The organism is Saccharibacillus sp. CPCC 101409, from assembly GCF_030518235.1.
Lineage (GTDB): Bacteria > Bacillota > Bacilli > Paenibacillales > Paenibacillaceae > Saccharibacillus.
The window spans coordinates 57672-115342 of the sequence record NZ_JAULSA010000002.1 but is presented as its reverse complement, the minus strand read 5'-3'; the positions used below and the strand labels follow the sequence as shown (position 1 = coordinate 115342).

General features: G+C 58.7%; 50 protein-coding genes and 2 riboswitches (2 of these 52 cut by a window edge). Of the genes, 10 read left to right on the top strand and 40 right to left on the bottom strand.

The window, feature by feature from the left end; translation table 11 throughout:
• On the top strand, nt 1–258 hold the 3' portion of the coding sequence (locus QWJ34_RS04780) for a Gfo/Idh/MocA family protein (RefSeq protein ID WP_302725934.1). The gene continues 837 nt to the left of window position 1, outside the view; the window shows 258 of its 1095 coding nt (coding positions 838–1095); its start codon lies beyond the left edge, outside the window; the stop codon is at nt 256–258.
• 162 nt (nt 259–420) lie between these two features.
• Here the strand turns inward: QWJ34_RS04780 and pulA are convergent, their stop codons facing one another.
• The 5 genes from pulA to gcvH all read right to left on the bottom strand — a co-directional run bounded on the left by pulA (nt 421) and on the right by gcvH (nt 6913).
• Entirely contained in the window at nt 421–3618 is a 3198-nt protein-coding gene (gene pulA / locus QWJ34_RS04775) for a type I pullulanase (RefSeq protein WP_302725933.1), read from the bottom strand.
• A 255-nt stretch (nt 3619–3873) separates the two neighbouring features.
• Complete coding sequence (locus tag QWJ34_RS04770) at nt 3874–4143, bottom strand: hypothetical protein (protein ID WP_302725932.1); 270 nt, start codon at nt 4141–4143, stop codon at nt 3874–3876.
• Between the two features lie 466 nt (nt 4144–4609).
• A complete protein-coding gene (locus QWJ34_RS04765) occupies nt 4610–5140 on the bottom strand; it encodes a GNAT family N-acetyltransferase (RefSeq protein ID WP_302725931.1) in 531 nt (176 codons plus the stop codon).
• A gap of 154 nt (nt 5141–5294) precedes the next feature.
• A complete protein-coding gene (locus tag QWJ34_RS04760) occupies nt 5295–6143 on the bottom strand; it encodes an SDR family oxidoreductase (RefSeq protein WP_302725930.1) in 849 nt (282 codons plus the stop codon).
• A gap of 377 nt (nt 6144–6520) precedes the next feature.
• Nucleotides 6521–6913, bottom strand: a complete 393-nt coding sequence (gcvH, locus tag QWJ34_RS04755; protein ID WP_302725929.1) for a glycine cleavage system protein GcvH — start codon at nt 6911–6913, stop codon at nt 6521–6523.
• Between the two features lie 246 nt (nt 6914–7159).
• Nucleotides 7160–7290, top strand: a riboswitch (glycine riboswitch).
• Between the two features lie 3 nt (nt 7291–7293).
• A riboswitch (glycine riboswitch) is annotated at nt 7294–7400 on the top strand.
• Nucleotides 7401–7528: 128 nt separating this feature from the next.
• Between gcvH and gcvT the strand changes: the two genes are divergently transcribed.
• The 4 genes from gcvT to def all read left to right on the top strand — a co-directional run bounded on the left by gcvT (nt 7529) and on the right by def (nt 12392).
• Nucleotides 7529–8701: a glycine cleavage system aminomethyltransferase GcvT gene (gene gcvT / locus QWJ34_RS04750; RefSeq protein ID WP_302725928.1), complete on the top strand. Its 1173-nt coding sequence runs from the start codon at nt 7529–7531 to the stop codon at nt 8699–8701.
• A complete protein-coding gene (gcvPA, locus tag QWJ34_RS04745) occupies nt 8698–10053 on the top strand; it encodes an aminomethyl-transferring glycine dehydrogenase subunit GcvPA (RefSeq protein WP_302725927.1) in 1356 nt (451 codons plus the stop codon). Before gcvT ends, gcvPA begins: the two co-directional genes overlap by 4 nt.
• Complete coding sequence (gcvPB, locus tag QWJ34_RS04740) at nt 10050–11558, top strand: aminomethyl-transferring glycine dehydrogenase subunit GcvPB (RefSeq protein ID WP_302725926.1); 1509 nt, start codon at nt 10050–10052, stop codon at nt 11556–11558. Before gcvPA ends, gcvPB begins: the two co-directional genes overlap by 4 nt.
• Before the next feature lie 240 nt (nt 11559–11798).
• The gene (gene def / locus QWJ34_RS04735) at nt 11799–12392 is read left to right on the top strand and encodes a peptide deformylase (protein ID WP_302725925.1); all 594 of its coding nucleotides are present in this window, start codon (nt 11799–11801) and stop codon (nt 12390–12392) included.
• Between the two features lie 404 nt (nt 12393–12796).
• Here the strand turns inward: def and QWJ34_RS04730 are convergent, their stop codons facing one another.
• The 13 genes from QWJ34_RS04730 to QWJ34_RS04670 form a co-directional block, all read right to left on the bottom strand.
• Nucleotides 12797–13333 (bottom strand): hypothetical protein, encoded by a 537-nt coding sequence (locus tag QWJ34_RS04730; RefSeq protein ID WP_302725924.1) that lies wholly within the window; start codon nt 13331–13333, stop codon nt 12797–12799.
• 224 nt (nt 13334–13557) lie between these two features.
• Entirely contained in the window at nt 13558–15270 is a 1713-nt protein-coding gene (gene ptsP, locus QWJ34_RS04725; RefSeq protein WP_302725923.1) for a phosphoenolpyruvate--protein phosphotransferase, read from the bottom strand.
• Entirely contained in the window at nt 15263–15538 is a 276-nt protein-coding gene (locus QWJ34_RS04720) for an HPr family phosphocarrier protein (RefSeq protein ID WP_302725922.1), read from the bottom strand. Before QWJ34_RS04720 ends, ptsP begins: the two co-directional genes overlap by 8 nt.
• Nucleotides 15539–15657: 119 nt before the next feature.
• The gene (gene ptsG, locus QWJ34_RS04715; RefSeq protein ID WP_302725921.1) at nt 15658–17721 is read right to left on the bottom strand and encodes a glucose-specific PTS transporter subunit IIBC; all 2064 of its coding nucleotides are present in this window, start codon (nt 17719–17721) and stop codon (nt 15658–15660) included.
• Between the two features lie 333 nt (nt 17722–18054).
• Complete coding sequence (gene glcT / locus QWJ34_RS04710; protein ID WP_302725920.1) at nt 18055–18891, bottom strand: glucose PTS transporter transcription antiterminator GlcT; 837 nt, start codon at nt 18889–18891, stop codon at nt 18055–18057.
• Nucleotides 18892–19000: 109 nt separating this feature from the next.
• Entirely contained in the window at nt 19001–19837 is an 837-nt protein-coding gene (locus QWJ34_RS04705) for a YitT family protein (RefSeq protein ID WP_302726684.1), read from the bottom strand.
• A gap of 208 nt (nt 19838–20045) precedes the next feature.
• Entirely contained in the window at nt 20046–21617 is a 1572-nt protein-coding gene (locus QWJ34_RS04700; RefSeq protein WP_302725919.1) for a flotillin lipid rafts scaffold protein FloT, read from the bottom strand.
• 1 nt (nt 21618) lies between these two features.
• Nucleotides 21619–22158: an NfeD family membrane protein gene (locus tag QWJ34_RS04695; protein ID WP_302725918.1), complete on the bottom strand. Its 540-nt coding sequence runs from the start codon at nt 22156–22158 to the stop codon at nt 21619–21621.
• 171 nt (nt 22159–22329) lie between these two features.
• Nucleotides 22330–22905 carry a hypothetical protein gene (locus QWJ34_RS04690; protein ID WP_302725917.1) on the bottom strand — a complete coding sequence of 192 codons (576 nt, stop codon included), beginning with the start codon at nt 22903–22905 and terminating at the stop codon, nt 22330–22332.
• A 351-nt stretch (nt 22906–23256) separates the two neighbouring features.
• Entirely contained in the window at nt 23257–24420 is a 1164-nt protein-coding gene (locus QWJ34_RS04685; RefSeq protein WP_302725916.1) for an iron-containing alcohol dehydrogenase, read from the bottom strand.
• A gap of 830 nt (nt 24421–25250) precedes the next feature.
• Nucleotides 25251–26927, bottom strand: coding sequence for a UDP-glucose--hexose-1-phosphate uridylyltransferase (locus QWJ34_RS04680; protein WP_302725915.1), 1677 nt, complete (start codon nt 26925–26927; stop codon nt 25251–25253).
• Between the two features lie 30 nt (nt 26928–26957).
• Nucleotides 26958–27944 (bottom strand): UDP-glucose 4-epimerase GalE, encoded by a 987-nt coding sequence (gene galE, locus QWJ34_RS04675; protein ID WP_302725914.1) that lies wholly within the window; start codon nt 27942–27944, stop codon nt 26958–26960.
• A 55-nt stretch (nt 27945–27999) separates the two neighbouring features.
• Complete coding sequence (locus QWJ34_RS04670; protein ID WP_302725913.1) at nt 28000–29175, bottom strand: galactokinase; 1176 nt, start codon at nt 29173–29175, stop codon at nt 28000–28002.
• Between the two features lie 197 nt (nt 29176–29372).
• Between QWJ34_RS04670 and QWJ34_RS04665 the strand changes: the two genes are divergently transcribed.
• Entirely contained in the window at nt 29373–30233 is an 861-nt protein-coding gene (locus QWJ34_RS04665; RefSeq protein ID WP_302725912.1) for an AraC family transcriptional regulator, read from the top strand.
• 417 nt (nt 30234–30650) lie between these two features.
• On the opposite strand, the gene mgrA is transcribed toward QWJ34_RS04665, so the two are convergent.
• The 4 genes from mgrA to QWJ34_RS04645 form a co-directional block, all read right to left on the bottom strand.
• Nucleotides 30651–31655: an L-glyceraldehyde 3-phosphate reductase gene (gene mgrA, locus QWJ34_RS04660; RefSeq protein WP_302725911.1), complete on the bottom strand. Its 1005-nt coding sequence runs from the start codon at nt 31653–31655 to the stop codon at nt 30651–30653.
• Nucleotides 31656–31751: 96 nt separating this feature from the next.
• Nucleotides 31752–32504, bottom strand: coding sequence for an NAD-dependent protein deacylase (locus tag QWJ34_RS04655; protein WP_302725910.1), 753 nt, complete (start codon nt 32502–32504; stop codon nt 31752–31754).
• A gap of 100 nt (nt 32505–32604) precedes the next feature.
• On the bottom strand, nt 32605–33375 hold the full coding sequence (locus QWJ34_RS04650; protein WP_302725909.1) for an HAD family hydrolase: 771 nt from the start codon (nt 33373–33375) through the stop codon (nt 32605–32607).
• Between the two features lie 4 nt (nt 33376–33379).
• Entirely contained in the window at nt 33380–34240 is an 861-nt protein-coding gene (locus tag QWJ34_RS04645; RefSeq protein ID WP_302725908.1) for an alpha/beta fold hydrolase, read from the bottom strand.
• A gap of 493 nt (nt 34241–34733) precedes the next feature.
• Here QWJ34_RS04645 and QWJ34_RS04640 point away from each other — a divergent pair, with 493 nt between their 5' ends.
• A complete protein-coding gene (locus QWJ34_RS04640; RefSeq protein ID WP_255940446.1) occupies nt 34734–34985 on the top strand; it encodes a KGG domain-containing protein in 252 nt (83 codons plus the stop codon).
• Nucleotides 34986–35282: 297 nt separating this feature from the next.
• Nucleotides 35283–36968: a dihydroxy-acid dehydratase gene (ilvD, locus tag QWJ34_RS04635; protein ID WP_302725907.1), complete on the top strand. Its 1686-nt coding sequence runs from the start codon at nt 35283–35285 to the stop codon at nt 36966–36968.
• A 239-nt stretch (nt 36969–37207) separates the two neighbouring features.
• Here ilvD and QWJ34_RS04630 read toward each other — a convergent pair whose 3' ends face one another.
• Nucleotides 37208–38665 carry a polysaccharide deacetylase family protein gene (locus QWJ34_RS04630; protein ID WP_302725906.1) on the bottom strand — a complete coding sequence of 486 codons (1458 nt, stop codon included), beginning with the start codon at nt 38663–38665 and terminating at the stop codon, nt 37208–37210.
• A gap of 334 nt (nt 38666–38999) precedes the next feature.
• Between QWJ34_RS04630 and QWJ34_RS04625 the strand changes: the two genes are divergently transcribed.
• Entirely contained in the window at nt 39000–40463 is a 1464-nt protein-coding gene (locus QWJ34_RS04625) for a catalase (protein ID WP_368046348.1), read from the top strand.
• Between the two features lie 365 nt (nt 40464–40828).
• Here QWJ34_RS04625 and QWJ34_RS04620 read toward each other — a convergent pair whose 3' ends face one another.
• The 13 genes from QWJ34_RS04620 to QWJ34_RS04560 all read right to left on the bottom strand — a co-directional run bounded on the left by QWJ34_RS04620 (nt 40829) and on the right by QWJ34_RS04560 (nt 53985).
• Entirely contained in the window at nt 40829–43165 is a 2337-nt protein-coding gene (locus QWJ34_RS04620; protein ID WP_302725905.1) for a methyl-accepting chemotaxis protein, read from the bottom strand.
• A gap of 267 nt (nt 43166–43432) precedes the next feature.
• Nucleotides 43433–44758 (bottom strand): peptidase U32 family protein, encoded by a 1326-nt coding sequence (locus tag QWJ34_RS04615; protein ID WP_302725904.1) that lies wholly within the window; start codon nt 44756–44758, stop codon nt 43433–43435.
• 16 nt (nt 44759–44774) lie between these two features.
• Nucleotides 44775–45707 carry a peptidase U32 family protein gene (locus QWJ34_RS04610; RefSeq protein WP_302725903.1) on the bottom strand — a complete coding sequence of 311 codons (933 nt, stop codon included), beginning with the start codon at nt 45705–45707 and terminating at the stop codon, nt 44775–44777.
• A 53-nt stretch (nt 45708–45760) separates the two neighbouring features.
• On the bottom strand, nt 45761–46819 hold the full coding sequence (mltG, locus tag QWJ34_RS04605; protein WP_302725902.1) for an endolytic transglycosylase MltG: 1059 nt from the start codon (nt 46817–46819) through the stop codon (nt 45761–45763).
• Between the two features lie 142 nt (nt 46820–46961).
• Nucleotides 46962–47270 carry a DUF1292 domain-containing protein gene (locus QWJ34_RS04600; RefSeq protein WP_302725901.1) on the bottom strand — a complete coding sequence of 103 codons (309 nt, stop codon included), beginning with the start codon at nt 47268–47270 and terminating at the stop codon, nt 46962–46964.
• A 2-nt stretch (nt 47271–47272) separates the two neighbouring features.
• Entirely contained in the window at nt 47273–47572 is a 300-nt protein-coding gene (locus QWJ34_RS04595; RefSeq protein ID WP_302725900.1) for a DUF1292 domain-containing protein, read from the bottom strand.
• Nucleotides 47573–47585: 13 nt separating this feature from the next.
• On the bottom strand, nt 47586–48002 hold the full coding sequence (gene ruvX / locus QWJ34_RS04590) for a Holliday junction resolvase RuvX (protein ID WP_302725899.1): 417 nt from the start codon (nt 48000–48002) through the stop codon (nt 47586–47588).
• A gap of 12 nt (nt 48003–48014) precedes the next feature.
• Nucleotides 48015–48272, bottom strand: coding sequence for an IreB family regulatory phosphoprotein (locus QWJ34_RS04585; RefSeq protein WP_172193996.1), 258 nt, complete (start codon nt 48270–48272; stop codon nt 48015–48017).
• Between the two features lie 146 nt (nt 48273–48418).
• Nucleotides 48419–51058 carry an alanine--tRNA ligase gene (gene alaS / locus QWJ34_RS04580; RefSeq protein ID WP_302725898.1) on the bottom strand — a complete coding sequence of 880 codons (2640 nt, stop codon included), beginning with the start codon at nt 51056–51058 and terminating at the stop codon, nt 48419–48421.
• A gap of 674 nt (nt 51059–51732) precedes the next feature.
• Nucleotides 51733–51942: a hypothetical protein gene (locus QWJ34_RS04575; protein WP_302725897.1), complete on the bottom strand. Its 210-nt coding sequence runs from the start codon at nt 51940–51942 to the stop codon at nt 51733–51735.
• Between the two features lie 117 nt (nt 51943–52059).
• Nucleotides 52060–53205, bottom strand: coding sequence for a cysteine desulfurase family protein (locus tag QWJ34_RS04570; RefSeq protein ID WP_302725896.1), 1146 nt, complete (start codon nt 53203–53205; stop codon nt 52060–52062).
• A 99-nt stretch (nt 53206–53304) separates the two neighbouring features.
• Nucleotides 53305–53724, bottom strand: coding sequence for a cysteine metabolism transcriptional regulator CymR (gene cymR / locus QWJ34_RS04565; RefSeq protein WP_302725895.1), 420 nt, complete (start codon nt 53722–53724; stop codon nt 53305–53307).
• A gap of 45 nt (nt 53725–53769) precedes the next feature.
• Entirely contained in the window at nt 53770–53985 is a 216-nt protein-coding gene (locus tag QWJ34_RS04560; RefSeq protein WP_302725894.1) for a hypothetical protein, read from the bottom strand.
• Between QWJ34_RS04560 and mnmA the strand changes: the two genes are divergently transcribed.
• Nucleotides 53984–55117, top strand: a complete 1134-nt coding sequence (gene mnmA / locus QWJ34_RS04555; RefSeq protein ID WP_302725893.1) for a tRNA 2-thiouridine(34) synthase MnmA — start codon at nt 53984–53986, stop codon at nt 55115–55117. The genes QWJ34_RS04560 and mnmA overlap by 2 nt on opposite strands.
• Nucleotides 55118–55342: 225 nt before the next feature.
• On the opposite strand, the gene QWJ34_RS04550 is transcribed toward mnmA, so the two are convergent.
• The 4 genes from QWJ34_RS04550 to QWJ34_RS04535 all read right to left on the bottom strand — a co-directional run.
• Nucleotides 55343–56479 (bottom strand): LCP family protein, encoded by a 1137-nt coding sequence (locus QWJ34_RS04550; RefSeq protein WP_302725892.1) that lies wholly within the window; start codon nt 56477–56479, stop codon nt 55343–55345.
• A gap of 313 nt (nt 56480–56792) precedes the next feature.
• Nucleotides 56793–57158: a fluoride efflux transporter CrcB gene (gene crcB, locus QWJ34_RS04545; protein ID WP_302725891.1), complete on the bottom strand. Its 366-nt coding sequence runs from the start codon at nt 57156–57158 to the stop codon at nt 56793–56795.
• Entirely contained in the window at nt 57155–57553 is a 399-nt protein-coding gene (crcB, locus tag QWJ34_RS04540; protein ID WP_302725890.1) for a fluoride efflux transporter CrcB, read from the bottom strand. The genes crcB (QWJ34_RS04545) and crcB (QWJ34_RS04540) overlap by 4 nt, the downstream gene beginning before the upstream one ends.
• A gap of 37 nt (nt 57554–57590) precedes the next feature.
• A protein-coding gene (locus tag QWJ34_RS04535; protein WP_302725889.1) for a replication-associated recombination protein A crosses the window boundary here: on the bottom strand, nt 57591–57671 show its final stretch. Its footprint extends 1233 nt past the window's final position; the window shows 81 of its 1314 coding nt (coding positions 1234–1314); its start codon lies off the right edge, out of view; it ends in the stop codon at nt 57591–57593.

Genomic DNA, 57671 nt, shown 5'->3' with positions numbered 1-57671 from the left:
CTGCGGATCAACGGCGAAGAATTCAGCCGTTTGTATACGAAAGAAGCCGAGCTGTCTTCGGGCGGCGTCGCGTTCTACGCGGGCAATGTCGAGAGCGATTCCGACCTGGAAGCGTACCGCTGGATCGAAGCGATCGACCAGGATCTGGAACCGACCGTTACGCCGGAACAAGCCTGCGTGGTCTCGGAGATCCTCGAAGCGATCTACGAATCGGCGCGCACCGGCAAAGCGGTGTACATGAACGGAGCGGAAGCTTAAACCCGGCTGACGGGTTTGGGAAACGCGTTTAGAAACGCGGTTAATAGGTAGGATGAAAAAAGCCGAGTCCCGGGATGATTTCCGGGACTCGGCTTTTTGGGGTTTCGGGGTGGATTAAGATTCCTGCGCCAACGTTGTCCGGCGCCGCGCGGCGGCTCGGGCTTACTGCCGTTCGCCGTTTTCCGGCTCTTGCGGCGGCGATTCCGCTTCCTCTGCCGTTTCGGCAGAATGTCGGTGCCCGGCTTCGCCCGGCCCGCCTTCGCCGGAGCGGGACTCCGTCACGGCTCCGGGGTGGTCCGAAACCGGAGCCTGCTGCTCCGCTTCGCCTTCAAGCGTCTGCTGCTGATCGGCTTCCGCAGCCGAGACAGCTTCGGCGGCCGCGGCAGCTTCGACTTCCGCTTCGGCCGTCCGCTCGCCCGCTTCGCGCTCCAGGCGCTCGAAGCGCTCTTTCTCCGCTGGAATCTCGCTTTCTTCCAGCGCTTCGGCCGATACCCGGTATTCGCCGCTGCGAATCCGGATGCGCACCCAGCCGCCCCGGATTACGCTCAGATCGATATAGCGGTCGGCCGAAATGTCTTTTTTCTCCCATTCTTCGTGGCGGACGATAAAGCCCAGGCTCGCCACGTCCGGCGGCACATCCAGCAGCAGCGAAGCCGCTTCGCCTTCGGTATCGGCGAAGTCGACCCGGCGGCTGCCGAACGAAGCGCCCCACAGCCACAGGTTCCAGCCGGCGTAATCGCCGTCTTCCCGCTCGTATTCGAGAATCAGCTTGCGCGGCTTGTACTCGCGCACTTCCAGCGCAAGCTGCGCCTGGACGCCGTCGCCGAGCACGGAGATCACCGCGCGGCCCGGCTTGACGCCGGTCACCCGTCCCGCCTGGTTGACCGTGGCGATGCCCACATCGCTGGAGCGCCACTCCAGGCGCGAAGCCGACATCGGGTTGCCGAACGGGTCTTTCGGCTCCGCCCGCAGCTTCAGGCTGCGCGCGACATATAAACGGCGAACTTCGTCGTCCATCGCAATCCCGATCTGGTGCACCGTGCGCCGCTCGATCAGAATCGCGGTGCTGCTCTGCATATCGCCGCAGATCGCGGTAATCAGCGCGCGTCCCAGGCCGATCGCCCAGGCCGTGCCGTCGCGGCGGATCAGCATCTGTTCGGGGTCGGACGAATGATACGTCACTTCCGCTTCCGGCATTCTCCGGCCGCGCTGGTCGCGCACCGTCGCCTGAAGAAACAGCTTTTCGCCCGGCTGCACGACGCCCGGCATATTCTCCCATTCGAGCACGCCCGGCTCCGGCACATAATCGTCTTCCTCGTCGTACAGCACCATCGTCGACAGCGCGGGCACGTCGACGGTATCCGACGCTTCGCCGATCGCCTCCGTGCCGGCGCGCCGTCCGTCGACCACGATCTTCCACGAGCGGCTGCGCGGCGGCAGATCGACGGTCTGCCCGCTTTCCGAAGCGTTGTGCACGACCAGGATCGTTTGCCACAGATCGCCGCCAGCGTGATCGTTCAGCGTAAAGCCGACCACGCCGCCGTGCATGCGGAACACGTCCATATGCTTCTCGATATCCGCGCGCGTTTTCAACCGGAACGCCCGGTGCGAACGCCTGAGCTGGATCAGCCCGCGGATATAATCGGTCACGGCGTGGAAACGGTCTTTGTTTTCCCAGCGGATCGCATTGATTGCATCGGGGCTGCGGTAGCTGTTATGGTCGCCGAATTTGGTGCGCAGCAGCTCGTCGCCCGCGCTGATAAACGGCACGCCCTGCGAAGTCAGGATCAGGCCGTAGGCCAGCAGCTGCCGTTTGACCAGATCGTGCTCCAGCGGGTCGATCTCGTCCAGCATCCCGTAAGGACGGCTTGCTTCCACCGCCTGAGCCGCCGTTACGCCGGAAGACGGACTGCCGTCGTGAAACGCTACGAAAGCGGCCTCTTCCCATTGTCCGCGCGATTTGAGCAGTTTGTCCCACAGAATCAGGTTGTCGTGCGCCGTGACGTAGTTGACGCTTTCCGCCGGCTCGGCCGCGAAATCGTGCACCGAACCGCGCAGCCCCTGCGCGATCTCGCCTTCTTTGCCCGGCGCGCCGCTGACAAAGCCCGTGCCCCAGCCGTCGCCGTCGCCTTTGAGCGCGTTGCGGAAGTTGTCGTTGAATACCGCGAAGCCTCCGCCCTGCTGCGATCCTTTGAGCGTCAGTTCGCGCAGCGGCGAATCGAGCGCCGTCCACGGCTCGCCGTAGATCAGGATCGACGGATCGACTTTCTCGTGCAGCGTCGACGCGATCAGGCGCATGGTCGTCGTGTCGATCAGCCCCATCAGGTCGAAGCGGAAGCCGTCCACATGATACTCTTCCGCCCAGTACATCAGCGAATCGAGAATGTATTTGCGCACCATCGGCCGCTCCGTCGCCAGCTCGTTGCCCACGCCGGAGCCGTTGCTGAGCTGCCCGTATTTGTTGAAGCGGTAGTAGTAGCCAGGCACGACCGGATCGAACGGGCCGTCCTCCACCGAAAACGTATGGTTGAACACCACGTCCACCACCACCCGGATGCCGCGCGCGTGCAGCGCCTGCACCAGCTGCTTCAGCTCGCGGATGCGCGCTTCGGGATCGTGCGGGTCGGACGAGTACGAGCCTTCGGGCACATTATAATTCTGCGGATCGTAGCCCCAGTTGTACGCTTCGGGCGTCACGTCGCATTCGTTGACCGAACAGAAATCGTACACCGGCAGCAGATGGACGTGCGTCACGCCGAGCTCTTCCAGGTGATCGATGCCGACTTTGCGCCCTTCTTTCGTCCGGATGCCGGATTCCGTAAACGCCAGGTACTGGCCGGAGTGGTTCATTTTCGCGTCTTCCGACGCCGAGAAATCGCGCACGTGAAGCTCGTACAGCACCGAATCGACCGGGTGGCGCAGCGGCGGGCGAACGTCGTTCTCCCAGCCCTGCGGGTCCGTCCGCTTCAGATCCACGATCGCGCCGCGCTGGGCGTTGGCCGAAGCCGCCCGGACGTACGGATCGACCGCGTAGCGGCTCTGCTCGTGTTCGCCGATCTTGTACGTGATGTGATACATATAATAAGACCCTTCCAGGTCGCCCGGCACGACGATGCTCCATACGCCGTACTCGTCTTCTTCCATCGTCAGCTCCCGCCCGCCGGCATGGTCCGTCACCCGGCCCGCCGCATCGTAAACGCCTTCGTCCTCGTAGATGACGACGCTCACTTTCTCGGCTCCCGGCACCCATACCTTGAACGTGCAGTACTGGGAGGAAAACGTCAGCCCCAGATCTCCGTACGGGTACGCCTCGAAGTCCGGACAATCCAGCGTATCGTTAAAACTGTGCATATCGGACATTTCCGTCCCCCCTTTGATTGAAGTTGTTCATGTCTTTTCGCACAGACTCGTTTGATCGCGCAGCCCTTAATTATCGTCAAAAAAAGTCCGGCGGCGCTTCGCCAAACGCGCCGCCTCCTGATATCGGGAGTCCCCCGGCCGGCGCCTTCGCCGCGCTTCGTCCGGGGCTCGAGCCTGCCCCTCGAAGCTCGCGACGCGGCCGCCGCGCCACGCCGGTGCCGCCGCCGGCACGGCCGAAACGCCGTCCGGCCGCTCTTACCGCCCGGCCAGCGCGATCGCTTCCTCCAGCGGATCGGCATCGCTTCGGGCCAGCGCGGCCAGTTCTTCGTACAGGGACCGGGCTTCGCCGTATCGGCCCTGCTCGCATTTTATGTAGCCGAGACCGTGCAGGATGCTCCGGTAGGCCCGTCCTTCCCGGCCGCCGGGTTCATCGAGGCAAAGCCGGTACAGCGCTTCGACTTCGCGCGGCCTGCCCGCGTCGAACAGCTCGAAAGCGGTTTGGATCTTCAAGCTCAAATCGCCCATGCTCCTCCGGCCTCCTCCGCTTACTCTCTATATTTGGACGAAAATAGGGCAAGGGACGCACATTCTCCATATTTTGTCCGTTTGGATCTCGAAGCGCCGCTGACGGCAAAAACGGAGCGTCGGAAGACGCTCCGCCGCTCCGTTCCCGCTTCCACCGGCCGGAGATTCGCGATTTGCCATGCAAACAGCAGCCTAAGCTGGAATGACGGCTTTACGTTGCACATTTTGCAATGTAAACAGTTGTTTCGATCGATCTTGCATCCCTACGTTGCAGATTCTGCAATGTAAAACCGGATTTTGCGCTTTTAAAGCCATTTTTAGCCGATTACGTTGCATAATATACAACGTAGCAGCCCGAAATAACTAAATTACGGCTTTTTCATTGCAAAAAATACAACGTAAGCGGCTCGCCGATCGGCATACATCGCCGAACCGCAGCCGAATCGCAGCCTGCCTCCGCCCGCTTCTATCCCCCGATGCGCAGACCCAAAATCACCAGGTCGCGTTCGATGCCGTCCAGCACCGCGACGCGCGGCAGATGCCCCCACGATTCGAATCCGTATTTGCGCAGCAGCCGCAGGCTCGGTTCGTTATGCCCGAACACGAAGCCGAGCAGCGTGTTTACGCCGAGCGCCGGGCTTTCGGCGATCGCTTTCTCCAGCAGCCGGCTGCCCGCGCCCGTGCCGCGCAGCGACTCGTCGACGTAAATGCTGACCTCCGCGGTGGCGTCGTAAGCCGGCCGGCCGTAGAAGGACTGCAAACTGATCCAGGCCAGCACGCGGCCCTGCCGCCGCATCACCCACAGCGGCCGGCGGGCCGGCATATGCTCCTCGAACCATTGGAGCCGGCTCTCCACAGTAATCGGCTCAAGGTCCGCCGTAACCATGCGCCCGGCAATAGTCGAGTTGTAAATACTCACGATAGCCGGGAGATCTTCCCGGCCCGCCAGTTCGATTACAGGCAGTTCGCTCGATGTTGTTTCTTCGGATGTCGTCATATCGGTGTCCCCCGTCATTAAAATCTGCCGTTTCAAAATCCTGTTTGGATTCGATGCGTTCCGCTTGAATCCGCCGCCTGCAAAACCCGGCACAGCCGCTCCCGTTCTAGGGCGTGTCCTCAAATCTGCTTCCATCGAGGTTTGAAGACACGCCCTAGTCCAATCCGACTTCCCGCTCGCTCCACTCCCATAGGCGGGCGGCCGTCTCGTCGTTTTCCGCTTTGCGGTCCAGTTTATGGGGCTTGCTGCGGTAAAAGTATTCCCTCGAAATACCCGCCACATCGGGGCTGTCCGCCAGGTAAACGGCGGTCGAAGCGCCTTCTTCGGGCGTCTGGAACGACGGCAGCCTGCCGAGCGCTTTGTACACGCCCTGCCCGAAACCCGTTTTCCGGTTGATGCCGAGTTGGGTCAGCACCGCTCCCGGATGCAGCGCGTTGACCGTTGTGCTTGTGCCGTACGTCCGCAGCGCCAGCTCGCGCGCGAACAGGATATTCGCCAGCTTGGATTGCCCATACGATTTGATTACATTGTAGTTTTCCCGCAGATGCGGGTCCGGGAAATAAATTTGCCCCGCTTTGTACGCGCCGGACGCCACCACGATGATCCGCCCGGCTTCCGCTGCGTGGACCAGATCCAGCAGCAGATTCGTGGACAAAAAATGCCCCAGGTGATTGACGCCCAGCGCAAGCTCGAAGCCGTCTTTCGTTTCCCGGCGCTTCGGACTGACCACGCCCGCGTTGTTGATCAGCACGTCGAGAGCGGAGATCCGCCCGTGCACCTCGTCTGAGAAACGGCGGATCGAGGCCAGATCGCCCAGATCGCACAGCACCAGCTCCGCCGAACCCGGCCCGCCGGATTCTTCGACTTTGCGCAGCGCTTCTTCGCCGCGTTCCCGGCTGCGGCAGGCCATCAGCACCCGATACCCCCTGCTTACAAGTTCCGCCGATGTCGCCAATCCCATTCCCGAATTCGCGCCTGTGACGAGCGCTGTTTTTTCGGTCATTGCGTTGTCCTCCTCCGGATCGTTCAGGTTGTCTTGCAGCATGTTCCGCTACGATTATGATAAACCAAGCCGATACCCGATGACAACGCGATCCCGCTCAAAAAAAGCCCGCCGTTTCTTTCGTGCTCGCCCGGCCGTCCCGAACCCGGACCGGCGCCGCGGGACGGCGGCTTCGGGCGGACGATCCCGGAACGCGCAAACTAGCAACCGCATGTCGCGAAAACGCAAAAACGGGCGGACGACGACGGAGCCTGTCCGTCTGTCGATTCCGCCCGCTTCCCTACCCGACCGGCACGGCAAAACTGCCGTTTGCCGCCGGCCGCGCCGTTTTCCCGGCACTTCCCGCGGCAGCCGAAAGCCCGGAACCCGCGCTTTGCTCAGTCTTCCTGGTGCCGCTCGTATTTCTCCGGCGTCAGCAGCCCGGCCAGCAGGCCTTCGGCCGCGTCGTCCGGCTGAATTTCGATCATCCAGCCCCCGCCGTAAGGCGCGCTGTTCACCAGTTCCGGTTCGCCCTCGAGCGCTCCGTTGACCGCAACGATCTTGCCGCCTACCGGGCAGAACAGGTCGGAGACCGTTTTAACCGATTCGATCGATCCGATGCTGGCTTCCGCTTCGACCGCCGCGCCTTCCTCCGGCAGTTCCACGAATACGATGTCGCCAAGTTGGTGCTGCGCGAAATCCGTGATGCCCAGACGCAGGTTGCCGTTTTCCAGCTTCTCGATCCACTCGTGGTCCTCGGTATAGTACAGTCCCGCTTTCACTTCACTCATTGTACGCTTCGCTCCATTTCGGTATATTGCCGAACATTCGGCATGTTTTTTCTTTCACTTGTTCGGGATTTTTCCGCGACTTAAGCTTACGGCAGCCTTTTTCCCATGTCAATGTTCCTGTCAAACATTTTAATAAAATTCAAAGTTTTGTTGACAACCGGGGGCTCCATCCCTTAATAATTAGGATAAAGCATTTGATCCGCATTTGGCAAAAAAACGAACGTTCGACGACATGCGCATAGGCGAGTGAAAGCATAGGGAGAGAGTACCGGGAGCGCGTCAGCGCTTTGCGGGTGCCGCCGAAGGAGTAAGCCGTTCGAAAGCGCGTTGGCGCGCAAGACGGTGAATCTCTCAGGCAAAAGGACCTTTGCCGGACGCCACTCTGGAGAGCATCCGCGCGGCAGGAGCACAGCCCGAAGCCGCGGGCGGATCACCCAAGGGGAAACCCGCTTCGCGGCGGGGCAACTCTCAGGTATCAAGGACAGAGCCCTTACGATCAGGCCTTTCGTTTCCGATTCGAGGAAGCGTGGCCGGTCTTTGGGGACCTGTCCTTTTTTGCGCGCTTGCGAAGCAGGAACGACGCAACCAAATCGTATTCAAAGGAGACTTTTAACGATGACTTCACTCAAGCGAACCCCGCTTTACCCGCTGTACGCGGAGACCGGCGAACCGCGCTGCATCGATTTCGGCGGCTGGGAGCTGCCCGTGCAGTTCTCCGGCATCCAGAAAGAGCACGAAGCCGTGCGCGAACGCGCCGGACTGTTCGACGTGTCGCATATGGGGGAATTCCTGCTCAGCGGCGAAGGCGCCTGCGAAGCAATCAGCTTCCTGACGACGGGGGGTATCGCGGCGCTGGAAGACGGACAGGCCGTGTATACTTTTATGTGCTACGAGAACGGCGGCGTGGTGGACGACCTGATCGTTTACCGGATTCGCGAAGAAGATTACATGCTTGTCGTCAACGCCGGCAATATCGACAAGGACGCCGATTGGATCAAGTCCCGTCTGCCGGAGTCGGTCGATTTCCGCGACGTCTCGGACGGCACCGCGCTGATCGCGCTGCAGGGTCCCGCTTCGCTGCCGATCCTCAAGAAAGTCTGCGGAGACAAAGGGCTCGACGACCTGAAGCCGTTTCATTTTATCGAAACGGGCGAGTTCGAAGGCACGATGGCGTATATCTCCCGCACCGGATACACCGGCGAAGACGGCTTCGAAATCTACGCCGCCGCGGAGCACGCTCCGGCGATCTGGCGCGGCCTGATCGCCGCCGGCGAAGAATTCGGCCTGCTGCCGTGCGGCCTCGGCGCGCGCGACACGCTGCGCTTCGAAGCCAAGCTGCCGCTGTACGGCCAGGAGCTGTCGGCGGATATCACGCCGCTCGAAGCCGGCCTCGGCTACTTCGTCAAGCTCGGCAAAGGCGACTTTATCGGCCGCGAAGCGCTGGCCGCCCAGAAAGAAGCCGGCGCGCCGCGCAAGCTCGTCGGCCTGGAAATGATCGACCGCGGCATCGCGCGCTCGCACTACCCGGTATTTGCCGGCGGCCGGCAAATCGGCGAAGTGACGACCGGCACGCAGTCGCCGACCCTCAAGCGCAATCTGGCGCTGGCGCTGATCGAAGCCGAATTCGCGCCGCTCGGAACGAAGATCGAAGTCGAAATCCGCGGCAAACGATTGCAAGCGGAAATCGTCAAAGCTCCTTTTTATAAGAATACGCCGGCCCATAAAGCCTTGATTGCGGAGTCCGCCTCTGCGCCAACCCTATCCGACAAGGGAGTGAATACGCCTTGAAGAAGCACCGTTATATTCCGATGACGCAGCAGAACGAACGCGACATGCTCGCCGCCGTGGGCGCCGAAAGCATCGAGGACCTGTTCGCCGATATTCCGAAGAACGTCCGTTACGAAGGCGAACTGCCGATGTCCGGCGCGCTGGACGAAGCCGCCCTGCTGCGCCATATGTCGCAGCTCGCCGGCAGGAACGCCGACAGCGACCGCTACGCCAGCTTCCTCGGCGCAGGATTGTACGACCACCAGGTGCCGGTCGTCATCAACCACATGATCTCCCGTTCCGAATTCTACACGGCTTACACGCCGTACCAGCCGGAAGTCAGCCAGGGCGAGCTCCAGGCCATCTTCGAATTCCAGTCGTATATCTGCGAGCTGACCGGCATGGAAGTCGCCAACGCCAGCATGTACGACGGCGCGACCGCGATGGCCGAAGCGGCTTCGCTCGCCGGCGGCGCGACCAAACGCAAGAAGATCGTGATCTCTTCCACCGTGCATCCGGAAACGCGCGCCGTCGTGCGCACGTACGCGTACGGTCTCGGCATCGAAGTGATCGAAGCCGGCTTCGATAACGGCGTAACCGACCTGGCCGAGCTCGAAGCGCTGGTCGACGGCGACACCGCCGCCGTGCTGGTGCAGTCGCCGAATTTCTTCGGCGCCGTCGAGAACGTGCGCGCGATCGGCGACCTGATCCACGCGCAGAAAGGCCTGATGATCGTCAGCGCCAATCCGCTGTCGCTCGGTCTGCTGGAAGCGCCGGGCAAGCTGGGCGCGGATATCACCGTCGGCGACGCGCAGCCGCTCGGCATCTCCGGTTCCTTCGGCGGTCCGACCTGCGGATACTTCGCCGTTTCCAAAGCGCTGATGCGCAAGATTCCGGGCCGCATCGTCGGCCAGACGACTGACAAGAACGGCAAGCGCGGCTTCGTGCTCACGCTCCAGGCACGCGAACAGCATATCCGCCGCGACAAAGCGACGTCGAATATTTGTTCCAACCAGGCGCTGCTGGCGCTGTCCGCTTCCATCTATCTGTCGGTGATGGGCCGTCAGGGCATGATCGACGTTTGCGACCTGAACCTCAAGAAAGCGCACTACGCGGCGAAGCAGTTCGGCGCGATCAAAGATGCGCAGCTTGCTTTCGCCTCGCCGTTCTTTAACGAATTCGTGCTCAAGCTTCCGGAAGGCACGAATGTGCACGAGCTGAACGCCAAGCTGCTGGAAGAAGGGTTTATCGGCGGCTACGATCTCTCCGCCGAGTATCCGGAGCTCGGTCCCGCTATGCTGATCGCCGTTACGGAAAGACGTTCCAAAGAAGACATCGACCGCTTCGCGGAAATTCTGGAGGGAAGCCTATGAACACGAACCTCGATCTCAAACCGGACAGCCGATCCGCCGCCCAGGAAGACTGCGCGCTGATCTTCGAACTCAGCCAGCCGGGACGCGTCGCCTACTCGCTGCCGGAATGCGATGTGCCGGTAAACGAAGACGAAGCCGCGGACTGGCTCCCGGCCGAATTCAAGCGCTCCGAAGCGGCCGCGCTGCCGGAAGTATACGAAGTCGACGTAATCCGCCATTACACCGGTCTGTCGCGCCGCAACTTCGGCGTGGACAACGGCTTCTATCCGCTGGGCTCCTGTACGATGAAGTATAATCCGAAGATCAACGAAGACGTCGCCCGCTACGCCGGCTTTGCCAAGATCCATCCGTACCAGCCGGTGGCAAGCGTCCAGGGCGCGCTGGAACTGATGCACACGCTGCAAAACGACCTGGCCGCGCTGACCGGCATGGACGCCGTCACGCTACAGCCGGCCGCCGGCGCGCACGGCGAATGGACGGGCCTGATGATGATCCGCAGTTACCACGAAGAGCGCGGCGAACACCAGCGGACCAAAGTGATCGTGCCGGACTCCTCGCACGGCACCAACCCGGCCAGCGCGACCGTCGCCGGTTTCGAAACGGTCACGATTCCGTCGAACGCCAAAGGCATGGTCGACCTGGATACGCTGCGCGCCGCCGTCGGCCCCGACACGGCCGCGCTGATGCTGACCAACCCGAGCACGCTGGGCCTGTTTGAAGAGCAAATCGTGGAGATCGCCCAAATCGTGCACGAAGCGGGCGGCCTGCTGTATTACGACGGCGCCAACTCCAACGCGATCATGGGCATCACCCGCCCGGGCGACATGGGCTTCGACGTCGTCCACCTCAATCTGCACAAAACGATGAGCACGCCGCACGGCGGCGGAGGTCCGGGCGCGGGCCCGGTCGGCGTCAAGTCGATCCTGACCCCTTACCTGCCGGCTCCGATCGTCGAACGGCTCGAAGACGGCTCGTACGACTTTGCCGCTCCGGCTCCGGGTTCGATCGGCCGCGTCAAAGCTTACTACGGCAACTTCGGCATCCTCGTGCGCGCTTACGCCTATATCCGCACTTACGGTCCGGACGGCCTGCGCCGCGTATCGGAATGCGCCGTGCTGAACGCCAACTATATGATGGCGCGTTTGAAAGATTACTATGAAGTGCCGTTCGCCGGACCGTGCAAACACGAATTCGTGATGAGCGGCAGCGGCCTGAAAAAGCACGGCGTGCGCACGCTGGACGTCGCCAAACGGCTGCTGGATTTCGGGTACCACCCGCCGACCATCTACTTCCCCCTCAACGTCGAGGAGTGCATCATGATCGAACCGACCGAGACGGAAAGCAAAGAAACGCTGGACGGCTTTATCGATACGATGATCCGTATCGCGAAGGAAGCCGAAGAAAATCCGGAGCTGCTGCTGAATGCGCCGTATACGACGCCGGTTACGCGTCTCGACGAGACGAACGCCGCGCGCAAACCGGTGCTGAACTGCGCGTGCAGCTAACACGGGTGCGTTGGGCGGCTGCGCTTCCGCCCTCTCCGCGGGTGAAAACGGAGCCGTCGTTTTCCCGTTAGATCCGTTCGCTGTTTGCAAGCCGGCCGTTTCCCGTTTTTTGCGGGAAGCGGCTTTTCTTTTGCGCCGGCGCGCTTCATAATAGAAGAAGGGCCGCGGGCGCTTGAGTTGAAGGCATCCGCCGATCCTTTTTTCCATAAACCATTCAGGAAGACGAGGTATCCCGAAATTATGTCATTAACCGATAAAGGTCACCGGATCACGATGAACGATATTATCCGCGAAGGCGATCCGATCCTGCGCCGCAAAGTGCAGGAAGTGAAGTTCCCGCTTTCGGACGAAGATCGCAATTCCATCGACGCCATGATGCGCTATCTCAAAGAAAGCCAGGACGAAGAACTGTCCGAAAAATACGGGCTGCGTCCGGGCGTTGGCATCTCGGCCAACCAGGTCGGACTCGACCGCCGCATGTTCGCCGTATTCTTCACGGATGTGATGGAAGAAGAAAATCCGACGCTGTACGAATACAAGCTGATCAATCCGAAGATTGTCAGCCATTCCACGGCGATGACGTATCTGCCGGACGGCGAAGGCTGCTTGTCGGTCGACCGCGAGGTCGAAGGCATCGTGCCGCGCTACGAGAAGATCAAGCTCAAAGCCTACGACACGGAAGGCAAAGAGGTTCTGCTCAAGCTCAAAGGCTATCCGGCGATCGTGATGCAGCACGAGCTGGACCACTTGAACGGCGTGATGTTCTACGACCATATCAATGCGAAGGATCCGCAGCAGGAGCCGGCGGGCGTGAATATTCAGAGCCTATGGTAAAAGGGGAATAAAAAGAACCGGCTGAAACGCCGGTTCGGTCGATAAATTCCTATTCGTAAAAGCAGGTGAAGGGCTGCGGGAGAAATTCGTTAGCGTAGGCTTCCGAGGTGACTTTCTCCAAAAGTCTTTAGGTCGCGTGTTGAAATCGGGAAGAACTGATCAGATTATAGGTGGAATCTTCCCGATTTCAAAGGCGAACATTCCATTCCTCCACTGAATTTCTCCCTCCGCCTCTTCGCTTCGCTTTCACTCAATCTTTTATCGACCTATTGAACCGGCTAAATGCCGGTTCTTTTTATTTGGTGGGGAAGCGGGAAAGGAGCAAGTGCTGTCTATCGACGCCTATAACTTATGGCCTGCGGATTGAGGCTTCCCGCTTCCGGCTTGCGAATTGCAGATCGCGTTTATCCTTCGGATTCTACCATATCGAGCGTCACGATTCGGGTAGCGGCGCCGGTGAAAGGGGTTCGGTAATCGGATAAACGGAATTCCCGGCTGTAGGATTGGGACCGGCCGTCCATGGTGTAGGTGATTTCGACTTTTACTTTTGAACGATCGCTTATGCGCAGATTCTCGTGGATGACTCCGCCCGAGATCGCGTGGCTGTCGGACTGGAACGTTCGGCCGCCGCCAAGGCTGTGCAGGAAAGGATCGGACGAAGATGTATCGAGTACGTTTTGGCCGTCTATGCTCAGGCGCGCTGCGGCTTCGGAGAAACGATGTTCGCCGCTGCTGTCGGAGAACAAATACGAATTGGGCGAAACGTACAGGCTGCCGCCCATTTTCACCAGCGCCACGCCGCGCAGATCGAGATCCTCGGTATGAATATCGAATGTATACTCCACCGGTTTTTCGTTCATGCGAAAAGCTGCATATCCCGTCCAGATCGTCAGCAGGAGCAGCAGCGCGGCGGCTGCGCTCCATCCTATTTTTTTCTTCAATTCGAATCCCCTCCGGCTTCGGCTTATGTACGTTTCCTTGCGTAACCTCTGTACACACCCGTCCACTCTATCCTTTATTGCGGGGTAAATCCATAAGTTTCCTCACACTCCGCAGGTCGTAAACCGGCGGATATCCGCACGCAAAAAAACCGGTTCCCGAAGGAACCGGCCGATCGCAGCAGAGCGATCAAAAAACGGATATGCGTGAATATCGAAATCCAGGCTTACGCCTGAATGGCTTCGACCAGCGCGACGACTTCTTCGGCCGTCGAACATTCCAGCGCTTTTGCGGCCAACTCCTGCATGTCCGCGCGGGACAGTTTGGAGATCTGGCTGCGCGCCGGCAGGATGGAAGTGGCGCTCATGCTGAATTCGTCGAGTCCCAGACCCAGCAGCAGCGGAATCGCGACGGAATCGCCGGCCATTTCGCCGCACATGCCGGCCCACTTGCCTTCTTTGTGCGCCGCTTTGATGACCATGTCCACCAGGCGAAGAATCGAAGGGTTGTAAGGCTGGTACAGGTACGAGACGCGTTCGTTCATACGGTCCGCGGCCATCGTGTACTGGATCAGGTCGTTGGTGCCGATGCTGAAGAAATCGACTTCCTTCGCAAACTGATCGGCCAGAACGGCGGTCGAAGGAATTTCGACCATGATACCGAGCTGGATATGATCGGCGACGGCGATGCCTTCGTTCTTCAGGTTCTCGCGCTCTTCTTCAAGCAGCGCTTTGGCCTGACGGAACTCGACCAGGGTCGCGATCATCGGGAACATGATGCGCAGATCGCCGTGCACGCTCGCTCTGAGCAGCGCTCTGAGCTGCGTCCGGAAAATGTCCTGACGATCCAGGCACAGGCGCACGGCGCGGAAGCCCAGGAACGGGTTCATTTCTTTCGGCAGATCGAGGTAAGGCAGTTCTTTGTCGCCGCCGATATCGAGCGTGCGGACAACGACCGGTTTGCCTTCCATTTTTTCGAGCACGGTCTTATAAGCGTTATACTGCACTTCCTCGGACGGAAGTTTGTCGCGGCCCATGTACAGGAACTCGGTCCGGTACAGGCCCACGCCTTCGCCGCCGTTGTCGAGCACGCCGGCTACATCGTTCGGCGTGCCGATATTCGCGGCCAGTTCGACGTGAACGCCGTCCGTGGACACGGTCGGCTCTTCGCGCAGCTTGCGCCATTCGGCGCGCTGCTCGTCGTACTTGACCTGCTTGTCGCGATATTCCGCAACGACTTCGTCGCTTGGATTCACGATGACGTGTCCTTCGAGGCCGTCCACGATCACAAGGTCGCCCGGTTGGATCTGCTGCGTTACGGTCTTCGTGCCGACGATCGCCGGAATCTCGAGCGAACGGGCCATGATCGCGGAGTGCGATGTACGGCCGCCGATATTGGTGGTGAAACCTTTAACGTATTTGCGGTTGAGCTGGGCCGTATCGGAAGGCGTAAGGTCTTCGGCGATGACGATGACTTCTTCGCTGATCTCCGACGGGTTCTGCACGTTCAAACCGAGCAGGTGGTTCAGGATGCGCTTGGTCACGTCGCGCATGTCCGCCGCGCGCTCCTGAAGGTAAGTGCTCTTCATGTTCTCGAACATGGAGACGAACTGCTTGGAAGTTTCGTTCAGCGCATAGTCGGCATTGACCTGATCGTTGACGATCATGTCTTTGACCGGGCTGATCAGCTCGGGATCGTTCAGAATCAGCAGATGCGATTCGAAGATCTCGGCTTTCTGCGCGCCGAGTTCCTGCAGCGTATTTTCCTTGATGCGTTCGAGTTCGACCTGCGATTTCGCCAGAGCGTCGTCGAGTTTGGCCACTTCGGCCTGCGCATTTTTGACAGTCTGCTTCGTTACGGTATAATCCGGATGCTCCAGGCGAAAAGCTTTGGCAATGGCGATGCCGGCCGAAGCCGCGATTCCGGAAATATTAAGCATTGACTTCGCCCAGACCTTCTCCGACCATAACGTCTTCCAGAGCCTGGAGAGCCGCGCCTTCTTCTTCGCCCTGCGTGATCAGCGTCAGCGTCGATCCTTTTTCAAGACCGAGCGACAGAACGCCCAGGATCGATTTCAGCGTGACGCGTTTGCCGTTGGCTTCCGCGAACGATTCGGTCGATTTGAATTTGTTAGCCGTATTAACCAGCGCCGTTGCCGGGCGTGCGTGGATACCGTCTTCGTCTACGATGCGAAATGTTTTTTCCATGATTTAAGTTCCTCCAATGTGTTCTTTTTAAAGTAACCATACTTATTATAGCTCAATGCCTTGCAATTTGCACGCTTGCCTGCTTATTGAATGTTTGTCACCTTTTTGTACGCCAGGCTTTATTTGATCGAAACGATCTTCTCTTCGCCCGCTTTGACGGTTCCCGTCTTGAGCAGGGTGACTTTCGCGCCTTCCGGCAGGTTGGAGAAGATCACCGGCGTCATGATCGAAGGAGCATGCTCCCGCACATAAGCCAGATCGACTTCCAGAATCGGCTGCCCGGCCATAACGGCATCGCCTTCCGCTACCAATACATTAAACCCCTGCCCTTTGAGTTTAACGGTGTTTACGCCGATATGGACCAGAATTTCTTTGCCCGCTTCCGACATGATGCCGATCGCGTGCTTGCTCGGGAACACGTTGAACACGGTGCCGTTGACCGGCGAGACGATATTGCCGTCCGACGGCAGCACCGCGAAACCGTCGCCCGTCATCCGCTGCGCGAATACCGGGTCCGGCACGTTCGAGATGTCCTGCAGCTCGCCGTTGGCCGGAGACACGATGATTTCTTCATTGAGCACGTCCACGGCTTCCTCGTCGCCGCGAGCCGATTCATTGGCTTCCGGCAGTTCGACGGCCGCGGCCGGAGTCTCCACCGGCGTGCGTCCCGCGATAATATCCTGGATCTGCGACTTGATCGTATCGGAGCGAGTGCCGAAGATGGCCTGGATATTGTTGCCGACTTCGAGCACGCCCGCCGCGCCGAGATTCTTCAAACGGTCTTTGTCGACATTGCCGACATGGTTGACCTGAACGCGCAGGCGGGTGATGCAGGCGTCGAGATTGGAGATATTCTCGCGTCCGCCGAGCGCCAGCAGGATATTCTGCGGCAGTTCGCCGGCCGTTCCTTTGCCTGCGCTCGATACCGCCTCGTCGGTCGGATCTTCGCGTCCCGGCGTCTTGAGGTTGAACTTGCGGATTGCAAAACGGAAACCGAAGTAGTAGATGACCGCAAGCACCAGGCCGACGATAATGACATACCACCACGGCGTCCGGTTTTGCAGCACCCCGAACAGCAGGAAGTCGATCAGGCCGCCGGAGAAGGTCATGCCGATATGCACGTCCAACAGCTGCATCGTCATAAACGACAAACCGGCGAACACGACGTGAATCCCGAACAGTACGGGAGCGACGAACAGGAACGAGAATTCCAGCGGCTCGGTAATCCCGGTCAGGAACGAGGTCAGCGCCGCCGAACCCATAATGCCGGCTACGTACTTTTTGTGCTCCGGACGGGCTTCGTGATAGATCGCCAGCGCCGCGGCCGGAAGGCCGAACATCATGAACGGGAATTTGCCGACCATGAACATGCCCGACGTAAAGTCTGCGCCGTCTCTCATCTGCGCCATAAAGATCCGCTGGTCGCCGTGGAACACTTCGCCGGCTTTATTGACGTATTCCCCGAATTCGTACCAGAACGGCGAGTAGAAGATATGATGCAGGCCGAACGGAATCAGCGCGCGCTCGATGCAGCCGAAGATAAACGCCGACAGTGTCGGATTTCCGTTGGTCATCGTATTCGACAGCGCGTTCAATCCGTGCTGGATCGGCGGCCATACCACAACGAGCAGCAGACCGACCAGGATCGAAGTCGCGGCCGTCATGATGGGAACGAAGCGTTTGCCGGCGAAGAAGCCCAGGTAAGACGGCAGCTCGATCCGGAAAAACTTTTTGTACATGACCGCGGCCAGTATCCCGATAATGATGCCGCCGAATACCCCGGTGGAGAGCGTCGGAATCCCGAGCACGCTCGCGTAACCCAGACCGGATTCGCTCGTCAGCGCCGGCGTTACGCCGATTACCACGCCGAGCGTGACGTTCATAATCAGGAAACCGACGATTGCCGCGAGGCCCGCTACGCCTTCCCCGTCGGATAAACCGACGGCTACGCCGACCGCGAACAGCAGCGGCAGATTGGCGAAGACGATATCGCCCGCTTTCATCAGCACCGTCGCTACCGCTTGCACCCACTGCACATCGAGCGCCGGCGCCAGTTCCAGAAAGTCGGGACTGACCAGCAGCGTGCCGATCGCGAGCAGAAGACCCGCGGCCGGCAGGATGGCGACCGGAAGCATAACCGCTTTGCCGACACGCTGCAGGAGTCCGAATAGTTGTTTGAACATGATGCTTCTCCTCACTATGTTGTTATTCCGTTTGTCGTTAATACGGTTATTCGATTGTCCATAGAGCCCGATCCGGCGCGGAAAGCGTCAACGAAAGTCCTGAAACGAGAACGCAAAAAAGGCATGAACGTACGAAAAATAAAAGGAATACTCTCAATGACAGGACCACCCGGGTATACAGCCAGGTCCCGCTTGAGTATGCTTTTTATTCTCCGTATCGATTCATGCCTGATCGTATCAGTGACACATCGCTACTGGATCGTTTTAAGTTGGCTTACGTCGGTCATTATAGCACTGCCCAAGCAGCTTGGCAAGCCCTTTCACGAATAAAGTTTACAGCCCTTCCCGCTCCGCCAAACGCTGCAAATGAACGGTCAAATAGCTGACTTCGGCTTTGTACACCGGCAGTCCGAGCCTTCTTTCCATCACTTTGGTCAGCTTCCAGGCCAGCGAATACAGCTCGGGATATTCCCGCCCCAGCAGTTCCGCGAGCCGGTCGGTCGAACGCACTTCCTCGCCCCGGCGAATCCGCTCGATCGCGAAGCGCAGATGCGTCAGCAGCCGCGAATAATCGAGACTGGTCCGGTTCAGCCCGCCACCCAGCGACTGCTCGATCAGATCGACCAGGTCCGCGATCAGCTGCGAATGCTCCTTGACTTCGCCGATCGGACGGTTGGTCATGGCGCTGTGAATATGCAGGGCGACAAAGCCTACTTCGTCCGGTCCCAGCGAAGTCCCGAAGCGCTGCTCGATCAGGTCCACTACATACTCGGCCAGCTTGTATTCTTCGGGATAAATCTCTTTGGTTTCGTACAGAAAAGGGTTCTGGAACGTAATTCCTTTCTCGATCCGCTTCAAAGCAAACCCGATATGGTCGGTCAGCGCGACGTGGATATGCTCGTTGAGCGGCACGCCGCTGACGCTGCGTATATTCTGGATCGCCTCGTCCATGACTTCGATCAGACCTTCGTCCACCTGCGGCAGCAGCTGCTTGTACTGCTCCTGCTCGCGCCGGCTGCGCAAAATAAACATTTTCTCGGCCGCTTCGGACTCGATCGAATCGCTTTCCTTCCGCCCGAATCCGATCCCTTTGCCGATGACGACCACTTCGCCGTAATGCGGGTCGTCCGCGATAATGACGTTGTTGTTCAATACTTTGGACACCTGCATCCGCTTGCTTTCGCTCCTCTATGTTCACAGTGCATTCTGCCGAATAGATTATCAAAAAAACGCTTAATATTCAACTCCGGCGCCCTTGCGGACCGCCTGCGAACGCCGTTTATTTGGAGATGTCGACAAAGCCTTCGCCAAACACGTCGCGCACGTCGTGAATCGTGACGAAAGCGTCTTTATCCGCTTCTTTGACGATTTTTTTGAGCTGCGACACTTCCTGCTTGCTGATAACGATATACAGCACTTCTTTCGCTTCTTTCGTATAAAATCCGTGCCCCGACAGCACCGTAACGCCGCGATCCATCACCCGGTTGACCTGCTCGGCGATCGCGTGCTGGTGTTTGGAGATAATCATGACCGCCTTTTTCGGATTCAATCCTTCAATGATAAAGTCCATCACCTTGGTTCCGACATACAGCAGCACGATCGTGAACATCAAGTTCTCCGGCCCGATAATAAAAAGCGACGAGAAAGCGACGATCAAATCGAAAAACAGCAGCCCGTAGCTGATGCTCCAATCCAGGTATTTGTTCGCCAGCCGGGCCAGAATAACCGTTCCCGCCGTCGTTCCGCCGACCCGCACGATCATGCCGATCCCCACGCCCGCGAATACCCCGGCAAACAGCGCGTTCACCGTTTTCTCGTCGGAATGCAGACTCCAGCCCTGGGTAAGATGCAGGAACAGCGAGTTGAACGCCACGGCCAGTACTGTATAAATAATCGTCTTTTTATCCAAAAAGCGATACCCGACAATCAGCAAAAAAGAATTGATAATCAGGTTGACGATACTCGGCGACCAGTGAAACAGATAGTATAAAATGATCGTCACGCCCGTGACTCCGCCTTCGCCGAAGTCGTTCGGAATCACGAACAGATTGACCGCCAGCGCGAAAATAAAGGCTCCCGCCGCGATAAACAGAATATCCGTGATCATTTTGGTCATTTTTTTATTTGGCATCAATACATTCCCGTCCTTTTCGGCAGTTCGTCGGCGCGCGGAAGCCGCTGCAACGCGTTTCCGCCCGCGCAATCCCCTAATTCTATCCCATGCAAAAAAGGACCGTCAACCCGCATTTTTCCTTGAGGAATGCGGGTTGACGGTCTTCGCGTGCATAGTTATTCGAAAAAGCTGCAAGCGGGATTGTCGCGCTTTAGACTTCCGCTTCGGACGAAGGACGGTTCAAGCGGGCCAGCGCCTCCGCTTTGCCGGCTTTCTCGGCCGACAGCTTCGCTTCGACCTCGGCTTCGCTCGGCCGTTTGCCGCCTCCGGTCAGGTTCTGGATCATCTGCTCAAGGTCGAGCCCCGAGACGCTTTTGAGCATTTCCGGAGCCGTGGCCATCAGCTCGGTCACATAGCCGCTGACGCGGGATGCGCCGCCGCCTTCGCCCCGGCCCGTATCGACGACCGTAATCTTGTCGACGGACGCGATCGGTTCGGCGATCTTGCCGGCCAGCTCCGGCAGCATATTGACGATAATATCGAGGATCGCCGCTTCGCCGTAGCTTTTGAACGCTTCGGCCAGCTTTTCTTTCGCTTCCGCTTCGGCCAGGCCGCGCAGACGGATAACTTCCGCTTCGGCCGTACCTTTGGCGCGTTCGGCGTCGGCGACGGCCTGACCGTCGAGCCGCTTCTGTTCGGCGGACGCTTTGGCCTGCGTTTCGATCGAGTACTGCAAAGCATCGGCTTCGCGCATCCGGCGCGCTTTGTCGGCTTCCGCCGCCTGTTCGACCGAGTAGCGGTCCGCGTCGGCTTTCTTCTTCACTTCCGCGTCGTACTGTTTCTGGCGGACCTGGATTTCTTTCTCCTGCAGGTCGATTTCGCGCTCTTTGCGAACCAGTTCGACCCGCATTTGTTCTTCGACCGCGATCTGCTTGGCGCGCGCCTCCTGGATCAGGTACGCCTGGTCGGCGTCGGCTTTGGCCGTATCCTGATCGCGTTTGAACGCGGCGATTTTAAGTTCTTTCTCTTTCTGTCCTTCGGCGATATTCGTATCGCGGATCAGTTCGGCCTTCTGCCCTTCTTCTTCGGCGCGGGCTTTCTGGATCCGGGCGTCCCGGATCGCTTCGGCTTCCGCAATCTCCGCGTCCCGCTTGACGGCCGCGATTCTCGGCTTGCCGAGCGATTCCAGGTAGCCGTGCTTGTCGCGCACGTCTTTGATCGTGAACGAGACAATTTGCAGACCCATCTTCTTGAGATCGCGCGCCGCGACGCTTTGCACTTCCTGCGCGAACCGGTCGCGGTTGCGGTACATCTCTTCGACGGTCATCGATCCGAGGATGGACCGCAGATGGCCTTCGAGCACTTCCTGTGCTTCGGACTTGAGCGCTTCGATCGGTTTGCCCATGAACTGCTCGGCGGCCGTCGCCACGTCTTCGGTCGAGCTGCCGATCTTGATAATCGCGACCCCGTCGGCCAGTACCGGCACGCCCTGTTCGGTGTACACTTCGGGCGTCGTTACATCCAGCTTGTGCGAGAGCAGCGACAGGTATTCGGCTTTCTGGAATACCGGCAGAATAAATGCGCCGCCGCCCCTTACGATCTTGATCTTGCGTCCGGCGTCGTCGTCGGCGATATTCTTGCTGCCGAGAAACGAACCCGTCACCACCATCGCTTCGTCGGTGCTGACCGTCTTGTAGCGCGCCCAGAAAGCAAGCCCCAGTACGAGCAGCACAGCCACTACGATACCCGGAATAAGCAGGTAATCCGGAATCTGATCGAACATATTAACCCAACCCCTTTTCCAATTTTTCAAGCTCGCTTACGCCAAGCGTTCCTTCTTTCACTTCGACCACGACCACTCTGACGCCGGCGGGAATCCAGTCGCCGTCGAAGCTGAACGCCGTGTGCAGCGTATTGCCGGAACCGCCCATCTTCACCAGCACCTCGCCGTAGCCTTTCTCCGGCACCGGCACGGTCACTTCGCCGATCCGGCCGGTCAGCTCCTGCATCGAGTAGCCCACCGAGTTCTCGCTGCCCTTGATCGGCTTGACGTAACCGAAGTAGAGCAGCAGGCCCGATGCCGCGGCGCAGAGAACGGCTGCGGAAACGCCGAGCCCCGGCGTAAGACTCGTATACCTTTCGATCATGATGCCCGCCCCGCCGAATACGGTAACCATGCCCGCCAGCACGGTCGGCTGCAGGAACTCGAACGACAGGGCTTCGAACATTCCGCCGAACGCTTCGCCGATCCAGTCCCCGAACAGGACGCTGATGAGCGTAAACATCACACCTCCCGCCAAACAGCCCAAATATAGCGCTTCCATAGCCGCTTTCCTCCCCCCCTTGGATGATCCTCACTCCGATGTCGATCGGCGGCTTTTCTTTTTCGTTGCCGCAGCCGCAAATCCCATAACAAGATTGAGTATATTGTTACATACGGATGGTTGGCGATTCGGTTTCATTTTTTCTTGATTTTCCTGTTAATCCCTGAATTCTTATTGTTCATTTACGGCTTCGGCCAGCAGCTTGAGCAGCTGTTCGCGGCTGCGGGACTCGCTTGGCACACCCTGAAGCGTATAAGTCAGGTCTTTGGGACGGGCGACGGCGATAAGACCTTCTCCCGCTTCGTACACCTGCATGGCGACGCCGTCCACTTCTTCTTCCGATTCTTCGGCTCCGCCGGTTTCCACCGGCAGTTTGCCGATCGCAAGCGCCGCTACGGTGTCGCCTTTGTATACGCCGTACAGCAGCCTTGCTTCTTCGTGGAGATCCTCGTCGTCGATCTGCGCCGCTTTTTCTCCCCGCTGCTCGACGTAGCCGATAATGACCGTATCCGTATTGTTGGGATCTTTCGGGTCCGCTTCCTCGTCGGGATGCTGCCAGTGCTGAAGCACGACCATGCTGATCTCGGCGCCATCCAGCTCGGGCAGCTTCAACCCGGAAAATGTTTTGCCGACTTCGCTTTCCGCATATTCCAGCGTGCCTTCCTGCGGAGCCGGTTTGGAACAAGCGGTACCCGCAAGAATAAGTATGAGCAGGACGGTAAACGGAATAAACTTCTTGATCTTCATTTGATTCCCTCCCGGATTTCTTTTCATGCAATACGGCAGAGCTTATCCTATGGTTTCGGAAAATGAATTAAAAAAAGCCCGAGAAAGCTTTGTATCCTCTTGGGTTCCCAAGCAATACTCGCGTTCCACGGCTTTTTATGTTTATTTAGAGACCCTTCCAATATTCCCCTCTGTCACCTTCTCCCTTTTTCCACCACGGTTATGTTGCGATGTTTCTCCAAATGCAAATAAGCGATCTCGCTGTATCCAGCCACAATGGCGTACGCCAATTGTAGCAAGGAAACTATGAGATCGCTATTGCATTTTACAGGTTATTCCTTAAACTTTTTTGCATATGATAAAAGGCCTTTTTTACAGCGAAGCTTTATAAATCGCTACGACATCGTCGCGCTGGAGCTTGTTGAAGTTGCCGAACGGACCGAATTTCATCGCTTTGTCGGCCATTTCTTCGATGCGGCTGCCGTCGATCTCGTAATCGGCGAGCGTACTCGGCGCGCCGATCGAGTTCCAGAAATTCCGCAGCGCTTCGATGCCTTCCAGGCCCGCTTCCTCGGCCGATTTGCCCGCCGGATCGACGCCGAACACATTGACTGCGAGCTTCTTGAAGCGTTCCGGATCGGTGTTCAAGCTGTGCTTCATCCAGTTCGGGAACAGGATCGCCAGGCCGCCGCCGTGCGGAATATCGTACACGGCCGACACGGCGTGCTCGATATTGTGCGTCGCCCAGTCGCCGGCGAGCCCCATGCTGAGCACGTTGTTCAGCGCCATCGTGCCGCTGTACATGACCGTTTCGCGCAGCTCGTAGTTCTCCAGGTCTTCGATCAGCTCAGGACCGGCGTCGATCACCGCGCGCAGTACGGATTCGCAGAAGCCGTCCTGCACCGGCGTATTGCTGTCGAGATGGAAGTACGTTTCGAGCACGTGCGACATCATATCGACCATGCCGTAAACGGTCTGGTCTTTGGGCAGCGAATACGTATGCTCCGGATCGAGAATCGAAAAAGTCGGGAACGCATACGGACTGCCCCAGCCCAGCTTCTCCTGCGTTTCTTCGTTCGTGATGACCGAGCCGCCGTTCATCTCGGAACCGGTCGCGGCCATCGTCAGCACGACGCCGAGCGGCAGCGCGTCCTGCGCCGCGGCTTTGCGTTCCGCAAAGTCCCACATATCGCCGTCGTATTTCGCGCCGACCGCGATCGCTTTGGCGCAGTCGATCACGCTGCCGCCGCCCACGGCCAGGATCAGGTCGATCTTCTCCGATGTGCACAGATCCACGCCTTTGTGCACCGTAGACAGGCGCGGATTCGGCTCCACGCCGGACAGTTCGACGATTTGCGCGCCAATTTCGTTTAAAAGGGCTGTCGTTTTATCGTACAAACCCGAACGCTTGATACTGCCGCCTCCGTAGACGAGCAGCACGCTGCTGCCGTATTTCGGCACCAGGGTCTTGAGCTGCTCGAGCTGGCCTTTGCCGAAGATAAGGCGGGTCGGATTATGGAATGTAAAAGATCTCATGGATGAATTAAAGCCCCTTCCTTTTCATAAGTACGTCATTATTATATACCTGCGGTTGGGCAAAAACAAAAAAAGAGCGGCGCATGCTGCGCCGTCAGGGCGTCGAGAAAGCCGGATAGGGTACCAAACGGAAAATAGCGGCACAGGTACACTTATTTGGGGCGAAACTCTTCGATTTCTTCAAATAGCGACGCAGGTGCAGCTATTTGGGAGCCAAAAGCCGAATCGAAGCGGAAAAGCACGAAATAAGTGTATATACGCATCTATTTTAGATTCGCCTTGCCAATCGCTTTAGTTCTCCAGCCCTTTCCCGAATCTTTCATTCCAATCGAATCTACCTATTTAGGTTGACATCCAATCGTTTCTCGACACTCTGGCGGCGCATGCTGCACCGTTTCAGGTTGTCGAGAAAGTCACGCAGGCGGGGAAGCGAGCCGACTCCGAGAGAAATTCCTTCCAGTCGCGTGTTGAAAGCGAGAAATGGAATTGAATTTTAACGGAATTTTCTCAATTTCAAAGGCGACCGCTATCGCTCTTCCACTGAATTTCTCTCTACGCCGTCTCGCTTCTAGTTACGTTAGCTAGTGCCCTTTCAACTCTTAATCACAGGTTTACGTTTTCCTGAAACGCACACGCTTTAGGTGCGATTCCGTCGGAGACTTCGTACACGCTTCAGGTACGAATCTCAGGGGAGCGTATTCCTACCTTTAGTGTTGACAAGGTACTAGACTTTCTCGACACGTTGAAAAGCGGCGCCTATGCGATGCGCCGCTCTCCCCTCTTTATTTCTTTTCCCCCTATGAAGAGGTTATATCGCCGGCTTCCATGGTTTACTGAGCATCCGTCCGGTTCCAGCCGAGGCTGGAAACAAAGCGGAAGAACGCTTCGCGGCCTGCGGCGTCGGTCTTGTAGACGCCGGCGTGTTCCAGGATCTCGGTGAATTTGGCGCCGACTTCGCGGCGCACCAGATCGAGCGCGGCTTCGTCCGTCAGGTCGGAACCGCCGGTCCCGATCAGCTCCCGCACCCACGGCAGATGCTGGGCGAGCGGATGCGAGACGTCGCTTTCCGCTTCGGACAGCAGCCGCGAATCGCCGCTCAGCACGCGTCCGATCAGCTCCAGTTCGTCTTTGAGACGTCCCGGCAGGATCGCCAGGCCCATCACTTCGATCAGGCCGATATTTTCTTTTTTGAGATGGTGCATTTCCCGGTGCGGGTGGAAAATGCCTTCCGGATGTTCTTCGCTTGTCCGGTTGTTGCGCAGGACGAGATCCAATTCGTACGTGCCGCCTTCGCGGCGGCGGACGATCGGCGTGACCGTATTGTGCCGGACGCTTTCGCCGTCTTTGTCGCTGGACGCGCGTACGCCGGCGCTTTCGTCGCTGTACGTTTTCCACGTTTCGTATACGGTATTCGCCGCTTCGAGCAGCTCGCCCTGATCGGAGCCCGAAAGCCGGATCACCGACATCGGCCAGCGCACGACTTCGAGGCGCACCGACGGGTATTCGTTATGCGCGAATACGGCTTCGGTGACGGCGCGTTCGATCGCAAACGTATGCTTGCCGCCCTGAAAGTGATCGTGCGTCAGAATAGAGCCGCCCACGATCGGCAGATCCGCGTTCGAGCCGAGGAAATAATGCGGGAAACGGTCGGTAAACCGCAGCAGACGGCGCAGCGTATCTTTCGTCAGCTTCATCGGCACGTGGTCGCGGTGCAGAACGATGCAGTGTTCGTTGTAATACACATACGGCGAATACTGGAACAGCCACGGTTCGTCGTTCAGCTCTATCGGAATCACGCGCAGGTTCTGCCGCGCCGGATGGTTGATCCGTCCGGCATAGCCGACGTTTTCGCGGCAGAGCTGGCATTTCGGATAAACCGGAGGCGGCAGCAGGCGCGCCTGGGCGATCTCCTCCGGCGTTTTTTCCGGCTTCGACAGATTGATCGTGATCTCGATCGGGCCGTACTCCGAGTCGTGCGTCCAGTACAGATTTTTCGACACCCGGTCCATGCGGATATAGTTCGAATCGATACACCATTTGTAGAACCGGTCGGTCGCCGCTTCGATGCCGCCGAGCTCCGCCGTCGTATTGAAATCCCTGACGATCTCCGACGGGCGCGCAATCAGCAGCCCCATCAATTTGGCGTCGAGCAGATCGCGCTGCGTATCGGTATTTTCCGGAATCATGCCGGTTTGCGCCGCGTAATCGATCAGCGCGTCCAGCATGGGCTGCGGACCTTCCGGCAGACTCTCCGCCAGCGCGTCTTCGCCCCCGTAAGGCTCGTCGAAGCCGAACTGCTCCAGCAGCCGGTTGCGGCCGTAATCGGCGTCGAACGCTTCCAGCAGTCCCGCTTCAAGCGCGAAAGCCGTCAGGCGTTCGGTCGCAATCAGCGCCTGTTCACGCGATACCTCGCCGTTTTCCGGCCGACCGGTTTCCGTGCGCTGCACGTCGCCCGGCTTTTCCCCCGCCGTTCCTTGCTGTACTCCGTTTTTCAACTGTTCGCTCATGGAAGCCGCCCCCGTTATCGTTCTCGTTTTTTAATCGTTATAGCCGTCCGGACGGGACTGATGCCAGTTCCAGGCGCTGGAGATGATCGTGTCGATATTTTCGCGCGACGGGTTCCAGCCCAGCACGGTGCGCGCTTTTTGCGAGGAAGCGATCAGCACGGCCGGGTCGCCGGCGCGGCGCGGCTGCGTGACGACCGGGATTTCTTTGCCCGTTACCCGGCGCGCCGTCTCGATGATCTCGCGTACCGAGAAGCCGCTGCCGCTGCCCAGGTTGAACACGTCGCTTTCGCCGCCGTTCTTCAGGTAGTCGATCGATCGTAGATGCGCGTCGGCCAGATCGCTGACATGCAGGTAATCGCGGATGCAGGTGCCGTCTTCCGTCGGATAATCGTCGCCGAAGACGGAGATATGCGGACGCTGTCCGAGCGCCGTTTGCAGCACGATCGGGATCAGGTGCGTTTCCGGACGGTGGTCTTCGCCGATCTTTCCGCTGTCGTGCGCGCCGGCCGCGTTGAAGTAGCGCAGCGCGACGTAGCGGACGTTCAGCACGCGGTCGTACCAGCGGATCATGCGTTCCATCATCAGCTTCGTTTCGCCGTATACGTTGGTCGGCTCGGTGCGGTCGGTTTCTTCGATCGGCGTCTTCTCGGGTTCGCCGTAAGTGGCCGCCGTCGAGGAGAACACGATTCTGCGCACGCCCGCTTCGTTCATCGCTTCGAGCAGGCACAGCGTGCCGTAGGTGTTGTTGTCGTAATATTTGCCCGGGTTCTGCATGCTTTCTCCCACCAGGGAATTGGCCGCAAAGTGGATCACGCCTTCGATTTCATTTTCCGCAAACAGCTTCTTCAGCAGTTCCTTGTCGCGCAGATCGCCTTCGTACAGTTTGCCGCCCAGCAGAGCTTCGCGGTGTCCGGTTTGCAGATTGTCGAGCACCACCACTTCGTCGCCGCGTTCAAGCAAAGCCGCCACAGTGTGTGAACCGATATAGCCGGCGCCGCCGGTAACCAAAATCGCCATTGTTAGGTCCTCCTCGGAATTGGGTTTGGAATCGGATAGGTTTTTTCGTCAAAAATCAGCTGCCGCCGAGCTCTTCCACGCCTTCGCCGACACCGCAGACGTAGAATTCGCCCTGCAGTCCGGTGCGGGATTTGTAGCGGTCGCCCACTTCGCGCACAAAGCGCTCCACGTCGTCTTCGTGCACCAGCGATACCGTGCAGCCGCCGAAGCCCGCCCCGGTCATGCGCGCGCCCAGCGTGCCCGGAATCTTGCGCGCTTCTTCGACCATGACGTCAAGTTCTTCGCAGCTCACTTCGTACAGGTCGCGCAGCGAGTCGTGGGACAGGTTCATCAGGCGCCCGAACTCCCGCAGGTCGTTCGCCGACAGCGCTTCGACCGAAGAGAGCACGCGGGCGTTTTCTTCGACGACGTGGCGGGCGCGGTTGGCTACCGTTTCGTCGGTCAGCGCGTCTTTGTACTGCTCGAACTGCTCGGGCGTCAGCTCGGCCAGGTATTTAAGGTCGGACTTGCGTCCTTGAAGCTGCTCCAGCGCGGTATTGCACTGCTCGCGGCGCTCGTTGTACTTGGAATCCACCAGCCCGCGGCGCTTGTTCGTATTGCCGATCACCAGTTTGCAGCTGCCCGTTTGAAAAGGCACGTGTTTGTACTCCAGCGTGTCGCACATCAGCAGGATCGCATGATCCTTTTTGCCGTTGGCGACGGCGAACTGGTCCATGATGCCGCAGTTGACGCCGACGAAGTTGTTCTCCGCGGCCTGCGACAGCAGCGCGATCTCGACGGTGTCGCGGTCGAAGCCGCCCATCGTCAGCAGCGCGTAGCCCGTGACGACTTCGATCGAAGCCGACGAGGACAATCCCGCCCCGTTCGGAATTTCGCCGTGGTACAGCAGTTCGTATCCGCGGGACACCGGATAACCGCGCTTTGCCAGCTCGACCATGACGCCGACCGGATAATCCGTCCACTCCCCCGTTTTGTGCAGCCCGATCTCGTCGACTTTGATCTCCGCTTCCTCCGGCAGATTGGTCGAAGCGAAGCGGATCACGCCGTCTTCGCGTTCGCGTACGATCAGCGTCGTGCCGAATTCCAGCGCCGCCGGCAGCACGTACCCTCCGTTATAATCGATATGCTCGCCGATGAGATTGACGCGGCCGGGCGCATGAAACACGCGCGGTTCGCTGCCGGATTCGCCGAACTTCTGTATAAACTTTTGTTTGATTTGCTGTGCATCCATCTGGGGATCACCTCATGGGTTTAATTGTTTTGCATCCGAGTTCATTATAAAAGATAGCGCTAACTCTGATAATACACCGATGTGCGGATTGCATGGACTTATGTGACTTCCGGTACGCGGCGTATTATACTGGAAAAAGAAAGCCGGGCGGTTCACCTCGAAGCAAAGGCCCGGTTATACGAAAGCGAGGAACCCATATGCCGGAAGAAACCGAGGGCTTTTCCTATTCCGTTGCACCAAACCCCGTTTACGACGACAAAGGCATGCTGTACGTGCTGTTTGCGGGCGAAAGCCAAACGCTGCCGGAGCACCGGATCGGGCCGAAGATCTACGATTATTTCCTGCTGCACGTCGTCGAGCGAGGCCGCGGCGCGTTCGTGCACGAAGGGCAGACGTACGAACTGGAAGCGGGCGACGCTTTTCTGATCCGGCCGGGCCGGCTGGTCAGCTATGTATCGGATCGCGGCGCGCCGTGGAGCTACCGCTGGATCGCTTTTGCCGGCCCGCTGGCCGAAGACGCGGTGCGCACCGCCGGCTTGACCGCGCAGCATCCGGTATTCCGTCCGTCCGGCGAATCGGATATTCCGAGCCTGCTGAACGATACTCTCGAAGTATTCCGTTCCCGCCGCGCCGGCGCGCATCTGGCGTCCCTGGGCTATCTGCACCTGATTCTGGCGGCCGCCGAAGACGTGGTACGCGGCGAATCGGCGGTTCCGGCGGCCGATACGGCCGGAAGTCTGGCGGTCAAGCAGATGATCCGCTATATGACCGACCAGTACGCCCATCCCGTCTCGATCGAGGATATGTGCCACAGTCTGGGTTACAACCGGGCTTATCTGTCGCGCATGTTCAAAAAGGAAACCGGCGTCGCGCCCGTGACCTACCTGCTGCGGCTGCGGATCGACAAAGCGCGCGGGCTGCTGCGCGAACGGCCCGATCTGTCGGTCCAGCAGATCGCCGCTTCGGTCGGCCTGACCGACCCGCTGTACTTCTCGCGCCAGTTCCAGCGGCTGCACGGACAGGCCCCGACCGCCTATCGGGAATCGGTGCTGCGCTGAACGTTGACGTTGACGGACTGCCGTCCGGCATGAAACGGCGTACCGGGAGCCGGGAGCCGAATGCCTCCTCTTTATCTAAAACCTCCGCCCGCCATGCGAACCTTTTTGACGAACGCGGCATTTGCAAAACATAGCTCGACAAGCAAGCCTGATCCGTTTCTATTCTAAAACCTCATTCGTACTTTGTCACATTTGTCACAGATGAATGTACCGTTACGCTTGGCTGAGATTCGCACCGTTTGAAGGGTGACAAAGTACTGGGCCGGCCGCAAAAAGCGGACAAACCAAAAAGTCCCGGAATTCGAAAAACGCCTCGAATTCCGGGACTTTTTTGCTGTCTATTACCGAGGCGCCGGCTGCATGCGCCGCCTCGGAACTGCCGGATCGCTTGCGCTCAAGCCGCGGTTTGAACCGGGCTTACTGCTCGCTTTCGGTCTTCAGGATCTTCTCGATCCGGTCGAGTTCTTCCTGCGAGAATTCAAGCTGCTTCAGCGTTTCCACGTTCTCTTCGATCTGCGAGACCCGGCTTGCGCCGATCAGCACGGAAGTCAGCCGTTCGCCGCGCAGCACCCAGGCCAGCGCGAACTGCGCCAGACTCTGGCCGCGGGCGCCCGCCATCTGGTTGAGCGCGCGCACTTTGCGCATCGCTTCCGGCGTAATCTGCTCCTGGTTCAGGAACGGGGAAGCACTCGCCGCGCGGGAGTCGCCCGGAACGCCGTTCAGATATTTGTTCGTGAGCAGCCCCTGCGCCAGCGGACTGAACGCGATACTGCCCACGCCGTGCTCGTCCAGCACATCCTGCAGTCCGTGCTCGATCCAGCGGTTCATCATCGAATAGCTCGGCTGGTGAATCGTAAGCGGCGTGCCGAGATCTTTGAGGATCGACACCGCTTCGCGGGTCTGATCCGCCGAGTAATTCGAGATGCCTATGTAGAGCGCTTTGCCGGAACGCACGATATGATCGAGCGCGCGCATCGTCTCTTCCATCGGCGTGTCCGGGTCCGGACGGTGATGATAGAAAATATCGACGTAATCGAGTCCCATCCGTTTGAGGCTCTGGTCGAGGCTCGAAACGAGATATTTGCGCGAGCCCCATTCGCCGTACGGTCCGGGCCACATATAGTAACCGGCTTTCGTCGAAACGATCAGCTCGTCGCGGTACGTTTTCAGGTCGTCCGCCAGCAGGCGTCCGAACATCTCCTCGGCCGTGCCGGGCGGCGGGCCATAGTTATTGGCCAGGTCGAAATGCGTAATGCCCAGGTCGAACGCGCGGCGCACAATCGCCCGTCCGTTCTCGTATGCGTCCACTCCGCCGAAGTTGTGCCAGAGTCCGAGCGAGACCGCCGGCAGCTTCAGTCCCGATCGTCCGGAGCGGTTGTATTTCATTCCGTCGTAGCGTTCTTCGCTCGCCTTGTATCCCATCGCGTTAATCATCCTTTCGTCTCAAGCCTGCTTTCATCATATCGTCCTGTTTTCCAATTGGCAAGAAAACGATTACAGCGGCGGTCGGCGCTCCCTTCAAACGTACCCGAGCGCGGTTCTGACCCGCTGCGCGACCGCTCCCATCGGCTCGGTCACGAGCAGATCGGCATGACCGTCGTAAGGCGTCGGCGTGCGGTTCAGCAGCGCGAGCCTGCCGCCCGTGAACATGCCGACCAGGCTGGCCGCCGGCTGCACGGTCAGCGACGTGCCGCCGACCAGCATCAGGTCCGCTTCTTCGATCGCCCGCACCGCCGCTTCCATCACATCGGAGTTCAGCATCTCGCCGTACAGCACCACATCCGGCTTGAGCGCTCCGCCGCATGCCGGGCACAGAGGCACGCCGTCGCCGGCCAGCACGGCTTCCAGCCCGTACCGCGCCCCGCATTCGGTGCAGGTGTTGCTCAGCACCGAACCGTGTACTTCCAGCACGCGCCGGCTGCCCGCTTTTTGATGCAGCCCGTCGATATTTTGCGTAATTACGGCATTCAGCTTGCCTTCGCGCTCCAGATCGGCCAGCAGCAGATGAAACGGATTCGGCCGCGCGTCCGGATAAAGCATTCGGCTGCGGTAGAAGCGGTAAAACGTTTCCGGATGCCGATAAAAAAAATCCCGGCTCAACATTTCTTCGGGCGAATACGGAAACTCGTCGTATCCGCTGTCATACAATCCTCCCGCCGAACGAAAATCGGGAATCCCGCTTTCGGTCGACGTGCCGGCTCCCCCGAAAAATACGATCCGGCCGGCCTGTCCGATCCAGTCCGCCAATTGGTCCGCGCTGTCTCTATTCATCGGCGGTCCCTCCTTTTCCGTTTTTGTTCCGGCGCGCCGGCGGCATCCCGGCTCGCTTCGCTTCAAAATCGAACTTCCGGTCGACTCGTCCCGATCGGATTCAAACGGGACCTGCCGCCAGTTCGCCGTACCCGCCGATAATGATATCGGCTCCCTCCAGATGCCCGCGCGGTCCTCCGTCCGGCGCGATGCCGATCGCAAGCGCCGCGCCCGCGCGCTTGGCCATCTCCATATCGGAGCCGCCGTCTCCGATCATAATCGCATCCCCCGGCTCCACGCCGAGCCGGCGGCAGCATTCGAGCACGAGATCGGGCGCCGGCTTGCCCGCAGGCACCGCATCGCGTCCCGCGATGCAGTCGAACCGGCCGTCCAGCCCGGCCCAGAGCAAATGCTTCTCCGCCGCCTTCGTGCCGTCGGACGTCGCCACCGCCAGCTTGATCCCGGCGCCGCGCGCCTCGTCAAGCAGCCGCCCAAGACCCGGCAGCGGCCGGACCGGGCGCTCGCGCTCCAGCCGCTCGTCGGCCAGGCGCGCGAAGCCGCGCACCGCATCCACGCTCTCGTGCCAGGGAATCCCGGCATTGTAGAGCTGCCACGCCAGCACGCCCGTCATCTCGTCGGCCGCGGCCAGCGCCAGCGGCCCGGCGCGGTCGTAATCCGCAAGCGTACCGTCCGGCTTCCGCAGCGTGCCCATGACCCGCTCGCGGTCCCCTGTCCACACCGCGCCGGCTTCGCGCAGCCGGGACTCCGTCCGCTCCAGTATATCGTCGGCCCAGCCGCCCCATAGTTCCAGAAAATGCAGCAGCGTGCCGTCTTTGTCGAATACGATCGCCCGGCAGGGAACCGAACGGCCGGAGACGTTTAGAAACGGCATCTTATTATTCCCCACCGCCGCTCTGCGTATCCGCAGGCAGCGCATCCAGCCACTGTACGATCAAAGCCGCCGTCCGCTCCGCCTGCTCGGCCGCGGAGATCGACGCTTTGCCGTCGCTCCACTGCTCGCCGTAGCTGCCGAACTGCGCGTGGCTGCCGCCTTCGATTACTTCGTATACCGCGCCCGCAGGCAGATATGCCCTTCCTTTTTCATATCTTTCCCGATCCAGGATCTCGTCTTTGGAGCCCGTGATCGACAAAGCCGGCAGCTTCGATTGGCTCAAGTCGCCTTTGGACTCCGCGTAAGAAGCGAGAAAAAATATCCCGTCCACGCTGCCCGGATTCTCCGCCGCGTACCGCGCCGCGAAAGGTCCGCCCAGCGAGTGCCCCCCGATAACGAATCGTTCGTCCGGATAAGCTTTCAGCACGTCCGCGGCTTTGTCCGTTCCGAGAACGGCAAAGTTGAACGGCATCTTGACGATGACGACATGGCGTCCCGCCTGCGCCAGCTTTTTGGCAAGCACACCGTAGGCTTCGGGCTTCACCCGGGCTCCCGGATAGAAAATAACGCCCGGCTGCTTGAGCGTTTGTTCGCCGGAAGCGGCCGGCTCGAACTCGATCCAATCTTCTTTTTGCGACACCGTCACCGCCTCGCTGCCGCGCAGCGCGGCATTGGCCTGCGCGGAAGGCCCGTACGGCGTGCCTACGTATACGGCCGCGCCCGCTGCGGCGACAATCAGCAGCACGATCAAGATTGTAAGCACGCGCGGTCTGCCGCGCCGGGGCCGCTCCTTCCTCCGGTATCCTTTTCTGCCCCGGCCGCCGCTTTCGAACGGCCGGATCGGCGGTCTGCTTCCCGTCAACATTCCTGGCTCCTCCTTCTGCTCCATGCTTGATTTCCTTACTCATTATAAAAAAGACCCTGTATCGGGCGCAAATAAAAAGCGGCCCCGCTTCGAATCCGGAACCGGACGGACCGCCGGTCAGCGCCGGATAGACCCGCGCAGCCGGCTTTCCCGGCATTTGGACAATTGACGAATCGAAATGTATTTCCCGGGAAAAGTTTTGAGACTGTACCCGCTTACATTGTGCGCCAGGCGACTTTTGGCTGTCAATTGCAAAACGTAATTTGTTTATTCCTTTTCGCCGCTTCTGTTTTTGCAAAAAAAATCCGGCAATCGTTATCTTTCTTTCATCTAAAAAAAGGGAAAACGTCTTTTATTCGCATGGAAATGCGTTTTTAGGATAAAAACTATTCAAAAAGGGGGCTTTTTCATGCTTGCTCGGCGTTTCACTCTAAAATAGCGGTGGTAAATAGTTGGTGCACGCGGCATTTACAACTACTGAGGAGTGATTGAGATGGCAAACAGTCAGTCGGGCAACAAGAAGATGAGTCGCGAAGAAGCCGGTCGCATGGGCGGAGAAGCCACGGCCAAAAAGCACAGCCGGGAATTCTACCAGGATATCGGACGCAAGGGCGGCAAAGCCACGGCCAAATCGCACAGCCGGGAATTCTATCAGGAGATCGGACGCAAAGGCGGAGAAGCGACTTCCAATTCCCACGACAAGGACTTCTATCGCGAAATCGGACGCAAAGGCGGTCAAAAGTAATCTTTTCCGTACATGAGCACCGTCTTATGCTGCAGACGCGATTTTTTCGCGCGCCAGGATAAAGAGCCGGTCAAACGCTGGATTTAGCGTTTTCGGCTCTTTGCCTGTGCGCGTTTTTTGTATATTTATTTTCCGGATTTCACGGTCTATTTTCGTCCTTAGCTAGAAAAAAGTAACGGCATGTGTTAGACTGGGTAGAAAATTTATACCTGCTCTGTTTTGTTCAAACGCTCGCTTTTGCCGTTAACCGCGGTAAAGCAATTATTTTAATTTATCGTTCTGGGGGGAAAAGTCATCATGGCCGTTAAGAAAATGCGTTCCGACATGATCAAAAAAGGTTTCGACCGCGCACCGCACCGCAGCTTGCTGCGCGCGGCGGGTGTCAAAGAAGAAGATTTCGGCAAACCGTTTATCGCGGTCTGCAATTCTTATATCGATATCGTACCGGGCCATGTGCACCTGCAGGAATTCGGCAAGATCGTAAAAGAAGCGATTCGCGAAGCCGGCGGCGTGCCGTTCGAGTTCAACACGATCGGCGTCGACGACGGCATCGCGATGGGGCATATCGGCATGCGTTATTCCCTGCCGAGCCGCGAGATCATCGCCGATTCCGTGGAGACGGTCGTTTCCGCGCACTGGTTCGACGGCATGGTCTGTATTCCGAACTGCGACAAGATCACGCCGGGCATGCTGATGGGCGCGCTGCGCGTCAACATCCCGACCGTCTTCGTCAGCGGCGGACCGATGAAAGCCGGCAAAGACAAGAACGGCCGCTCCATCTCCCTGACTTCCGTATTCGAAGGCGTGGGCGCGCACCAGGTCGGCAAGATCGACGATCAGACGCTGCTTGAGCTCGAACAATACGGCTGTCCGACCTGCGGCTCCTGTTCGGGCATGTTCACCGCCAACTCGATGAACTGCCTCGCCGAAGCGCTCGGCCTGGCGATGCCGGGCAACGGCACGATCCTCGCCGTCGCTCCGGAACGCCGCGACTTTGTCCGCCAGTCCGCCACGCAGCTGATGGAACTGATCAAAATGGATCTGAAGCCGCGCGATATCGTGACGGTGGAAGCGATCGACAACGCGTTCGCGCTCGATATGGCGATGGGCGGTTCGACGAATACCGTTCTGCATACGCTGGCCTTGGCTCAGGAAGCCGGTATCGAATACCCGATCGAACGCATCAACGAAGTGGCGAACCGCGTGCCGCATCTGGCCAAGCTCGCTCCGGCGTCCGACTGGCATATCGAAGACGTGCATAACGCCGGCGGCGTCAGCGCCGTACTGAACGAGCTGCTCAAGAAGCCGGGCGCGCTGCACGCGGACCGCATTACCGTAACCGGCAAAACGATCCGCGAGAACGTCGAAGGCCAGGAGATCCAGAATACCGAGGTTATCCACAAGCTGGACAACCCGCACTCCGAGCGCGGCGGACTCGCCGTTCTGTTCGGCAACCTGGCTCCGGAAGGCGCGATCATCAAGGTCGGCGCCGTGGACAAGTCCGTAGGCGGCTATCATAAAGGCCCGGCGATCTGCTTCGACTCCCAGGAAGAAGCGCTCGAAGGCATCGCCAACGGCAAGATCAAAGAAGGACATGTTGTCGTTATCCGCTATGAAGGTCCCAAAGGCGGACCGGGCATGCCGGAAATGCTCGCTCCGACCTCGCAGATCGTCGGCATGGGTCTCGGCGCCAAAGTCGGCCTGATCACCGACGGCCGCTTCTCCGGCGCGTCGCGCGGCATCAGTATCGGCCATATCTCGCCGGAAGCCGCCGAAGGCGGACCGATCGCGTTCGTCGAAGACGGAGACACTATCGAACTCGATCTGATCAACCGCACGATCCAGCTGGAGATCAGCGAAGAGCTGTTCGCCGAGCGCCGCGCCAACTGGCAGGGCTTCGAGCCGAAAGTCAAAACGGGCTATCTGGCCCGCTACTCCAAGCTCGTGACCAACGCCAGCATGGGCGGAATCATGAAGATCTAAACCGTTCTTCCCCGAACGGACAAAACCGGCCGGCGCCTCGCGCGGCCGGTTTTTCTTTAGCGCCGAAGTTTTGCCCGCTTTCGCCCGATGCTCCGGCCGTTTCGGACTCAACCAAAAGGACTCCGACTTTTCCCGGCCGCGCCGGAAGTCGGAGTCCTTTATTTGTCATATCGCCTGATCCCAATCTCTATCGTCCAAGCATCCGGGCCGGTAGGCAATCCGGATATCGAAGAATCTTGTTACCGGACCGCCGCGCCTGCCGCTTCGCCGCTCTGCCCGATCGCGGAAACGGACGATTCCGGTTGGACCGCCTCCGGAGCTTCGGCCGGAACGGAAACGGGCTCTCTCTCCGGCGCGGACTGGGCCGACGTGTCCGCTTTGCGGCGATTCTTGCGTTTGTCCGCTTTGAAATCGCGCGTCAGCATCGTATGCATCGGCATCACCATGACTTTCGGCACCAGGAAGTCGCTTTGCTCCTGAAGACGAGCGCCGCCGGACGGGTGAATTACCCACAGCAGCAGCTTGAGGTACAAACGCGTCGCCCGGGCGAACAATCCGTCCGGCAGATCGTGCACCCGAAATCCGAACTGCTCCGGCCCGCGGTTGACCATGCTGACCGCGTATACCGCTTTGGCCCGGCTCAGTTCCGGATCGCGGCGGATATAATCCGCAATACCCGGAAAGCTCTGTTCCGTGCCCCGGATCATCATAATGGCGAGCTGCACCGCGGAGCGCGAACGGCTGCCGAATTCAAACAGCATTTTATTGTCGAAATGAAGTTCCACGATCGAATCGCCTTTTACCAGCGTATCTCCGTTGCCCAATTCCAGCGGACGGCCCGAGTAGCGCGTTTGGCGGAAATGATACAGCGGCGCGTTCTCGGCTTCGCGCAGACGAAACACGAACCGGAATCCCCGCTCGTAGATCAGCCAGGCGCCGACCAGCATTTTTTTCATCGGAGAAATTTTGCCCATCTCTTTTCCCCTCGCTTTCTTGGTCGCGGCCATCAGACGCTCGACCGTGACGCTTTGCAGTCCTTTGCCGTAAGCTTCCTGCAGAAAACGTTCCAGCGCGCGCAGCATATTCTCCGGCGCTTTGTCGTTCGCGCCCAGCGTGGCTCCGCAGTCGTGCAGAACCAGTACTTCGCCGCCGCGCATTTTGCGCCGCATCCGTTTGAGCAGCCGTTCTTCGCCGAGGCGCTTGCGCCAGTCGCCGAAAATGCCCGACCAGAGCACAATCTTCAGCTCGTTCCGGCCGACCAGATCGAACAGGTTGACGATTCCCCATGGCGGACGATAATAAGTCGCTCTTTGTCCCGTGACCCGTTCGATGACTTCGTTCGTCCGATTGACCTGCTTGCGCACCGAGCCCGGACGCATCAGCCAGTTCGTGCGGTGCACATAGTTATGAATACCGATCGAATGCCCTTCGGCCTGCATGCGTTTCAGCAGTTCGGGATGCTGATGCGCGTGCGAACCGACCACGAAGAACGTCGCTTTGGCTTCATAGCGCTTCAACAGATCGAGCAGCATCGCCGTGTAGCGCGGATCGGGTCCGTCGTCGAACGTTAAAGCGAACTCGGTTTCGCTTTTTCCTTTGCGGAAAGCTCGAAACCCGAAAATCCGGCTGATCAGACCCGGAATAAACGCGTAAAAGGAAGATAAGTAAAACAGCCAGATAAGTAAAGTGGTTTCCATTCCCGCTCTCCGTTTCTTTATTTTTGCAGTTCGAGCAGCCCTGCGTTTGAGTCCTTGCTCAACTTCATCACTCTATTTTAGCATAGGAATCTATTCAAGCAACGCAAAAAATAGGCGCCTTCGTCCGGACGCCCTTTGCTTCGAATGAAGGTTTGATGAAAAGCGCTTGGTTAACGTTTTAACGATTTTGCGGACGGGTAAAAAATGGCGTATGCCATTTTCTGTAATGATTCTCCATTTATTCACGCTTCCATTCTATTGATGGACAACGGAAAGGGGATTTCACGTGACCGACGAACAGAAACCGAAGCCGAACGGCGAGCAGGAAGACAACATGACGCTGACGACCCGCCAGGGACATCCGGTGCGGGACAACCAGAATGTGCGCACGGTGGGCAGCCGGGGACCGACGACGCTGGAGAATTACCAGTTCCTCGAAAAGATTACCCACTTCGACCGCGAGCGCATACCCGAACGGGTCGTGCATGCCCGAGGAGCGGGCGCCCACGGCGTGTTCACCGCGTACGGCAAAGCCGGCGACGAACCGGTCTCGAAGTATACACGCGCCAAGCTGTTTCAGGAAGAAGGCAAAGAAACCCCGGTATTCGTCCGTTTCTCCAGCGTAATCCACGGCGGCCATTCGCCGGAAACGCTGCGCGATCCGCGCGGTTTCGCCACCAAATTCTATACCGAGGACGGCAACTGGGATCTGGTCGGCAACAACCTGAAAGTTTTCTTTATCCGCGATCCGCTGAAATTTCCGGACATGGTACACGCGTTCAAGCCGGACCCGATCACCAACGTCCAGAGCATGGAACGCTTTTTCGATTTCGTTTCTATGAGTCCGGAAGCGACCCATATGGTCACGTTCCTGTTCTCGCCGTGGGGCATTCCCGCCAATTACCGGCAGATGCAGGGATCGGGCGTCAATACGTATAAATGGGTCAACACCGAAGGCGAAGGCGTACTGGTCAAGTATCACTGGGAACCGCTCGGCCAGGGCATCCGCAATCTGAAGCAAAAAGAAGCCAACGAAGTGCAGTCCACCAACTTCAACCACGCAACGCTGGATCTGTACGCAGCGATCGAAAAAGGCGACTATCCCGAATGGGAATTGTGCGTACAAATCATGGAAGACGGCGAGCACCCGGAACTCGACTTCGATCCGCTCGACGATACCAAGCTGTGGCCGCCGGAACAGTTCCCGTTCCTGCCGGTCGGCAAAATGACGCTGAACCGCAATCCGGAAGACTACTTCACCGAAGTCGAACAGGCTGCTTTCGGCACCGGCGTGCTGGTCGACGGTCTGGATTTCTCGGACGACAAAATGCTGCAAGGGCGTACTTTCTCGTACTCCGATACCCAGCGGCACCGGGTCGGCGCCAACTATTTGCAGCTTCCGATCAACGCGCCGAAAACGCATGTCGCCACCAACCAGAGCGGCGGCCAGATGCAGTTCAAAGTCGACCGCGCGCCGGGCCAGAACCCGCACGTCAATTACGAGCCGTCGTCCATGGGCGGCCTGAAAGAAGCGCCGAAACCGGGCAAAGACCACGAGCCGGAGTACCACGCCAAGCTGGTCCGCGCACCGATCGACCGCCCGAACAACTTCGGCCAGGCCGGCGACACGTACCGCTCGTTCGAAGACTGGGAACGCGACGAACTGATCGACAACCTGGTCGGCGCCCTGTCCCAGTGCAAGTCCGATATCCAAGAGCGCATGATCGATTACTTTACGCAGGCCGACGCCGATTACGGCCGGCGCGTCTCCGAAGGCTTGGCTTCCGCCAAATCGTAAGGCGCCGTCGGCGGCCAGACCGACGCGCACAAAGCCGTCGAACAAACGCGGGAAAAAGGCAAAAAATCCGATCCTTATTGAATTTCGAACAATTTTTTCGGATTTAATTCAGTTTGTATCCTTATACACTTTTTATAACAAAAAAGAGAGCTTCGGGCCGCGGCCCGAAGCTCTCTTTTTGTTCTTCGCTCTTCCCCCCACCCACATCCGAAATTCGCAAAAGGCGGAGAAAGAGTTCAGTGAAGGAGCGATAGCGTTCGCCTTTGCAATCGGGAAAATACCAACTAAAAATATAATCAGTTTTCCCGATTGCAACACGCGACCGTAGCGAACTCTTTCGGAGCCGCCCCGCTCAACTTCTTAAATTAAATCGTGAATTTCGAAATCGACTCTTTCAGTTCGTTCGATGCCCCGCTCAACTTGGTCGACAGTTCGACCAGCCTCACGCCGACATTCTGCTGCTCGCTGCTGAGCGACGCCACTTCCTGCGAAGTCGCGGAAGATTGTTCCGCGACGGCGCTGACACTGGCCATCGCTTCGGACATCACCGTCTGGGCCCGGCCCAGTTCGCCGATCGACGTGGTGACTCCGTCCAGCTTGCCGGAGAACTGCTCCATCTGCTGCTGTACCGACACGAAGATGCCGCTGGTTTCTTTGACGGAACGAACCTGATCCTGGAACATCGGGTAAACGGTGGACAGCGTGCGGACCGTCTCGTCCATTTCCGACTGGATATTATCCGTAATTTCACCGACCATATCGATCGATTCGCGCGAACGGCTGGCCAGCTGGCGAATCTCGCCGGCAACTACCATAAAGCCTTGTCCGGCTGCGCCCGCTCTCGCGGCTTCGATCGTCGCGTTCAGCGACAGGATATTGGTCTGCTTGGTGATATTCTGCATGACGTCGAGCACTTTCATGACGGAAGCGGTGCTTTCCTTGAGCGAATCGACCTTGGCGACCAGGGAACGCACCATATTTTCGGTATTTCCGGTCTGCTCCAGCAGCCCGTCCAGATGCTGCGTTCCTTTGTGGCTCGCCGCCTGGACTTCTTTGGCCGATACGTCCATTTCGCGGTTGGCGGATACGACTTTCTCCATCCGGTCGCCGATTTTTTCGGTCAGCTCGCTGCTCTTCTCGGCTTCCTGCGCCAAACTGGACGCGCCGTTGGCGATTTCTTCGGTCGCGACCGCGATTTCCCGGGCGGATACCGCGGTTTGGCGCGAAGCCGATTCCAGTTCGCCCGCCGTATCGAGTACCTGCTGCGCCGTATCGGTCGTTTGGCGCACCAGATCGGTGATCCGGTCCATCATCTGGTTGAACGCCGTCGCCAGTTCGCCGATCTCGTCTTTCGAACGGAAATCGGTCCGCACGCTGAGATTGCCGGTTGCTCCTTCGCGCATCAAGCCTCTCAGACGGCCGAGCGGGATGCCGATCATGCGCACCATCCAGATCCCGATCAGGACGGCGAATACGATATCGATCAGCACGAAGATCACCGTCATGCTGAGGATGCCCGAAGCGCCCTCGAGCAGGAAGGAAACCGGCACCGTGCCGATCAGTTTCCAGCCGGATGTCTTCATGACGCTGTAAGCGGCCAGGATCTTGCTTCCGAATTGGTCCGCTTCGAATTTGCCGCTCTCTTCCAGGTTATCCTGTTTGAACACGAACTTGCTCGGCTGGCCCGCGTCCCCGCTTTCGTCGGCCGCTACGACCGTGCCGTCCGCGGCGATCAGTTCGATCCGGCTGCCGTCGCCCAGGGAGACCGAGCGCAGCTGTTCTTCGAGCGCTTTGGCTTCAAGCTGCAAAGCGACCAGATATTTCGTGCCGCTTCCGTTCGTGGTCGACATCACGCGCGTCAGCGTGTAGCTGCTCCGCTTCTCGTCGGTCGGCAGCCACTGCACCGTCTTCTCCGCTTTCTCCAGCTGCGCAAACCAGGCGGAAGCGCGAATTTCTTCCGTTGTCGGAAGCTGGTTACCGGCCGAGAAGAAATCGTTGGTGCCTTCTTTCATCGGCATGAGATAAACGGCCTGCAGGCCGCCCGTTACGTTGACCTGGTTGCTCAGGCTGTCGTTGATCTGCCGCACGGCCTGGAACCGGTCGAAATCCGAGGTACCCAGCTGCAGCGAAGTGATTGCTTCCTGAATATCGGGCGCAAAAAATACCTGGGTGGATGAATCGAGATAACGCTGCAAAATAATGTCCAGCTTTTGCGCGGTCTGAATAATGGTTTGCTCGTTGGCGGCAGCCGCGTTGTCCTTGATCGTATCGCGGGCTTTTACATAAGAGAAGATCCCGAGCGACGAGACGAACAGCACGACGCCGATCAGGAAGATCAGGAACAAACGCACCCCGACCGACCGGGACGGATTAAGCTTGCGCCAGTTTTTGAGCAGCCCGATCAGCGCGGGACCGCCGGACCGCGGCGAAGATGTCCGCACGCCGGATTTCTTGGACGGCTTCGGCCATTTCAAACGCCGCTTTTCTTCGATCGGGACTACGATCGGCTGCTGCTCAAGCTCCTCGCCCAACCCCGGCTGCGTGAGCGCTTTCTCTTTACCGCGCGTCTTTTTCGTCCCTTTGTCTTTTTTCAACAGCTTCAGGGACGGCTTCTTGACTTTGATCCGGCTCTGCTTCTGCTTCGGTTTCGGCTCCAGTCCAACTTCCGCCGTTTCTCCGTCTTCGTGTTTCTTCTCTATCATACCCATGTTTCCCACCCCGCAAGTCATAGAATCAGCGCTGCAAAAACCGGATTTTGGAAAGCGCTTCCCAGTAGTGTTTGATATGTACATCGTATTACCTAAAAGAAGCCCGGGATTGCATAATGCTGGATATCTATATTATCGGTAGGAGCAGGCAAGATGGAAAGAGCAATTTAACACTTTTTCAAAAAAATTAACACAAAAAATAAACCCTTCGAATCACCAGGTGATCCAAAGGGCCTATTTTCTCCGAATATTATCGGGATATTAAGCTTTTACGTTCTTTTTGCGCATCATATCGAAGTAACGCAGCGGACGGTCCACCTTGATCTTCACGCGCTGCATCGGATGACGCGCCGCGTCCAGCTCGTTGCCTTCCTCGTCCCAGATCGCGCCGACCGTCTGTCTGAAAAACGTGCCGCCCGGACCGAAAAATTCGATCTGCGTGCCCGGCTTGAAATGGTTGCGCTGTTGGATGGTCGCAAGTCCGCTGTCCGCGTCGTAATCGAGCACCAGTCCCGCAAAGTCGTACGGCACCGCTTTTTCTTCCGGCTCGTAGATATGGTCTTCGTGATCCGGCGTATCGTAGAAAAATCCGGTGTTCAGCGGACGGTTGGCCGCTTTGCTTAGTTCTTCCATCCACTCCGGCTTCAGCACGTAGTTGTCCGGGTCGGCCATGTACGAATCGATCGCCTGGCGGTATACGTTGATGACGGTCGCCACATAATGGATCGATTTCATGCGCCCTTCCACTTTGAAGCTGTCGATGCCGACTTCGATCAGGTCCGGAATCGAACCGAGCATACACAGGTCTTTCGATCCCATCGTAAACGCATTGTCTTCCGGCGCGAACAGCGGATTGCCTTCGCTTTCGTCCAACTGCTGTTCTTCCGATACCCATTCGCCTTCCGGCGAAGGGTTTTCGAACAGATCGTACTTCCAGCGGCACGACTGGCAGCAGCCGCCCCGGTTGGAGTCGCGGTCGGTAAAATGGTTCGACAGTACGCAGCGTCCGGAATACGACGAGCACATCGCGCCGTGCACGAACGATTCGATTTCGACGTCGACGTTCTTTTTGATCTCGGCGATTTCTTCCAGGCTCGTTTCGCGGCCCAGCACGACGCGCGGCAGTCCTTCTTCTTTCCAGAACTGCACGGCCTGCCAGTTGAGCGTGGACTGCTGCGTGCTCAAGTGCACTTCGATCTTCGGCGCGGCGGTCCCGGCCGTCTCGACAATCACCGGATCGGCGGTAATGATCGCGGAAATACCGGCTTCCTGCAAATTGCGCAGGTATTCGGCGATCCCGTCCAGATCTTCTTCGTGCGCGTAGATATTGGTGGCGACGAAGACTTTCGCGCCGTATTTCTTGGCGAATTCCACGCCTTCTTTCATTTCGTCGAAGCTGAAGTTGTCAGCGTTCGAACGCAGGCCGTATTTTTGTCCCCCGATATATACGGCGTCCGCGCCGTAATGCACGGCGAACTTCAATTTCTCCAGATTGCCGGCCGGAGCGAGCAGCTCGGGCTTGTCCAGCCGATAGCGTTTGCCTTTGAACTGCGGCTTGCTTTGAACCGGCGTTTGCGTACTTTCCACGATGTAAGCCCCCTTGTCAATAAACCTGTTCTTTGTAGAAAAATCCGAACGACAGCTCCCGCTGCGGGTCCTGCAAATCGCGAATCTCGTCCAGCCACGCTTCTTCGAACGCATAATTTTCGGGATCGGCCGCAAACGTATCGATCGCTTTGCGGTAAGCTCGCGCCGCCGCGACGTTGTAAGCCGCACTTTTCAAAATGCCTTCGATCTTGAAGCTCTGCACGCCCGCCTCCATCAGCAGATGCAGATCCTCGAGGATGCAGATATCGCCGGAGCTCATAATATGCGTGCCGTTGGAGTCTTCGTAGATCGGAAAGCGCTCGTCCCGGCGTTCGGCTTCGATCAGGTACAATCCGCGCGATAGGCCGACATTGTCGTCTTCGACCGGACGGCCCTGGTTCGCCATGTAGCTGTGCACCAGGCTGCGCTTGGAATGATAAATATTGGTCATGCCGTGCACCTGCACCTGGGCTTCCACTTCAAGATGCGGCATCATGCCGGTTACTTCGTCCATATTCAGCTCGCGCGCAAGCACGACCCGCGTCGCGCCGCGGCGTCCCCAATAGTTGGCCGTGCCGTGGTTGGTCGACGTCATCTCCGCGTTCCAGTGCAGCGGCAGTCCCGGCAGCAGAGCGCGCGCCTGCATCAGAACGGAAGGATCGCCGAACTCGATGCCGTCCACGCCGATCCCGCCCAGAACCTTCAAGTACTCCGGCAGCGCCGGCAGCGCTTCGTTGTCCATCAGGTTATTGACGCAGGCATAGATCTTGATGCCGCGCGGACGCGCGAAATCGACGGCTTCTCGAATCAGCTCCGGCGTGAATTCTCCCGGAAGCCTCATCCCAAATTTTTCTTCCCCCAGTAAAAAAGCGCTGCAGCCGGCTTCCGCCAGCTCTTTCAATTCTTCCAGTGTGCCGCAAGTCGCCAAAAGTTCGGGTTGATATCCCATGACGGCCACTCCCTTCTTTGCTTCCTTTTCGTTATCGGCGCGAACCGGCGTTATTATTCGCCGCCGGCTTTGCTCTGCTCGATATTTTGTTCATGCTGCGCATAAGTCTCGGCGAATAAGTGCTCGCCGGACCCGTCTTTCTTGGTCACGTAGAAGAAGTAATCGGACTTCTCCGGCCGCAGCGCCGCCTCGATCGATTTGAGGCTCGGCGAAGCGATCGGGCCCGGCGGCAGACCTTCGTATTTGTACGTATTGTACGGGCTGTCGATCTCAAGATCCGAATACAGCAGCCGTTCTTTTTGCTCGCCCAGCGCGTACTGGACGGTCGCGTCGATCTGCAGCTTCATCGGATCGTTCAGCCGGTTGTCGATCACGCCCGCAATCAGCGCGCGTTCCGAGTCGACGACGGCTTCGCGTTCCACGAGCGAAGCGACGGTCAGCAGTTGGTGTACGGTCAGGCCGCGCCGCTTCAACAAGTTGTCGAAATCCGGGATGGACTTCAGCTTGCCGCTCGTTTCCTGCACCAGACGGCGCACCACGTCTTCTTCCGTGGCATCCGGTTCGAATTCGTACGTATCCGGGAACAAATAGCCTTCCAGCGCATAGGTCGGCTTCGGGTCGTCCGGGATTTCGCCCGGCAGGACGTCGGCGAATTTCTCCGGCTGCCTCGCCAGCTGACGGATCGTTTTGGCATCCCAGCCGCCGGCTTCGTGCAGGCGATCGGCGATCTGTTTGATCGTAAAGCCTTCGGGAATCGTGACTTTGACCGACTTCCGCTGCATGCCTTCCCCGCCGTTAAGCACGGCGGTGATCGCCGCGTAATCGGAGCCCGGCAGAATTTCGTGCTTGCCCGGGCGGAAAGAACTTCCTTCGTTCTCAAGCTTCAAATAGATCTTGTACAGCAGGGCGCTGCGGATCAAGCCTTCTTGTTCGAGCCCGTCCGCAATCTCCGCGGTGCCGGTTCCTTCGGCCACCTTGAAAGCTACCGGCTGATCGGAAGCGGGCACGGGCCGCAGCGAAATGTAGACAAAAGCCGCCGCGGAAGCCGCGAGCAGCAGCAGAATCAGCAGACCGACCAGCAGTCCCCTGGCCGCTCTTTTATTCTTATTCAATGGGCGCACATCCTCGTTTGCGGATTTCGGGCGGCGGCGCAGGCAAAAGGGCGGACTGCTCCGCCCTTTTGCCTGAACCGCTTATTTTTGCGCACGGCAAAGCGGACCAGAACGAGCCGGTCCGCTTGCGATGACGCTTTCCTTACATCTCTTCGGGGAAAGTGAGTTCGTCGAACAGCTCGGCCACGTTTTCCCACTCGTCGTCGTCGTCGATCGTTACCAGCTGAATTTCGCCTTCGGCAGAAGTTTCGATCTTGAGAATCTGCACATCGTCGTCGGCGCCGGCACTTTCGTTTTGCAGCACGGCGTAAGCTCCGCCGCCTACTTCAAACTCCCGGATAATCCGGTAAGTCACCGATTCGGCGTTCTCGTCGATCAATTCGACGGACAGCCCGTACACACTCTCCAGCCTGTTGGTTTCTACGACTTGACTTGCGGAAAATTCCGTCATTGCTATTCCTCCCCGTCCAGTTCGGCAACCAGTGTATTGAAGGTCTCTTCGACGATCTGCCATTCCGCTTCGTCTTCAATGACATAGAGCTTCAGGTCGTCGCCGTCTTCCTCGTACCGGAATGCGTATACTTCGTCCGCTTCTTCGTCTTCCGAATCCAACGGAACCACCATCATATATTTGCTTTCGGAGCCGTCCACTTCGAATTTCATAATGACTTCGAAGCCTTCCTCCTGCCCTTCTTCGTCCGGAATATAAATGATTTCCGGCTCTTCGCCTACCAGATGGGAATCGTTTGTCATGCCCGTCACCCTTTCACCGGTTTGATTTGGAATCCAGATAATTTTGCAAGATCAGTCCCGCCGCGATCTTATCGACGACCTGCTTGCGCTTTTTGCGGCTGACGTCGGCTTCGAGCAGCGTGCGCTCGGCGGATACCGTCGTCAGGCGTTCATCCCAGAGGTGAACGGGCAGACCCAGCAATTCCTTAAGCGTTTCGGCGAATTCGATGCACAGTTCGCCGCGCGGGCCGATCGTGCCGTTCATGTTTTTGGGAAGACCGACTACGATCTCCCCGACTTCGTGCAGCGCAGCCAGTTCGGCGATCCGCTGCATATGCGAGCCGTCTTCGCGCCGCTGGACCGTTTCGATTCCCTGCGCGGTCCAGCCGAAAGCGTCGCTGACGGCGACGCCGATCCGGCGGTCCCCATAATCCAGGCCCAACAATCTCATCTTCGCTATCTCCTATCGAAGCTTGGACAAATAAGAGCGGACCAGTTCTTCGATAAGCTCGTCCCGTTCTTTTTTGCGGATCAGGCTTCGCGCATTGTTATGTCTCGGGATGTAAGCCGGATCTCCGGACAACAGGTAGCCCACAATCTGATTGATCGGATTGTACTCCTTCTCCACAAGCGCGTCGTACACAGTGAGCAGAATCTCCTGCGCGGAGGTTTCTTCGTCCCCCTGCACGTTGAACTTTACAGTCTTGTCCATGGAATCCATAAGGATTACACCTCGCTTTACAAAACGGCCGAAGCCGCGACGCGCAGACGCGCCTTAATGTTGAGTCCCCTTTATCATATCACACTTTGCGGCGATCAAGAAACGGGGAAATCGTCCGGATGCGGCATATGCCGCGTTTGCTTTTTTCAGGCGTTCAGCGCTTCTTCGAGACGGGTCACGGCCGTATTCAGCGCTTCCTGCAGCTTGGACGCGTCCTTGCCGCCGGCCTGCGCCATATCCGGGCGTCCGCCGCCTCCGCCGCCGCAGACCGCAGCCGCTTCTTTGACAAGCTTCCCGGCGTGCAGGCCGCGCTTGGTCAGTTCCTGCGGAACGGAGACGACGAAGTTCACTTTGTCGCCCGAGACCGCGCCGAGCACCAGCACCGCCTGGGGCAGCTTGAGCTTGAGTTCGTCGGCGAGCGAGCGCAGACCGTCCATATCGGATGCCGATACGGCTTCCGCCAGCACCTGCGCATCGCCCACGCTGCGAACGCGGTCGGTCAGTTGGCCGGCTTCGATCGCGCCCAGCTTGCCGCGCAGCGATTCGATCTCGCGCTCGGCTTCGCGCAGCTGCTTGCCCAGACCTTCGATGCGCTTCGGCACTTCGGTAACCGGCGTCTTGAGCGCGGCGGCCGACTGCTTCAGCAGGTCGAGCTGGCCGTCGAGATAGAGGTACGCCCCGCGGCCGGTCAGCGCTTCGATCCGGCGCACGCCTGAACCGATGCCGCTTTCCGCCACGAGCTTGAACAATCCGATTTCGCCCGTATTGCGCACGTGGCAGCCGCCGCACAGCTCCAGGCTGTAATCGCCGATCTCGACCACGCGGACAATATCGCCGTATTTTTCGCCGAACAGCGCCATCGCGCCCATCGCTTTCGCTTCGTCGATGCCTTTGTACTCGATCTTGACATTGACGCCTTTCCAGATCTGCTCGTTCACGCGGCGTTCGACGTCTGCCAGCTCTTCCGGCGTGATGCTGCCGAAGTGCGAGAAGTCGAAGCGCAGACGCTGCGGCTCGACGAGCGAACCCGCCTGGTTGACGTGAGTGCCCAGCACTTCTTTGAGCGCTTTGTGCAGCAGGTGGGTCGCGGTATGGTTTTTCTCGATCGCCGCGCGGGAATCGCGCTCGACGCTCGCCCGGACGTCGTCGCCCAGATGCAGCTCGCCCGATTCCACCGTCACCTCGTGCACATGCTGTCCGCGCGGCGCTTTGACCAGGCCTTCCACGTTCAGCTTGCCGGTAAACGAAGAGATGGTGCCGACGTCGCTGACCTGGCCGCCGCTTTCGGCGTAGAACGGCGTTTTGTCCAGCACGACCAGCGCCGCGTCGCCTTCGCCGATCGATTCGACGATCTCGCCGTCTTTGATCAGCGCGACGATCTTGGCTTCGGCGGACGTTTCGTTGTAGCCGACGAATTCGCTGCCGGCTTCCAGCTCGGACAAAGCGCCGCCCTGGATATTCATGCCGCCGCCTTTTTTGTGCGCTTCGCGCGCTCTTGTCCGCTGCTGCTGCATCGCCGTTTCGAAACCGTCGCGATCGACGGTCATGCCGTGTTCCAGCGCGAAGTCTTCGGTCAGGTCGAGCGGGAAACCGTACGTATCGTACATCTTGAACGCGTCTTCCCCGCCGATTACGCTTTCGCCCGCCGCTTTGGCGCGCTCGGCCGTTTCGGTCAGGATCGACAGGCCGTCGGACAGCGTTTTGTGGAAACGTTCTTCTTCCAGACGGATGACGCGTTCGATCAGCTCGCGGCTGTCCACGACCTGATTGTAGTACACGCCCATCACTTCGCCGACGGTGCTCACCAGCTCGTACAGGAACGGACGGTCGAGCCCGAGCACGCGTCCGTAGCGGACCGCGCGGCGCAGCAGGCGGCGAATGACGTAACCCCGTCCTTCGTTCGAAGGCTGCACGCCGTCGCCGACGGCGAACGTCACCGTACGGACGTGGTCGGCAATAACTTTGAGCGCCGTATCGTACTCGGCATTGACGCCGTATTCGATCCCCGCCATTTGAGCCGTCCGCTGAATCATCGGCTGGAACAGGTCGGTATCGAAGTTGGAATCGACGTCCTGGAGGATCGAAGACAAACGTTCGAGGCCGGCGCCGGTATCGATGTTTTTGTTCGGAAGCGGCGTGCGGCTGCCGTCTTTGTTATGGTTGAACTGCGAGAACACCAGGTTCCACACTTCGAGGAAACGCTCGTTTTCGCCGCCCGGATACATTTCCGGATCGTTCGGATCGAGCGCGCCGTAAGCGTCGCCGCGATCGTAGAAGATTTCGCTGCACGGTCCGCACGGACCTTCGCCGATATCCCAGAAATTCTCGTCGCCCAGCTTGATAATGCGTTCCGCCGGAAGGCCAACTTTTTCATTCCACAATGTGAACGCTTCTTCGTCTTCTTCGTACACGGTGACGCTGATACGTTCCGGATCGAAGCCGATCCACTGCGGGCCGGTCAGGAATTCCCATGCCCAGGCGATCGCTTCTTCTTTGAAATAATCGCCGATGGAGAAGTTGCCCAGCATTTCGAAAAACGTATGGTGGCGGCGCGTTTTGCCCACGTTTTCGATATCGTTGGTACGAATGCACTTCTGCGAGTTGGCAATTCTCGGATTCTCCGGCTTGACGCGTCCGTCGAAGTAAGGCTTCAGCGGCGCCATGCCGGCGTTGATCCACAGCAGGGAAGGGTCGTTATGCGGCACGAGCGGAGCGCTCGGCTCGATGTGATGGCCTTTTTGTTCGAAGAACTGCAGCCATTTGGAACGGATTTCGCTAGCTTTCATGATGGGTTGGCCTCCGATTCGGGATTGGGTTGTCGAGCGGTCTTGAAAAAAGCGGAAAACATAAAAACGCCCCTGACTAGTCAGGGACGATTGATCGCGGTACCACCCTGGTTATCGCTTTTGCCCGATATAGCCGCTGGATTAAGCCGCACGGCAAACGATACAAAAAACGATCTCCTCGTTGCGTCCGGTAACGGGGACGAAGCGGCACGGGCGGCCTGCGCCCCGCACTCCGGAATCAGCTTTCGGTCCGTCGGCCCCCCAGGCTCTTCCACCCATGCGCTTGCCGCGCAAGGAGCCTGTTCGCTGAAGAGGCGTCCCTTCAGGACGTACTTCATTCCATCATCGCTTTGCGGATTATGGGTCCGAACGTACTTCCGCTCGATCGCGGACGAATTCGAACCATTCCTTTTCACAGTATATCCAGCGCCGGAAATTCTGTCAATGACCGCGCAAGGACGACGATACGGGCCGGTTTGCAGTCCTGCCGGGCGCCGGACGAATCCGGGACGAAAGATCGGCGTGCGTCGAAGCACAACCGAAGAGAGCAAAGCAAAAAGCCGGACGAAAGACGGGCGCGGGCCGGCGCTGCCGGTCGCGCTCGCCTCCGCCGGCCGTTTAAGGCGCAGAAGCCGCTCGTGACTTGTCTTAATCAAGCGAGACAAGCTGTTCGTTCAAGACGTCGCTTGAAGCTGGGATATCGAAGCCGCCGGTTCTTTCATGCAGAACAAATCGTCCAGCGAACTCAGGGTACCGTCTTTCTCCACCTGGTACACGGACATTTTCCCCGCATTTACGGTCAATTCGATAAAGCAGCTCCAGCAGTAGAACTGATGCGAGCCGATCTTGCCGATATCTTTGGAACTGCAGTTTGGACATTTCATAATTTGGGATCACCTATCCGTCCGCTTATTTGAGAGTCGACGGAAAAACGCGGACGCTTCTCCGGATTGAACGTTTATTCACAATGAAAAGCGGAACAGACTCCGTATCGATGCCGCTTACCTGCGCACGCGCCGAATAATCGTTTCAACTTTCTTAACGACAAACTCGATTTCCTCCGAAGTATTACCCAAACCGAAGCTGAAGCGAATCGCGGAATTCAAAACATTTTCAGAAAGATTCATAGCCCGCAGCACATGCGACGTTTCCAGCGAACCGGACGTGCAGGCGGAACCGCTGGCGGCGGCGATTCCTTCCATATCCAGATTCATCAGCATCGTTTCCGTCCCGACGGACGGGAAGCTGATATTGACGATATGCGCCAGCGTATGGTCCGGATCGCCGTTGACGACGAATTGATCGCCGCCGATGCCCGCGCGCAGCCCGTCCAGCAGCTGCGCGCGCAGCCGCAGAGCGTGTTCGCGGCGCTCTTCGAGGCCCGAAGCCGCCAGCTCCGCGGCGCGGGCGAAGCCGGCGATGCCGGCCAGGTTCTCCGTGCCGGCCCGGCGGCCGCGCTCCTGATTGCCGCCGAGCAGCAGCGGCGGCAGCTTGATCTGCGGCGCGATATACAGCGCGCCGATGCCCTGCGGGCCGTTGATCTTGTGCGCCGAGAAGCTGACCAGGTCGGCGCCCATCGCCGCGCAGTCGACGCGCAGCGAACCCAACGCCTGCACGGCGTCGGTATGGAACCAGACGCCGCGCTCGCGCGCGAACGCGGCGATCTCTTCCACCGGCTGGATGGTGCCGACTTCGTTATTGGCGTACATGACGCTGATCAGCGTCGTGTCCGGCCGCGTATGTTCGCGAATCCAGCCCACGTCCACGCGGCCGCCTTCGTCGACGGGAATGTATTCCACTTCGAAGCCCTGTTCTTCCAAACGCTCCGCCGTATGCAGCACCGCATGATGCTCGATCCGCGACACCAGCAGATGGCGGCCGCGATCGATCCGGGCGGCGGCGGCTCCCAGCAGCGCCGCATTGTCGCTCTCCGTTCCGCCGGACGTAAAGACCAGTTCGCCCGGACGCGCTCCGATCGCGGCGGCGGCGCGCTCGCGGGCCGCGGCGACGATCCGTTTGGCTTCGCGACCGAAAGCGTGCACGCTCGAAGCGTTGCCGTACGCGCCGGTCATCACGCCCAGCATCTCTTCCGCCACCAGCGGATGCACCGGCGTGGACGCGGCATGGTCCATATAAATTCTGTTCACGCTTCATTCACCTCGAAACAGCCGGCTTCAGCAGCCGGCCCGTAGAATTGAGATGCCCGGCCGCCGGGATCGCGGCGGCCGGGCAGATCCATCGAATACTCAGATATAGAACATGTAATTATCCGGTTCGCCTTTGTCCCGGAACGTAATCAGGTCACCCAGCGTGGTCGAATCGATAACGTCGGCGATCGAATCGCGAATCCGTTTCCATAGATCGCGCTTGGCCGGATCGTCTTCTTCGGCGAAATCGACCACCGAGATCGGTCCTTCCAGCACGCGAATGATTTCCCCGGCCGTTACCGTGTCGGGATCGCGCGACAGAATGTAGCCGCCGTAAGCGCCCCGGATGCTCTTAACGAGCCCGCCGTTGCGCAGCGGCGCGATCAGCTGCTCCAGATAGTGCTCGGACAGCGAGTTCTTTTCGGCGATGCTTTTCAGGGAGGTCGGTCCTTCGCCGTAGCGGCCCGCCAGTTCCATCATAATCGTAAGACCGTAGCGGCCTTTGGTGGATATCTTCAATATGGGCACCTCTTTCGCTCATTCGGGGTTACTTCCTGCGTATACTCAGACTATCGTAACATAATCTGCGTCCATGATGAACCACGGAATCTGCTTGTTTGCGGAAAATGTCCGTCCGCCGAGGACCTTGGCCGCCGCTTCTTGGCGCAAACGGTCGTAAGTTCTTTCCTTTTGTGATAAAATGTCGTTAGACGCGCCCGCCGCGTCCTCTTTTTCTGCAAAACTTTGCAAATACCTCATAAAGAAGACGGTGATATTCATGCATAAATCCCCCGAGCAAATCCGGGTCGTCGTCGGCATGTCCGGCGGCGTCGACTCTTCCGTGACGGCGCTGCTGCTCAAGCAGCAGGGATACGACGTCATCGGCATCTTCATGAAAAACTGGGACGATACCGACGAATTCGGTCACTGCACCGCGGAAGACGACGCGGAAGACGTGCGCCGCGTTTGCGAGAAGATCGGCATTCCTTATTATACGGTGAATTTCGAAAAAGAATACTTCGATAAAGTGTTCACCTATTTCCTCGACGAATACAAGCGGGGCCGCACGCCGAATCCCGACGTGATGTGCAACCGCGAAATCAAGTTCGGCGAGTTCCTGAGCAAAGCGCTCGACCTCGGCGCCGACTATGTCGCGACCGGCCACTATGCGCGCGTAACGGAAGAGAACGGCGAGTTCAAGCTGCTGCGCGGCGTGGACGCCAACAAAGACCAGACTTACTTCCTGAACGCGCTGAATCCGTACCAGCTGTCCAAAACGATGTTCCCGATCGGCCATCTGCCGAAGCCGGAAGTGCGGCGCATCGCCGAGGAAGCGGGCCTGGCCACGGCGCGCAAGAAAGACAGTACCGGCGTCTGCTTTATCGGCGAGCGGAACTTCCGCGAGTTCCTGAGCGGTTACCTGCCGGCCAAGTCCGGCGAGATGATCGATATCGCCACCGGCGAATCCAAAGGCCGCCACGACGGGCTCATGTATTATACGCTGGGCCAGCGCCAGGGACTGGGCATCGGCGGATCGGGCACGGGCGAGCCGTGGTTCGTCGCCGACAAAGACCTTGAACGCAATATCCTGTACGTGGTACAGGGCGACAAACATCCCAGCCTGTATTCGACGGGCCTCTCGGCAAGCGGCGTCAGCTTCGCTTCGGGCCGCGACGAGCTGGCCGGAGGCCCGCTGACCTGCACGGCAAAGTTCCGCTACCGCCAGCCCGACCAGGGCGTAACGCTTACCCGTCTCGAAGACGGATCGGTACACGTGGCGTTCGACGAGAACCAGAAAGCGATCACGCCGGGACAGGCCGTCGTGTTCTACGACGGCGAAATCTGCCTGGGCGGCGGCACGATCGAGACGGTCGAGAAAGTTCCTTACGCCGAGCAAGCCGGCGTGAACTGAACGACTTTGCGGCACGGCAGTAAGCCTCGCGGCCTGCTTTCCGTCCGTGAATCAAAGAGCCTGATCTTCACCCGCGGGTGGAGATCAGGCTCTTTATGTTGTGCAAAGAGGCGCAGAGATTGCCGGTCCGTTCGGGTCCGGCTCTGCGCGATCGGGCCGGCGGCCCCGCCGCTTGGATCTTCGGGCTTTGCCGCAGGCGTCATGCCGCCGGGTCCTTTACGAACTTTATTGCCCCGTATCTCCCGCGGGCTGGCCTTCCTGGTCGGTGTGCGAGTCGCCGCCGGCATCGGTATCGTCCACGGCCAGATCGGCCGCGGTCGAACTCGGATCGAGCCATTTGGTGATGGAAGCGATCGTTTCTTCCAGATCCTTGTCGTCCAGCTCGTAATACCAGGCGTCGCGCGACACGCCTTCGCCCTGCAGCATATGGCTGCTGATATTCGGCGTCGAGTCGCTCAGCACAACGCTTTTGGCCAGCGAAAGCATAAAGTCGGACGTCATATTGGTCTTGAAGTTCTGCCCGGCGATTCCGATCAGCTCGGGGATCTTGGTCAGGTTCTCGACGCTTTTCATCCGGTTCATGATCTGCTTCAGGAAAATGCGGTGGCGCTCGGTGCGTTTGAAATCGGAATCTTCGCGGTAGCGCACATAATTCAGCGCTTCGGTGCCGTTATAGATGGGCTTGTTCGCTTCGATCGTGAATTTCTCGTGATCGGCCTGCTTGTTCTCGATCGTCTCGGTGATCGGCAGTTCGACGCCGCCCAGCGCGTCGACCACGTCTTTGAGGCCGTTGAAGTTGATCGTCGCGTAATAATCGACGTCGTGTTCCAGCAGCGCTTCAACCGTATCCACGCTCATCTGCGCCCCGCCGTAAGCATAGGCGGCGTTGATCTTCGTGGAGGAACGCGTGCCTTTGATCGTCGGCGTGCCGACCATCTTGACGTAAGAGTCGCGGGGAATCGACACAAGCAGCACTTTATTGTCCGCCGGACGCACGACGGAATAGATAATGGAGTCCGTGCGGGAGATCTCGTCGTCGCGCTGGTCGGTACCGAGCAGCAGCACCGAGAACGGTTCTTTGGTCAGCTCGGCGACGGACATTTCTTCCTCGCCTCCGCCTTTGGGATCCTGTTCGATCGGCTGATAGGATTCGTCCAGCTTTTCTTTCACCGTTCCTTCCAGGAAGGTGCTGAACGCGAATACCATCAATTCTTTGCGGAAAATATATCCGCCGGCTCCCAACACGAGCAGCACGCACAGTGCAATCAGCCAGGCTCTGCCTTTTTTCTTCTTCGCTTTCTTCTTCTGATGCCTCTGGGCCCGGGTCAGCACATGAGCCTCGGCCGGCTGGTTTTTATCCATTATGTTTCGTACCTTTCTCTCTCCACAAAAGCGGGCCGGCGGCCCGTAAACTCCCCTTATGGAATCTTAAAATAGAAGCCTTTGTCTGCGCGTCGCGTTTTCAAACAGCGAATGACTTCGTCCGTCCGAATCACGGAAACGCAAAGCCGAACTCGCCCAAAAGCCGAATCGGAAAAGCACAAAAGCGATTCGGCCTTTGCCCTAGATTACTACATTTTGCAGTCTTCTGACAATTCTAACATAAGTACGAGCTCCGCGGCCAAACATAATATGGATACGGCGCCATTTCGACAGGCTTCTCCCGTACCGCCGTTCAGCCCGCCAGCGCCGCGCCGAGCGCGGCCGCCAGCAGGCCGAGCAGCGCCGAAGAAACGATATAAACGGCTGCCGCCGCGAGGCGGCGGCTCTCCAGCAGCTGCACCGTTTCGTAGCCGAACGTCGAGAACGTCGTATAAGCGCCCGCGAAACCGATGCCCAGCAGCGGGTACACCCAGCCGGGCATGCGGCTCTCCGCCGCGAACAGCGCGCCCAGCAGCAGCGAGCCGCTGATATTGATGATCCAGGTCCCCCACGGAAACCGGCCGCCCAGCGCGTTCAGCGCCCATTTGCCAAGCAGATAACGTACAGGCGCGCCGATCGCGCCTCCCAGCGCCACCAGCAGAATCGAATTCAGCGTCATGCCGCCGTCCCTCCCGGCCTCCGGTTTCCCCAGGCACTGCCGAGCCGGACGCCGAGCGCGCTCAGCGCGATGCCCACAGCCAGGCTGAGTCCCGCGTACAGCAGGGCTTCGCCGGTATTTCCCTGCCGCAGCAGCTCCAGCGTCTCGACCGAGAACGTCGAGAATGTCGTAAACGCGCCTGTAAATCCCGTTCCGATGCCCAGCCGCCATGCCGGGCTGATTCGTTCGGCGTCCAGCGCAAGCGTAAAGAACAATCCCAGAAACAAACAGCCGCTCCAGTTGATCAGCAGCGTCGGCAGCGGGAAGCCGCCGGCGTGCGGGATCGCCAGGCCGAGCGCATAGCGCAGCAGCGCGCCCAGCACGCCGCCGACCGCCACAATTCCAATTTCTTTCATGTATGTCGTCTCCCACTCTTCCGTCCGGCCGCCGCGCTCAGGAATCCCGGCGGCGCTGCTGATTGATTTGAATCTTCGCTTCGTTCCCCTGTTCGCTCGCTTCGTAGAATACCGCGCC

Bases quoted from the DNA above. Each gene is read 5' to 3' on its own strand.
- QWJ34_RS04550 (WP_302725892.1), bottom strand. From the start codon at position 56,479: ATGGATAAAAACCAGCCGGCCGAGGCTCATGTGCTGACCCGGGCCCAG.
- ptsG (WP_302725921.1), bottom strand. From the start codon at position 17,721: ATGTTCAAACAACTATTCGGACTCCTGCAGCGTGTCGGCAAAGCGGTT.
- galE (WP_302725914.1), bottom strand. From the start codon at position 27,944: ATGGCGATTTTGGTTACCGGCGGCGCCGGCTATATCGGTTCACACACT.
- QWJ34_RS04610 (WP_302725903.1), bottom strand. From the start codon at position 45,707: ATGGGATATCAACCCGAACTTTTGGCGACTTGCGGCACACTGGAAGAA.
- QWJ34_RS04600 (WP_302725901.1), bottom strand. From the start codon at position 47,270: ATGACGGAATTTTCCGCAAGTCAAGTCGTAGAAACCAACAGGCTGGAG.
- def (WP_302725925.1), top strand. From the start codon at position 11,799: ATGTCATTAACCGATAAAGGTCACCGGATCACGATGAACGATATTATC.
- mgrA (WP_302725911.1), bottom strand. From the start codon at position 31,655: ATGGGATACAAGGCGAGCGAAGAACGCTACGACGGAATGAAATACAAC.
- QWJ34_RS04695 (WP_302725918.1), bottom strand. From the start codon at position 22,158: ATGGAAGCGCTATATTTGGGCTGTTTGGCGGGAGGTGTGATGTTTACG.
- QWJ34_RS04625 (WP_368046348.1), top strand. From the start codon at position 39,000: ATGACGCTGACGACCCGCCAGGGACATCCGGTGCGGGACAACCAGAAT.
- QWJ34_RS04760 (WP_302725930.1), bottom strand. From the start codon at position 6,143: ATGACCGAAAAAACAGCGCTCGTCACAGGCGCGAATTCGGGAATGGGA.
- pulA (WP_302725933.1), bottom strand. From the start codon at position 3,618: ATGTCCGATATGCACAGTTTTAACGATACGCTGGATTGTCCGGACTTC.
- alaS (WP_302725898.1), bottom strand. From the start codon at position 51,058: ATGAAAGCTAGCGAAATCCGTTCCAAATGGCTGCAGTTCTTCGAACAA.
- QWJ34_RS04595 (WP_302725900.1), bottom strand. From the start codon at position 47,572: ATGACAAACGATTCCCATCTGGTAGGCGAAGAGCCGGAAATCATTTAT.
- ptsP (WP_302725923.1), bottom strand. From the start codon at position 15,270: ATGCTTAATATTTCCGGAATCGCGGCTTCGGCCGGCATCGCCATTGCC.
- QWJ34_RS04705 (WP_302726684.1), bottom strand. From the start codon at position 19,837: ATGACCAAAATGATCACGGATATTCTGTTTATCGCGGCGGGAGCCTTT.
- QWJ34_RS04765 (WP_302725931.1), bottom strand. From the start codon at position 5,140: ATGACGACATCCGAAGAAACAACATCGAGCGAACTGCCTGTAATCGAA.
- QWJ34_RS04690 (WP_302725917.1), bottom strand. From the start codon at position 22,905: ATGAAGATCAAGAAGTTTATTCCGTTTACCGTCCTGCTCATACTTATT.
- glcT (WP_302725920.1), bottom strand. From the start codon at position 18,891: ATGCAGGTGTCCAAAGTATTGAACAACAACGTCATTATCGCGGACGAC.
- QWJ34_RS04665 (WP_302725912.1), top strand. From the start codon at position 29,373: ATGCCGGAAGAAACCGAGGGCTTTTCCTATTCCGTTGCACCAAACCCC.
- crcB (WP_302725890.1), bottom strand. From the start codon at position 57,553: ATGAAAGAAATTGGAATTGTGGCGGTCGGCGGCGTGCTGGGCGCGCTG.
- QWJ34_RS04685 (WP_302725916.1), bottom strand. From the start codon at position 24,420: ATGAGATCTTTTACATTCCATAATCCGACCCGCCTTATCTTCGGCAAA.
- QWJ34_RS04670 (WP_302725913.1), bottom strand. From the start codon at position 29,175: ATGGATGCACAGCAAATCAAACAAAAGTTTATACAGAAGTTCGGCGAA.
- QWJ34_RS04680 (WP_302725915.1), bottom strand. From the start codon at position 26,927: ATGAGCGAACAGTTGAAAAACGGAGTACAGCAAGGAACGGCGGGGGAA.
- ruvX (WP_302725899.1), bottom strand. From the start codon at position 48,002: ATGAGATTGTTGGGCCTGGATTATGGGGACCGCCGGATCGGCGTCGCC.
- mnmA (WP_302725893.1), top strand. From the start codon at position 53,984: ATGCATAAATCCCCCGAGCAAATCCGGGTCGTCGTCGGCATGTCCGGC.
- crcB (WP_302725891.1), bottom strand. From the start codon at position 57,158: ATGACGCTGAATTCGATTCTGCTGGTGGCGCTGGGAGGCGCGATCGGC.
- QWJ34_RS04585 (WP_172193996.1), bottom strand. From the start codon at position 48,272: ATGGATTCCATGGACAAGACTGTAAAGTTCAACGTGCAGGGGGACGAA.
- QWJ34_RS04560 (WP_302725894.1), bottom strand. From the start codon at position 53,985: ATGAATATCACCGTCTTCTTTATGAGGTATTTGCAAAGTTTTGCAGAA.
- QWJ34_RS04650 (WP_302725909.1), bottom strand. From the start codon at position 33,375: ATGCCGTTTCTAAACGTCTCCGGCCGTTCGGTTCCCTGCCGGGCGATC.
- QWJ34_RS04655 (WP_302725910.1), bottom strand. From the start codon at position 32,504: ATGAATAGAGACAGCGCGGACCAATTGGCGGACTGGATCGGACAGGCC.
- QWJ34_RS04720 (WP_302725922.1), bottom strand. From the start codon at position 15,538: ATGGAAAAAACATTTCGCATCGTAGACGAAGACGGTATCCACGCACGC.
- gcvT (WP_302725928.1), top strand. From the start codon at position 7,529: ATGACTTCACTCAAGCGAACCCCGCTTTACCCGCTGTACGCGGAGACC.
- QWJ34_RS04640 (WP_255940446.1), top strand. From the start codon at position 34,734: ATGGCAAACAGTCAGTCGGGCAACAAGAAGATGAGTCGCGAAGAAGCC.
- QWJ34_RS04620 (WP_302725905.1), bottom strand. From the start codon at position 43,165: ATGATAGAGAAGAAACACGAAGACGGAGAAACGGCGGAAGTTGGACTG.
- ilvD (WP_302725907.1), top strand. From the start codon at position 35,283: ATGGCCGTTAAGAAAATGCGTTCCGACATGATCAAAAAAGGTTTCGAC.
- QWJ34_RS04645 (WP_302725908.1), bottom strand. From the start codon at position 34,240: ATGTTGACGGGAAGCAGACCGCCGATCCGGCCGTTCGAAAGCGGCGGC.
- gcvPB (WP_302725926.1), top strand. From the start codon at position 10,050: ATGAACACGAACCTCGATCTCAAACCGGACAGCCGATCCGCCGCCCAG.
- QWJ34_RS04630 (WP_302725906.1), bottom strand. From the start codon at position 38,665: ATGGAAACCACTTTACTTATCTGGCTGTTTTACTTATCTTCCTTTTAC.
- QWJ34_RS04575 (WP_302725897.1), bottom strand. From the start codon at position 51,942: ATGAAATGTCCAAACTGCAGTTCCAAAGATATCGGCAAGATCGGCTCG.
- gcvH (WP_302725929.1), bottom strand. From the start codon at position 6,913: ATGAGTGAAGTGAAAGCGGGACTGTACTATACCGAGGACCACGAGTGG.
- QWJ34_RS04770 (WP_302725932.1), bottom strand. From the start codon at position 4,143: ATGGGCGATTTGAGCTTGAAGATCCAAACCGCTTTCGAGCTGTTCGAC.
- QWJ34_RS04700 (WP_302725919.1), bottom strand. From the start codon at position 21,617: ATGTTCGATCAGATTCCGGATTACCTGCTTATTCCGGGTATCGTAGTG.